This is a genomic window from Sphingomonas sp. GlSt437 (genome assembly GCF_048015635.2).
Classification (GTDB): Bacteria; Pseudomonadota; Alphaproteobacteria; order Sphingomonadales; family Sphingomonadaceae; genus Sphingomonas.
On record NZ_JBPGYA010000002.1, the window covers coordinates 791,387 to 844,834 of the forward strand.

The following is a 53,448-nucleotide window of genomic DNA, read 5'->3' on the forward strand; positions in this document are numbered from 1 at the left end:
ATACCCGCGAAGAACTGCGCGACCGAGATCGACAGGAACCAGGTGCCCATCATCAGCCCGACGACGCGCGGGATGGAGAGTTTGGTGATCATGCTGAGGCCGACGGGCGAGATGCACAGCTCCGCCACCGAGTGGATGACGTAGAGGCCCGCCAGCCACCACAAAGCCACTTTGTAGTCCGCCCCCGCAAAGCTGGCACCGAGCACCAGGAACAGGAACCCCGCGCCAACCCCCATCAGCGCGACAGCGAATTTGACCGGGATGGAGGGCTCAAGATTGCGCTTGGCGAGCCAGCTCCACAAGATGCTCATCAGCGGCGCGAGGATCACGATCGCGAGCGGGTTGAAATTCTGCGTCTGCGGCGCGGAGAGCACCCAATGGCCGATCACCGTGCGGTCGGTATTGCGATCGGCGAACAGCGTCAGGCTCGATCCTGCCTGTTCGAATAGCGTCCAGAAGAAGGTGTTGAACACGATGAGCACCATGGCGGCAAGCATCATCTGGAATTCGGTGCGCGATCCCGAGACCGCCGACCAGATGAGGATGCCGGGCACCGCAAGGATGAACGTGCCGAACAACAGCTTGCCCATCAGCGAGAGCGACAGGATGTAGCCGACGAACCCGGAACCCTTGGGCGCCGGCGCGGCGCTCATCAGGTTGGTGAACAGGAAATAGAACAGCGGCACCGCGACAATCGCGCCGATATAGATCAGCAGCGCCTTGTTGCCCGCGCCCGGCGGCGGATTGCCGACCGCATCGAGCCGGCCGCCATGATAGCTGATCATGCAGAACGAGATCAGCATGCCGACGCCCGCCAGCCCCAGCCCGAACGGCCAGCCGAGCGAATCGGCGAAGACCGCGCAGAGCAGCTGGCCCAGGATCGAACCGATGTTGATGCCCATGTAGAAAATGGTGAAGCCGGCATCGCGTCGGCCGTCGCCGGTTGCATAAAGCTCGCCGACCATCGTCGAGATATTGGGCTTGAAGAAGCCGTTGCCGACCGAGATGAGCGACAGCGCCAGCAGCATGATCGCGATGTAGAGCGGGCTGTGATCGGCCTGCTCTTCGAACTTGCCGGCCGCGACATGGCGCACTTCCTTGCCGTCGGCGCCGAGCAGCGACAGGCTGCCATCGTCATTGCCCTTGATCTTGAGCTTCTGGCCATGGTCAACGAGGTAGCGCGCCTCAGCGGGGTCGCTGGTCGGCGTGTCGCGGAAATGATCGACGACGACATCGTAACGCCGGCCGTCGATCACCTGATAGGGCTTGGCCGGCTGGCCGCCGAACGCCAGCGTGAAATAGCCGAGCGCCATCAGGATCGCGCCGAAGCGCACGGCGCGCTTCGACCCCAGATATTGATCAGCGATCAACCCGCCGACGAGCGGAGTCAGATAAACCAGCGCGGTGTAGCCGCCATAGAGCCCGGTCGAGGCGCGATCGCCCAGCACGAAATGCTTGGTGAGATAGAGCGTCAGCAGCGCGCGCATGCCGTAATAGCCGAAACGCTCCCACATTTCGGTGCCGAACAGCCAGAACAGCGGCGCGGGGTGGCCGAACCACGTCTTCCCCGCGGCGGGGTTCACATGGCTGATATCGGGCTCGCCGGCATTGTCGGCGGTGGCGGTGTCCATTCAGTCGAGCTCCCTGGTCGTTCGGTGCCGCTCTTCGACAGGCGGCTGTTGGCGTGGACACTAGCGACTCGCGTCCGGCTGTAAACCGGCATTGGCGGGTGCGGCGGCGCGCGCTAAGGCGCGGGGCATGCACAATGATCGCTCGACGCCGCTTTCGCTACTCCAGACCCGCCGCTCGGCCAATCCGCGCGACATGGGCGCGCCGGGGCCGAACGATGCCGAGATCGAGGCGATGATCACCATCGCTGCGCGCACGCCCGACCATGGCAAGCTCGCACCCTGGCGGTTCGTGGTGGTGCCGAGCGATGCGCGCGATCGGCTGGCGGAGATGCTGCTCGCCGCTTATCGCCTCGAGCGCCCTGAGGCGGGCAAGACCGAGATCGCGGCGATCGAAACCTTTGCGCATCAGGCGCCGACGCTGATCGTCGTTCTTTTCTCACCCAAGCGTGAGAGCCATATCCCCTTGTGGGAGCAGGAGCTTTCGGCCGGCGCTGCGTGCATGAACCTGCTCCACGCCGCGCATGCGATGGGTTTCGTCGGCAAATGGCTGACGACTTGGGCGGCCTATTCGGACGCGGTGCGCGATGCATTCGGCGCGGAGGGGGAACGGATCGTCGGGTTTGTCTTCATCGGTTCGCCGACAAACGCAACGGAAGAACGCGTTCGGCCCGATTTGAGTAACATTCTGTCGATTTGGGGGCGCTGAGGGGACTGGACCTTTCGGCAATTTGCTGTATTAAGGCCCCATGACAGCGATGAACAGCGACGAGAGCCCGGTCTATATCCGCCTGCGCCAGCACATTGCCGCAGCGGTGTTGCGCGGCGATTTCCGCGCCGGCGATCAGCTGCCGTCGGTGCGCGCGCTGGCGGCGGAACATGGCGCCAATCCGCTGACTGTCGCCAAAGCCTATCAGCGCTTTCAGGACGAGGGCTATGTCGAGGTGCGGCGCGGCGTCGGCATGTTCGTGCTGCCCGGTGCCGCCGAGCGCCTGCGCACCGCCGAACGGCGCCATTTCCTGAATACCGCCTGGCCCAAGGTGCGCGAGCAGATCGACTTGCTCGGCCTCGATACCGCCGAATTGCTCGAGCGGGCGGAGGCTTGAATCGACCCCCTCCTCTCCCCCTGGCGGGAGAGGATAGCGAAGCTTGGCGCATCAGCGCCTAGCGAAGCTTGGAGAGGGGGGACTCCTGCAGACGATAGTCCGGGGCTCACCCCTCTCCCAACTCCGACTAGGCAGCAGGCTGCCAAGTCTCCGTATCCAGTTCGGGGTAAACAGCGCCCCGCGCTGTTTAGGCCATGCCGGGGGCATGGCCGACCCCGAACTCCCACAAGGGGAGAGGGGGAGATGCACACTCTCTCACCCCGGCCGCTTCATCCGGAACAACCCCTCCGGGCTCAGCGTGAAATAATCCCCCCAGCCGCCGCCGCGTAGCACCGGATCGGCCGCTGCCGTGTCATAAATCCCGCCCTCGACCAGACGCGGCGCGATGTGGATGCCGACGACTTCGCCCAGCACCAGGGAACTCGCCGTCTCGCGGCCTTGTGCATCGGTCAGCCGAATCGTCTGGGTGTGGCGGCATTCGAAATTGACCGGGCTTTCGGCGACGCGCGCTGCCTGGACCAATCGAGACGGCGCTTTGCTGAGCCCGGCGAGCGCGAACTCGTCCACCTCCCCCGCCACCATCGCGGACGAGGCGTTCATCGCCTCGGCGAGCGGTCGCGTCACCAGATTCCAGACGAACGAGCCGGTCGCCGTGACATTGGCCGCGCTGTCCTTCCAGCCGATCGACGCGAAGCCGATGATCGGCGGCGCATAGTTGAACAGCATGAAGAAGCTATAAGGCGCGAGATTGGCGACGCCCGCCGCGCTGACGCTGCTGATCCAGCCGATCGGCCGGGGCGCGACGATCGCGTTCAGCGGATCATGCTTCAGCCCGTGCCCGTGCGCTGGCTCGTAGAAATGGTGCGCTTGCGTCTCGCTCATCCGCTCTTCCGTATCCCGTCATTATCGGTCACCGTAGGCCAAGCTAAGGACGCGGCCGCGATTTGGCCATGGGAGAAGGCTTGCCGATGACCGATGTAACGATGGATGGCGCGCCGCCGGCAGCAGCGGAACCGGTCGCGGCCCCCGCCGCTGCGCCGGCGCCCGGCACCTTCCTCTACAAGCACCGTCTGGTCACGCGGCTGTGGCACTGGACCAACGTGGTGGCGATTTTCATCATGATCGGTAGCGGCCTGGGCATATTGAACGCCCACCCGCACCTTTATTGGGGCAGCTATGGCGCCAATCTCGATCCCGCCTGGCTGCATCTGCCGCACTGGCCGGGCTGGATGACGATCCCCGGCAGCTATAACCTCTCGCTGTCGCGGCGCTGGCACTTGTTCTTCGCGCTCATCCTCGCGTTCAACCTGCTGTTCTTCATGGTGTTCAGCCTGATCAATCGCCATTTCCAGCGCGACCTGGCGATCAAGGCCAAGGAATTGAGCCCGGCGCATCTGTGGTACGACATCAAGGAGCACGCGGCGTTCCGCTTCCATGATCCCGCCAATCCGGGCGCGTTCAACGTGCTGCAGAAGATCGCTTACGCGACCGCCATCTTCATCCTGATCCCGCTCGTCATCCTGACCGGCTTGACGCTTTCTCCCGGCATGGATGCGGCGTGGCCCTGGCTCGTCGAGCTGTTCGGCGGGCGGCAATCGGCGCGGTCGCTGCATTTTATCGCGATGCTGGGGATTGTCGGCTTCGTCATCGTCCACCTGGCGCTCGTCATTCTGGCCGGCGCGTGGAACGAAGTGAAATCGATGTTCACCGGCTGGTGGCGCGTGCCCGAGGAGCATTGAGATGACGACGATACTCACACGCCGCACGCTGGTGACGGGCGCCGCCACCGGCGCGGGCCTGCTGTTGTCGGGCTGCGACAAGCTGATCCATAACGATACCGTCCGCAAGATCATCTATTCGGAAGACGGCATCCACCGCTCGCTGCAGCGCGCGCTGTCGAGCCACGATTCTCTCGCCAAGGAATTTTCGGCGAGCGAAATGTCGCCGGTGTTCCGCGTCAACGGCAGCTCAGACCCTGACAAGCCGTGGTACAACGCGCATGTCGCCAATAATTTCGCCGATTGGAAATTGCGCGTTGACGGTCTGGTCAATCGTCCGCTCGACATCAGCCTGGCGCAATTGAAGGCGCTGCCCAACCGCACGCAGATCACGCGCCACGACTGCGTCGAAGGGTGGAGCGCGATCGGCAAATGGCAAGGGCCGATGCTCGGCAACATCCTGAAGGCAGTGGACGTGCGCAACACCGCGCGCTACCTGATCGTCCATTGCGCCGACGATTATCACCACACCTCGCCTTATTACGTCTCGATCGACATGTTCGACGCGTTCCACCCGCAGACCATCCTGGCCTGGGCGATGAACGGCCAGCCGCTCACCGTTGCGCATGGCGCGCCGATCCGGCTGCGCGCCGAGCGGCATCTGGGCTACAAGCAAGCGAAGTACGTCATGCGCATCGAAGCGACCGACAAGCTCGAGGGCCATTATGGTGGCCATGGCGGCTATTGGGAGGATAATGTCGATTACGACAGCTATGCGGGCATTTGACCGGCAGGCTTCGTTATCGGCGGCGCCATCGGCGTGATGGGGCTAATCCTCCCCCACCGAGGAGGTGGCGCAGGCGTAGCCTTACGGAGGGGGGGGCAATCTGTTGGAAGGTCAGGCCTGCCCCCTCCACCAGCTTCGCTGGTCCCCCTCCCCCGGCGGGGGAGGATTTTACCACGCAGTTACGCGGGTGAGGGATTGCTCGCCGCTTCGGCGCAGAACGCCTCGAGGGTCGCGAGATCGACGTCACTCAGTCGTTTGACGTAAACGCAGCCCTTGCCGGTGGTGACCTTGCCCAGCTCCTTAATCCGGTCGCTGCGGACGAACCGACCAAGGCCGTAAATCACCGTCTGCACCTTGCGCGGCGAGAAGCTGATCTTCGGCATCGTGCCGCCATGGCCGCTCTCGTAGCGATACTCATGCAGGCCAAACCCAATGATCGCGCTGCCGAACATGAAGGGCGGCTCCCCAGACGCGCGCGCCATGATGTCGAGCAATGTCTCGGCATCGGCGCGGCGGGCGGCATCTGCGATCCCCGCGATGAAATCCGTAACCGAGGCCTCGCTCGGCCTGGTCTTGTTCTCCGGCATTTGCCCCCTCCCGCTTGCGGTGCGCGTCTGGCAGCCATAAGCAGCGCCGCTTTCTTCGAGTCGCCTGGAGCCATCATGTCCGAAAATATCAACCGCGTCGTCCTTGCCTATTCGGGCGGGCTCGACACCAGCGTGATCCTGAAATGGCTGCAGCAGACTTATCATTGCGAAGTCGTGACCTTCACCGCCGATTTGGGCCAGGGCGAAGAGCTGGAGCCGGCGCGCAAAAAGGCGGAGCTGGCGGGCGTCCGCCCCGAGCATATCTTCATCGACGATCTGCGCGAGGAATTCGTAGCCGAATACGTCTTCCCGATGATGCGCGCCAATGCGCTGTACGAGGGGCTCTACCTGCTCGGCACCAGCATCGCGCGGCCGCTGATCGCCAAGCGCCAAATCGAGATCGCCAAGCAGGTCGGCGCCGACGCGGTCAGCCATGGCGCGACCGGCAAGGGCAATGACCAGGTGCGTTTCGAGCTAAGCTATTACGCGCTCGCGCCCGATATCAAGGTGATCGCGCCGTGGCGCGAATGGGATTTGACCAGCCGCACCCGCCTGATCGAGTTCGCCGAGAAGCACCAAATCCCTGTCGCCAAGGACAAGCGCGGCGAAGCGCCCTTCTCGACCGATGCGAACCTGCTCCACACCAGTTCCGAAGGCAAAGTGCTCGAGGATCCGTGGGAGGAAGTGCCCGACTACGTCTATTCGCGCACCGTCAACCCCGAGGATGCGCCTGACGCGCCGGAGTTCATCACGATCGATTTCGAGCGCGGCGATGGCGTCGCGCTGAATGGCGAGGGCTTTTCGCCGGCAACATTGCTGACGAAGCTCAACGATCTTGGCCGCAAGCATGGCATCGGCCGGCTCGATCTGGTCGAAAACCGCTTCGTCGGCATGAAGTCGCGCGGCATGTACGAGACGCCGGGCGGCACCATCTATCACCTCGCCCATCGCGGCATCGAACAGCTGACACTCGATCGCGGCGCCGCGCACCTGAAAGACGAGCTGATGCCCCGCTATGCCGAACTCATCTATAACGGATTCTGGTTCTCGCCCGAGCGCGAGATGCTGCAGGCGGCGATCGACCATAGCCAGGAAAAGGTGACGGGGACGGTACGGCTGAAGCTCTACAAGGGCGGGGTGTATGTGGTCGGCCGTAAATCGCCGCATTCGCTCTACAGCGAGAAGGTGGTGACGTTCGAGGACGACCAGGGCGCCTATGACCAGCGCGATGCGGCGGGGTTCATCAAGCTCAACGCGCTGCGCTTGCGGCTGCTTGGGCGGCGCGATCGCTAGGCTGGCCTAACCGGGCCTTAACTGCCGTCACGCTAGGGCTGCGGGGTGATGCGCCCTGCCCCGCCCCGCCACAGCTTTCTCGGCGATCTGCTCGTTGCTATTCTCGTCGCAGGCGTGATGACGCTGGCGGGCGTGTGGCGCGATTGGGCGAACCTGAGCGCGCTGCATTTGCCCGATACCGACGATGTGATGCGCCTCCAGCAGATTCGCGACTGGCTGGGCGGGCAAGCGTTTATCGATGTGAGCCAGCATCGGCTGGGCGCGGCGCCGGGGCTCGCGATGCACTGGTCGAGGGTCGCCGATCTGGTGCCGGCGGGGATGATCACCGTGCTGACGCCCGCGCTCGGGCGCCATGGCGCGGAACTTGCGACGGTGATCGCCTGGCCGGCGCTGCTGTTCGCCGCCGCGCTGTTGTTCGTCGCGCGGGTCACGCGTCGGGTGGAGCCGCAGGCCGACGCCCGCGCCGCGATCGTGATCGCCGCGCTTGCCTATCCCGCGACCGGAATTTTCGTGCCTGGCCGGATCGATCACCATGGCTTGCAGATGGTGCTGCTGCTCGGAGCGCTGGCGGCGCTGCTCGCGCGACGGGGCGTCTTGGCGGGTATCGTGATCGGCCTGGCCAGCGCGGCGAGCCTGATGATCGGGCTTGAGACCGCGCCCCTGCTCGCGATGATCGCGCTGGTGATCGCGGTCGATTGGTGGCGCGGCGCGGAGAGCGCCTCGGGCAGCCTGCGCGGCTATGGCTTGTCGCTGGGCCTGGCGCTCTCTTTCGGCGCGATCGTCTTCGGCGGCACGGCGTGGCGCTACCCGGCGTGCGACGGCTTTACCGAGACGGCCTGGGCCGTGGCGGAAGGCGGTGCGTGGGTCGCGGTCGCGCTGGGCGTTACGGGGCCTGCGCTGACCAGCGTGATACAGCGGACCGCGCTCGCTGGAGTAGCGCTGGCGGCGTTCCTCGGCATCGAGCATGCCGGGCTCAGCGCCTGCGCGCACCCCTATGCCGGCATCGATCCAATGCTCGCGCATCTCTGGCTGCCGCAAGTGAGCGAAGCGCAGCCGCTGATCGGCCTGCCGGTGGCGCAAGCGATCGGTTATGGTGGCGTGATGGTTGCGGGGCTCGCGGCGGCGCTGTGGCGGCTTGGGATGACCGGGCAGCGCGGCTGGCTGATCATGGCGCTGGTGCAAGGCGCGGCGCTGGCCATCAGCTGTTTCGAGGTACGCGGCGCTTATGCCGGCGCGTTGCTCGCGGCGCCGGCGCTGGCGAGCCTGGTGACCGCCGCGCGGGAAGCGGGCCTGTTGCGGCTGATCGCGGCGTGGCTGGCGTCCGCCGGCATGCTCTACCCCATCGCCGCGCAAGCGCTGGCGCCGCGCGCGCTGGCAGTTAGTCAACCGGGCAGCGCCGGCTGCGCCACGCCCGCCGCGATCGCCAGCCTCGCCGCGCTGCCGCCGGGCACGGTGATGGCGCCGATGGATTTCGGCGCCTATGCTATAGCCGGCACGCGCGATCTACTGGTCGCCGCACCTTATCACCGCAACAATGCCGGCAATCTCGCCATGTATCGTTTCTACCTCGGCACGCCTGCCCAGGCGCACGGCATCGCCGCGCACTGGGGCGTGCGCTATGTCGTTGCTTGCGATGGCGCGCTTGCCGAGGCCGGACCGGGGGCCGGGCGGATGATCGACGCGCTGCGCCGGCACCAGCCGCCGGCCTGGCTCAAGCCGCTCGTCCGCGTGCCCGGCGGGCCGACCATCTACGGCCGCGTCGATTGACGCGCGAACGACCGCCGCTGCACTGCAGCGATAACCGCTTGTCCCATCCCCCGGCCTGCCCTTAAAAGCACAGGATGGAGGGGGCTTCCCAAAACTTGCGTTGGTGGCAGACGCGCCAGTTCGTCGTGCTCGTGGCGCTGGCGGCGATGCTGCCGCTGCTCGGCCCCGCCATCCCGCCGATGGTCGACCTGCCCGGCCATATGGGGCGCTATCGCGTCGAGCTGGATTTCAGCCATTATCCCTGGTTGGGCGACTGGTATCATTTCCAATGGGCGCTGATCGGCAATCTCGGGCTCGATCTGCTCGTGCTGCCGCTGGCGCCGATCTTCGGGCTCGAGCTTGCGGTCAAGCTGATCGTCATCACCATTCCGGCGCTGACGGTGATGGGCCTGTTGTGGATCGCGCGCGAAGTGCATGGCCGCATTCCCGCGACCGCGCTGTTCGCGCTGCCGCTTGCCTATAATTTCGCGCTGCATTTCGGTTTCGTCAATTTCGCGCTGGCGCAGGCGCTGGCACTCAATGCCTTTGCGCTTTGGCTGCGGCTGGCGCGGCTGAACAAGCTCCGCCTGCGCGCGCTGTTGTTCGTGCCGATCTCTGGGCTGTTATGGCTGTGCCATACCTATGGCTGGGGGATGCTCGGGGTGCTCGGCTTTTCGGCCGAGATGGTCCGCCAGCGCGACCGCGGCCATAGCTGGGTGATGGCGTGGGCGCGGGCGTGCGTCGGCGTGCTGCCGCTGGCGCCGCCGGTGCTGCTGATGGTGCTATGGCGATCGGGCGAGCATGTCGGCGGCGACACCGGCGACTGGTTCAACTGGCGCGCCAAGATCGGCTGGCTGGCGATGGTGCTGCGCGATCGCTGGCAGGCGTTCGACATCGCCTCGATCGCGGTCATCTATTTCATCATCTTTCGCGGCATCCGCGACGAGAATCTGGAATATTCGCGCCAGCTTGGCTTGTCCGTGCTGTTTCTGCTCGCGGTCTATATCCTGCTGCCGCGCATCGTGTTCGGCTCGGCTTATGCCGATATGCGGCTGGCGCCCTTCCTGCTCGCTATCGCGGTGATTGCGCTCAGGCCCCGGCGCGGGGTGAGCGACAAGGGATCAGCGATGCTGGCGGCGGCAGGGCTGGCTTTCTGCCTGGTGCGGCTTACCGGCAGCTTCTGGAGCTTCCACCTCTACGACCAGAGCTATCAGCGCGAGTTGAAGGCGCTCGATCATCTGCCGGTCGGCGCGCGACTGGTGAGCTTTGTTGGCGAGACCTGCCATAACGAGTGGCGGATGACGCGGCTCCAGCATCTGCCCGCGATCGCACTCGAACGGAAGCTCGCTTATTCGAACGACCAATGGTCGATGGCGGGCGCGCAATTGCTCGCGGTGAGATATCTGCCCGCCGCGCATTTCTCGCACGATCCGTCGGAAATTGTCACCAATGTCCAATGCCCGCGCGAATGGTGGCGGCCGATTTCGCGCTCGCTCGCGATGTTCCCGCGCGAGGCGTTCGATTATGTCTGGCTGATCAGCCCGCCGCCTTATGACCCGCGCTTAGAGCAGGGCTTGGAGCCGCTATGGCGCGACCCCGAAACAGGGAGCGCGCTGTTCCGCGTCAACCACGCCGTGCCGGCCGCGACGCTGACCAAGGCCGAGCTTACCCCGCCGCCATTTTCCGAAATGGCGTTAGTTGCTCCAGATACGCCTCGTCGCGCGCCATCGCCATCCGTTCCGCGTCCAGGAAATCGCTGACCGCGCGGCGGAAATTAGGGTCGGGCAGATAATGCGCCGACCAGGTCGGCACCGGCACATAGCCGCGCGCCAGCTTGTGCTCGCCCTGCGCGCCCGCCTCGACCCTTGTCAGCCCGCGCGCGATGGCGGCGTCGATCGCCTGATAATAGCAGAGCTCGAAATGGAGGAACGGCACGTCCTCGGTGCAGCCCCAATAGCGGCCGTATAGCGTATCCGCGCCGATCAAGTTGAGCGCGCCCGCGATCGGCACGCCATCGCGCTCGGCGATCATCAGCAGCACCTTGTCGGCCATGCGCTCGCCGAGCAGCGAGAAGAATTCGCGCGTCAGATAGGGCCGCCCCCATTTGCGGCTGCCGGTGTCCTGGTAGAAGATCCAGAACGCATCCCAGGCCGCCTCGGTCAGGTCGCTACCGGTCAAGTGGCGGATCGTGAGGCCCTCGGCCGCCGCGGCGCGTTCCTTGCGGATCGCCTTGCGCTTGCGGCTGGCGAGCGCGGCCAGGAAATCGTCGAAGCTCGCATAGCCCTCATTATGCCAATGGAACTGCACGCCGCGCCGGATGAGCCAGCCCGCCGCTTCGAACAGCGGCAGCTGCTCGGGCGCGACAAAGGTGGCGTGGGCCGAGGATAGCTCATTCTGGTCGACCACGGCCTCAATCGCCCCGATCAGCGCCGGGGCGAGCCGTTGGTCGCGCAGCAGCAGCCGCGGGCCCGGCACCGGCGTGAAGGGGGCGGCGACTTGAATCTTGGGATAATAGTCGCCGCCGGCGCGCTCCCACGCATCGGCCCAGCTGTGATCGAAGACATATTCGCCCTGGCTGTGGCTCTTGGCATAAGCCGGCGCGGCGGCGGCAATGGTGCCGTCTTCACCGGTGATGACGATCGGCGTCGGCTGCCAGCCGCTGCGCCCGCCGACACTGCCCGATTCCTCAAGGATCGTGAGGAAAGCGTGGGAGAGAAAGGGATTGTCGCTGCCCGCGCACGCATCCCATTGCGCCGCGTCGAGGGCGCCGACGCTATCGGCAAGGCGGGCGATGATGTCCTGATCGGCCATTGCTCCCTAAGCTAGGGCGCAATCGCCGTGGGGCAATCCCGGCGATGGTGGGTAGGATCGACTGTGATGGGGAGGTGGGCGATCAAAGCTTCTTCAATATTCGACATCGCCCGTGTTGCGCGTCACTCCAACGGACCGCAAACGGGGGTGTGCAGACGCCTGAACTCGATATTGATAACAAGCTTGTCGCGGCGTGGCAGCTTGGTTCATCGGCCTTGGGGTTCGAGCTAGCTGCTCCATATTTGCTCCCCACAGCCGACGGAGGGACAATTTGGGTCGAGGGCTTCTTACCAGATTTTGGTGGAAGCCGGGGCATGGTATTCAGGGGCGTTAGGAGCAAAGCACCCCCCACGGACCTCTACGTTTCGCTGATTTCTGACGCCTACACCCGGTTTGACCGCGCCCGGTTTATTGAAGCGCTGTCGGATTGGGGTTGGTATGGTCCGCCGGCCCTGCGTCCTAATTGGCTGATCGTCGGCGATACTAGAACGCCGCGCTCGCCACCTTGACGATCGCATCAACCTCGACCGCGACGCCCAGCGGCAGGCTCGCCACGCCGACCGCGCTGCGGGCGTGCTTGCCATCATCGCCGAACAGCGCGACCATCAGGTCCGAGGCGCCATTGGCCACCTTGGGCTGATCGGTGAAGCCCGGCGCCGAATTGACGAACACGCCTAACTTCACGATCCGCTCGACGCGGGCGAGATCGCCCAGCGCGGCTTTCATTTGCGCGACCAACATCAGCCCGCAACGGCGGGCCGCCTCGATGCCATAATCAAGGTCGCGATCCTCGCCCAGCCGCCCGGTCATCAGCGAGCCGTCCGCCGCGAACGAAATCTGCCCCGAGATATGGAGCAGCCCGCCCGCTTCAACCGCCGGCACATAGCTGGCGACGGGCGCGGCGGGAGTCGGCAGGGTGAGGCCAAGCTCTTCGAGCTTGCGGTCGATTCGATCGGTCATGGCGCAGGCTTAGCCATGATGCCGCTCCTCCGGTCAAGCCGGCGCGTGCTCCCCGCGAGCAAAGCGGTCCGCGATCCAGCCTTGCGCTACCTGCCAGTCATCAATGCGGGCATGCGCGGCGGGCGCGGGCGCGATGTGCGGCGCCAGCTCGGGCTCGGCGACCATGTGCAGGCGATGGACCTGCGGCACATGGCGCGCGACCGAGTCGTGATGAATGGCGAGATCATCGACGAATACCGTCACCGGCGCGCCATGCTCCTCGAACAGCTTGGCGACCGGATCACCCTTGCCGCCCTGATTGGTCTCGACGCGGTGCGCGATGCCGAACGCCGCCAGCTGCTCGATCCGGGCGTCGCGGCAGTGATCCTGGAGATTGGTGAGGATGACGATGTCCGCCACCGCGCTCAGCGCCATCAGCGCGTCGGCCGCGTGCGGCACCAACGTCTGGCGGTGCATCTCGGCGGGGAAGAACTGGTCGAGCAGGCCCCACATTTCCTCGCGGCTCGGTGCCGGGCCGCCGTCGCGCCGCTTCATCGCGCTGGTGAAATCACCGCCCGCCATGGTGAAGTCGATGTCGTGCGCCTCGTCCAGCCAGCGGCCGAAATGGCGGACCATGTGGAGCAGCACCTCGTCGCAATCACAGATCAGCAAGCCCTTCATGCGCGCTCCACCGCCTCGCCGGCGGCGATCAGCGCGGCGGGCGTGACGTCAAGCGCCGCCGCGCAGGCGACAAGGTCTGGCTCGTGATTGCCGAGAAAGCCGATCACCGCCGCGAGCACCGCCGGCTCGGCCGCTCGTGCGCGCAGCTCAGTGGCGTCGAGCCCGGTCAGCGCGAGCAGCCGTTCCGCCCGCGCATCATCCCCTAGCGTCCAGCCGAGCGCTTGCAGCGCCAGAACGGTAGCATCCCGATTTGCGGTAGGATCGCGCATTGCTTATGCCGGTTGCCTCGAAAGGAAGTGTGCCCGTGGCAAAAAGGGTGCTCGTTGTCGAGGACAACGAACTCAATCTCAAACTTTTCTGCGACCTGCTGCGCGCGCATGAATTTGTCGCGGAAGGGCTGCGCGACGGGCGCGAAGCGGTGCTGCGTGCGCGCGCTTTCCTGCCCGAGCTGGTCATCATGGACATCCAGATGCCGCATGTGACGGGCTATGAGCTGATCGCGCAGTTCAAGGCGGATGCTGCGTTGCGCGCCATCCCGATCATGGCGGTGACGGCTTATGCGAGCCGGGAGGATGAGGATCGTATCCGCGCAGCCGGCGCCGATGCTTATGTCTCGAAACCGATCGCGCTCGCCCGCTTCATCGAGCAGGTGCGTGCGCTGATGCCGGTGGAGGCTTAGCGCGCTCCCGGCCGATCCTTACTTGATCTTCGCTTCCTTGAACTCGACATGCTTGCGCACGACGGGATCATATTTGCGGAACGACAGCTTCTCGGTCTTGGTGCGCGGGTTCTTCTTGGTGACGTAGAAGAACCCGGTGTCTGCCGAGCTGACGAGCTTGATCTTGACGGTGGTCGGCTTGGCCATGACCTGAAAATCCTGCGCTGATCTAAAAACAAGAGCGGCGAATCCGCGATCCGCCGCCTGAACGGTGCGCCGCATGACCGATGGGGCGGGGAATGTCAAGGCGGCGGCTGTTGTTAACGCGGTCTTCACCATCTCGGGCTCACCCTCTCCCCGTGCCAATAGCCAAGGGGGCCGGGCTGCGATGACGTCGGTCGAACAAGCGCGCGATGATCTTGCCCAGCGGCTGGTGGTGCTCGGCGCGCGCGTCGTGCAGGCGCCGCGCGACGCGATCGCCGCCGAAGTCGAGACGATCCGCCGTACCGCGCAGGCCCATGGCATTTATCCCGCCGTCGCCGTCGCGCACGCGCTTGAGATGGCGCTGGGGCGCGGCGAGCGCGGGCCGCTGATCGAAGGCTGGATCGCCGTGCTGCGCGATGCGGTACTGAGCGACCGCGCCGATGATGCTGCCCGCGATGCCTGTCTCGCCGCCGGCGCCGTCCGCCTCGCGGGCTGAGCCTTAGCGCATGAACGCGCTGATGGCGGCGCTGGTCGCCGCGCTGATCATCCAGGCCAGCGATCGCACGCCATGGCTCGCGGCGCGGCTGGCGACGCCGGCAAGGCCCGGCGCGGTGATTGCCGCCGTGATCCTGTCCGCTATCCTGGCGCAGGCGGTGGCTGCGGTGGCGGGCTCGCTGCTCGCGCCCATCCTCACGCCCAATGCCCGCCAGCTGTTCGTCGGCCTCGCGCTGCTCTCGGCGGCATTCGGGACGTTTCTGCCGATCAAACCGATCAGTGGCGAGCCGCGCGGCTTTGCCGACAGCTTCATCATCCTCACCGCCGCCGCGATGGGCGACCGCACCCAGTTCGCGACGCTGGCGATCGCCGCGCAAAACGATCTGCCGGTGTTCGCGGCTCTGGGCGCCGCGATCGGCGTGGTCGTCGTCCAGGTCGCTGTGGTGCTGGCAGATGCCCGGCCAAGCCCAAGCCTGCTGAGGCTATGGCGCGCGCTCGCCGGTAGCGTCCTCGCGCTTGCCGGCGCCTGGCTGGCGCTCGCCGGGCTGCGCCTGCTTTAATTCGGCGATCGCCGCTGCAGACATTGTTGTCGGGGGCCATGGACCCCATTTCATGGTCAATCGTTACGCCGTCATAGACCCCGTAAATAGGAGACCGACCATGGCGACCGATGCCGCGCTCAAAACCCCGACCGACCTTGCTTCCAACGCGACCAAGTCGGTCGCGCAGGCGCTGAACGAAATCCTCGCGGACAGCTTCGCGCTCTACCTCAAGACCAAGAATTTCCATTGGCACGTCTCGGGCCCGCATTTCCGCGATTATCACTTGATGCTTGACGAGCAGGCGACCGAGATTTTCGGCACCACCGACGCGATTGCCGAGCGCGTCCGCAAGATCGGCGCGACGACGCTGCGCTCGATCGGCGACATTGCGCGCCACCAGCGCATCAAGGATAACGACAAGGATTTCGTCGCGCCCAAGGACATGCTGGCCGAGCTGCGCGAGGACAATCTGAAGCTGGTCGAAGCCTTTCACGACGCCAAGCAGATCGTCGATGATGCCAAGGACAACGGCACCAGCGGCCTGCTCGATGTGTGGACCGATCTGGCGGAGCGCCGCGCCTGGTTCCTGTTCGAGGCCAGCCGCAACGATTGATTTATGGTTGGGAACCTAAAGCGCGCCAAGTGGATTGGTCCATTTTGGTGTAATTGGAGCAGCAGCGATGTTGCGCTGGGCGCTAGTTTTCCTCGTGATCGGGATCGTGCTTGCCGTGCTGGGGTTCGGCGGCCTTGGCGGTGCCTTTGTCGGCATTGCCAAGCTGCTGTTTTTCCTGGCGGTTGCCGGCTTCGTAATCCTGCTCAGCCTCGCTCTGCTCGCAACGCGCGGCGGCAGCGACGGCGGTGCTTAACCGGGCGAGCGCGCCGGGCCCAGCGTGATTACCCAAAGATCCGGCGGGGCGCCGATCCGCATTGGTGCCCCGCTCGTGCCGATGCCCGCGGTGATGATCGTGACATGCCCGCCGCTGCGGACGACGCCGCAGCCGAGCGGCATTTCCGGCCGAACCAGATGCGCGACGGGGCCGATGCCGGGGAGCACGATCTGCCCGCAATGCGTGTGGCCGGCGAGCAACGGCAAGTCTGGCGGCAGGGACGCCGGCATGTCAGGGAAATGCGCCAAGGCAAGGCGGGCGCCGCCCAGCCGATCGACCGTGGCAAGCATGGCGCTCAATCGCGCGGGCGCGAGCCAGCCATCGTCAAGCCCGATCAGCACGACGGGGCCATGGCGAACGACCCGGTAGGCGAGCAGCTCGACATGCGCGGCGGCGAGCGCGGCGCGGACCGCCGCCAGCCCGGTCGCATGGTCGTGATTGCCGGGCACGGCGACGACGCCGAGCGGCGCGTGCAGCTGGCGCAAGGGCGCGACCAGCGCGGGCGCCAGCCGGCGCGCGCTTCCCGGTGTCGTCCCCGCGATAAAATCCCCGGCAATCAGCACGAGATCGGGCCGCTGGGCATTGACGATAGCGACGACGCGCTGCAGCCGCGCGGCATCCGTCGACAAATTACCGATATGGATGTCCGAGAACAGCGCCACGCGAACCGGCGGCGCGCCGGCGGGCCAATCGGCGAGCGGCATATAAGCGCTACGCACCACCGGATCGCGCCGCGATTCGATCAGGGCAGCGAGCACGACCAGCCCCGCCAGCAGCGCCCCGATGCCGATGATGCGCCGCAGCAGAACCATGGCTTCCGCCTCTAGCGGCGCGCCGGCCATGGCGGAAGGCGCGTTGCGCGCCCATATTACCACCATGCGCGCCTTTGCCGAGCTGATCGATCGCCTGATCTACACGCGTTCGCGCAACAGCAAGCTGAAGCTGATCGCCGATTATCTGGTGGCGACGCCCGACCCCGATCGCGGCTGGGCGATGGCGGCGCTGACCGGCGCGCTCGACCTGCCGGCGGTCAAACCCGCGCTGATCCGCGCGCTGATCGAGGAGCGCGTCGACCCAGTGCTGTTCCGGATGAGCCGCGATTATGTCGGCGACACCGCCGAGACGGTGGCGCTGCTCTGGCCCGAGCGGCCGAACAGCGCGCCGGTTGACTTGTCGCTTGCCGGGGTGATCGACCGGCTGATGACGCTCTCCCGCAGCGAGGCGCCCGCCGTTCTCGCCGCGATGCTCGACGGGCTCGACGCCAATGGCCGCTTCGCGCTGATCAAAATGGCGACGGGGGCAATGCGGATCGGCGTCTCGGCGCGGCTCGCCAAGACTGCGCTGGCGCAGGCCTTCGGTCTCGATGTCGAGGCGGTCGAGGAAGTGTGGCACGGCCTCGCCCCGCCTTATGCGCCGCTGTTCGCCTGGGCGCGTGGCGAGAGCCACCAGCCAACCGTCGCCGACGTGCCGGTGTTCCGCCCGTTCATGCTCGCCCACCCGCTCGAGGATTTGCGCGTCGACTTGGCGGACTATGCCGCCGAGTGGAAATGGGACGGCATCCGCGTCCAGATCGTCCGCGCCGGCGGGGTGACGCGGCTCTACAGCCGGGCGGGGGACGATATTACGGGCAGCTTCCCCGATATCGCCGCCGCGTTCGACCGGCCCGGCGTGGTCGATGGCGAGCTGATGATCCGGGGCGACGCGCAGGGCGCTGCGGTGAGTGAGGCAGCAGGCGCCGCCAGCTTCAACGCGCTCCAGCAGCGGCTGGGACGCAAGCAGGTGTCGGCGAAGATGCTGGCCGACTATCCCGCTTTCGTGCGGCTCTACGACTTGCTGTTCGATGGCGCGGAGGACGTGCGCGACTTGCCGTGGCGTGATCGGCGCGCGCAGCTGGAGGCGTTTGCCCCTGCGCTCGACCCCAGCCGGTTCGATGTCAGCCCGCTGATCGCCGCAGCCGATTTCACCGAGCTGGAGGGCATCCGCAGCCGTGCCCGCGACGCCGCGATCGAAGGCGTGATGCTCAAGCGCCGCGACGCGCCTTATGTCGCCGGGCGCCGGGTAGGGCTGTGGTACAAATGGAAACGCGATCCGCTGACCGCCGATTGCGTGATGATGTACGCCCAGCGCGGCAGCGGCAAACGATCGAGCTTCTATTCCGATTACACTTTTGGCTGCTGGACCGAGAGCGGCGAGCTGCTGCCGGTCGGCAAGGCTTATTCCGGGATCACAGATGAGGAATTGAAATTCCTCGACCAGTTCGTCCGCGCGCATACCGTCGCGCGGTTCGGGCCGGTGCGCGAGGTGGAGAAATCGCTGGTGCTCGAAGTGGCGTTCGACTCGGTCCACGCCTCGGCGCGGCATAAATCGGGCGTCGCCATGCGCTTCCCCCGCATCGCCCGCATCCGCACCGACAAGCCGGCGGCGGAGGCCGATACGCTGGCGGCGCTGAAACGGCTGGTGACGTGAGTCACGCCAAAGCACCCGTCCAACCGTCACCCCAGCGAACGCTGGGGTCGCTCGCCGAAGGGTCCTGCGATTGCCAGCGACCCCAGCTTTCGCTGGGGTGACGCTTTTCCTTTGGGTTCGGCCATTCTAGGCTTCGGGCAAATCACTAAGGGGGCCCTTCATCATGATCCGCACCACCATTACCACCATCGCCGCGCTTGCCTTGGCGGGCACCGCGTCGGCTGAAACCTTCGCCATCCAGGCGGGCCATGTGATCGTCGATGCGAGCCAGCCGGCGCGCGGCCCATCGACCATCATCGTCACCGATGGTCGCATCATCCGGATCGAGGAAGGCGCTACCGCGCCCGCCGGCGCGACGGTGGTCGATCTGCGCGCCAAGACCGTGCTGCCCGGGCTGATCGACGCGCATGTCCACCTGACGCAGGATTCGGGCCTGCCCTGGTACCAGACGCTGACGCCCAAATATTCCGAGGATTATTCGGCGATTACCGGCATCAAGAACGCGCTGATCACTGCGCGCGCCGGCTTTACCTCGGTGCGCGATGTCGGCTCGCAGGGCGTGGCGGCGATTGCGGTGCGCGATGCGATCAACGACGGCACGGTGCCGGGGCCGCGCTTGGAAGTCTCGGGCCAGCCGCTGTCGATCATCGGTGGCCATGCCGATAATTCGGTCGGCTTTTCGCCCGAGCTGCGCGACGCGATCAACGCCAGCCCCGGCCAGTTCACCGTCTGCACCGGCACCGAGGAATGCGCCAAGGCGGTGCGCAAATTGTCGGCGGAAGGCGTCGACGTCATCAAGTTCATGGCAACGGGCGGCGTGCTCGATCCCGGCGATATCGGCCTGGAACAGCATTTCACCGATGCCGAGATGAAGGCGATCATCGATACTGCCCACGCGCTCCACCTGAAGGTCGCGGCGCACGCGCATGGCGCCAAGGGCATCGATGCGGCGGTACGCGCTGGTGTCGATTCGATCGAGCACGGCACCTATGTCGACGCGAAGGGCATCGCCGACATGAAAGCGCACGGCACTTATTATGTCGCGACGCTGATGGCGTTTCGCGGCGCGGCGAACATGGTGGGCAAGGGACTGTTGCAGCCGGCGAGCGAGCGCAAGGCGAAACAGGCGTTCGAAGCGTGGGGCGTCGGCCTCAACCGCGCCTATAAGGCTGGCGTCAAGATCGCGCTCGGCACCGACTCGGCAGTGACGCCGCACGGCCAGAACGCCCAGGAAGTCGAGCTGATGGTCACCAAAGGCGGGATGACGCCGCGCGACGCGCTGGTCGCGGCGACCAAGGGGGGCGCCGATCTGCTCGGCCTGGCCAGAGAAACGGGCACGCTCGATGCCGGCAAGTCCGCCGACCTGATCGCCGTTGACGGCGACCCCCTGACCGACGCCACCGCCGTGCAGCATGTCGATTATGTGATGGTGCGCGGCAAGCCGATCCCGATGAAGTGAGGGTTCAGGCGGCGGCGAGCGCCTTCACCAGCACGACGAAATCGAGGTCGCGGCTAAACGGCTCGCCAATGCGGCGGTCGTCATAGGGAAACGGCCGCGTCTCGCCGGTGAGCGCATAGCCGCGCCGCTGATAATAAGCGATCAGCTCGGTGCGGCGGGCGATGACGGTCATTTCGATGGCGCGCGCGCCGAATTCGGCCGCCGCCATCGCTTCCGCCGCTGCGATCAACTGCCGGCCAATGCCGCCCGCCTGAAGCGCCGGATCGACCGCGAGCATGCCGAGATAGGCCGTCGCTTCATCCTTGCGCTCGATGACGACCGATCCGACGATCGCGCCGCTTGACCGTGCGACGAGCAGGCGCTGGTCGGGATCGGCGAGGATGTCGGCCAGCGACTCGATGTCGGTGCGCTGGCCGGCAAGCAGATCGGCCTCGTGCGTCCAGCCGGCGCGGGCGCTGTCGCCACGATACGCCGCTTCAACGATTGCGTGGATGGCGGGGAGGTCGCTTGCTGTGGCGGGTGAGATGGTAAGGTCTATCAACGGCTCTCTCGTCTCCAGCGGCCGCTCGGCGCCGGACAAGCAAAACCCGGCAAGCCTTTCGGCCCGCCGGGTCAGCTTTCAGTCGACGTGATGCTTACTGCATCGGCGTCAGGTTGACGGCGGCGTATTTGCCGCGACGATCAACCTCCAGCTCGAATTCGAGCCGGTCGCCTTCGTTGAGCGTCGGCATGCCGGCGCGCTCGACGGCGCTGATATGGACGAACGCGTCGGGCTGGCCGTCATCGCGCTGAATGAAGCCGAAGCCCTTCATCGCGTTGAAGAATTTCACCGTCCCCGTCGCCTTCTCACCGGTCAGCTGGCGCTGCGGCGTGCGCTCGCGCGGCGGACCGCGATCGGCCCCTGGGGCGCCACCGCCGCCACCCGTTACCGGCAGCGGCTCGCCATCGATCTTGAGCTCGGTCGCCGAAATGCGGCCGCCACGATCGACGAGAGTGAAGCCGAGCGGCTGACCTTCGGCGAGGCCAGTCAGCCCCGCTGCCTCGACCGCGCTGATATGGACGAACACGTCCTCGCCGCCGTCATCGCGGACGACGAAGCCGAAGCCCTTTTGCGCGTTGAAGAATTTTACGACGCCCTTGCCTTCGCCGACGACCTGGGGAGGCATGCCGCCACCGCCGCGCCCGCCGCCAAAGCCGCCACCGCCGCCGCGGAAGCCACCGCCGCCGCCGCCGAAGCGATCACCGCCGCCACGGAAGCCACCACCGCCGCCGCCACCGCCGAAACGGTCACCGCCGCCAAAGCCGCCGGCGTTGAAGCCACCGTCAAAACCACCGCCGCCGAAGTTGTCTTCGCCGAAACCATCGCGCTTGTCGCGGCCACGACCGCCTCGTTCGCCGCGCCGCCCTTTATCGAAACTCATGCCCTGTTCGTCTTCCCGGACCGCCCGATACTCAATTGCAAGAACCCGGGCCTCGGACGACGAACACAGGTCTTCAAGCGCCTAACCTTATGCGCCCTTTATGGGGGCATATCGCAAAAACGAGGCCGCTGCGAACAAATTCGTCTTTGCAAGTCCGAATCAAACCAGATGCTTGCGAGGTTGTGCCGCAATGGGCACAGAAGATGCCATGTCGGTCGCTGCCCTGCTGCTTGATCCTGCTGCCTGGATCGCGCTCGTCACGCTCGTGGTGCTGGAAGTCGTGCTCGGCATCGACAATCTGGTTTTCGTGGCGCTGCTCTCGAACAAAGTGCCGGAGGCCGACCGCGCGCGAGTGCGCCGGCTGGGCATTGGCCTCGCGCTGGGCTTGCGGCTGGTGCTGCTCTCGACCGTCGCATGGATCGTCGGGCTGACCGCGCCCGTGATCGATCTCGGCATCAGCGGGCCGGTTGGCGCGCATGGCGAGCCGAGCTTCGAAACCGCGCTGTCCGCGCGCGACCTGATCCTGATCGCCGGCGGGCTGTTCCTGCTGTGGAAAGCGACCAAGGAAATCCACCACAGCATCGATCCCACGCCCTCGGCCGCGATGCTCGACAAGCGCGACGGCCCGGCGCAGGCAGTAGCGATGACAGTGGGTGTCGCGATCACGCAAATCCTGCTGCTCGATCTCGTCTTCTCGGTCGATTCGATCCTGACCGCGGTCGGCATGACCGATCAACTGCCGATCATGATCGCGGCGGTGATCATCGCGGTCGGCTTGATGATGATCGCCGCCGGCCCGCTCGCGCGCTTCATCGAGCATAACCCGAGCGTGGTGATGCTGGCGCTCGGCTTTCTGCTGATGATCGGCATGGTGCTGGTGGCGGAGGGGTTCGGCGTGCACGTGCCCAAGGGCTATATCTACACCGCGATGGCGTTTGCCGCGGGGGTCGAGGGCCTCAACATCGCGGCGCGGCGGCGAAGGAACGCCTGATCAGCTCCGTCACCATTGAGGTGCGCTCGATTCGCGGCTAGGCGCACGCGATGGCTGTTTTCCTTCACGAAGAAGATCTCCCCGCCGGTGTGCTGGCGCCCGGCCCGGTCGCGGTCGATACCGAGACGATGGGGCTCATCACCCCGCGCGACCGGCTGTGCGTCGTCCAGATCGCCGATGGGCATGGTGACGAGCATCTCGTTCGCTTCGCGCCGGGCAGCGATTATGCCGCACCCAATCTGAAGGCCGTGCTTGCCGATCCGGCGCGGCTCAAGCTGTTCCACTTTGCCCGCTTCGATCTGGCGGCGATCCGCCATTATCTTGGGGTGACGGCGGCGCCGGTCTATTGCACCAAGATCGCTTCGCGGCTGGTGCGGACCTATACCGATCGCCATGGGCTCAAGGATTTGGTCCGCGAATTGCTCGGCGCGGAAATCTCCAAGGCGCAGCAATCGTCCGACTGGGGCGGGCCCGAGCTTTCCGACGCGCAACGCGATTATGCCGCGTCCGACGTGCGCTACCTCCACGCGATGCGCGAGGAGCTTGACCGGCGGCTGGCGCGCGAAGGGCGGACCGCGCTGGCCCAGGCTTGTTTCGACTTTCTCCCGGCGCGTGCGGAACTCGATCTCGCCGGCTGGCCTGAAATCGACATTTTCGCGCATATATAGGCCCGCATGTCCGATCTTGCCCTCCGTGTCCGTTCCCAACGCCGCGCCTGGGCGCAGCCGGGGAGCAGCCATGACGGGGTCGTCCGAGTGCTCCGCATGGCGCTGCCGGTGCTGATCGGCGTGCTGCTGGCGTTTCTGGTGGTGGCACCGGTGCTGGTCGGCGGCGATGTCAGCTTCGTGCTCGACAAGAACAAGGTCGCGATCGCGCGCGAACGGATGCGGCTGCAGCAAGCCGATTATCGCGGCGAGGATGACAAGGGCCAGCCCTTCGCGCTGCGCGCTGGCTCAGCCGTGCAGAAGAGCTCAAGCGAACCATTGGTGCAGCTCAGCCAGCTCGCCGCGCAGATCCAGTTGAAGGACGGGCCGGCCACGCTCGCCGCAGAGCATGGCCAGTACGACATGGATCACCAGCGCGTCGCGATCGACACGCCGCTCCAGTTCCGCGCCGCCAATGGCTATCAGCTCGACACCAGCGCGGCGACGGTCGACTTGAAGAGCCGCAAGCTCACGAGCACCGGCGCGGTGACCGGCACGCTGCCGCAAGGCAAGTTCAGCGCCGACCGGATGACGGCGGACCTTGAGGGCCGCATCGTCCACCTCGACGGCAATACCCACTTGCGAATTCGCGCCGGAGGGAGGAAATAGCCGCCATGCGTGCCGCCGCCCTGCCCCTTGTCGCTCTTGCGGCTGCCGCGCTCGCCAGCTTTGCCCAGGCCGAGAACCGCCACGACTCGCAGGCGCCGATCGATTTCTCGGCGGCGCACCAGGAACTCGACGACAAAGCGCACCGCGCGATCCTGACCGGCGATGTCGTCATTACCCAAGCGGAGATGACGTTGCGCGCCGCGCGGGTGAATGTCGCTTTCAGCGGCAGCGCGCTTGACGGTTCGCCCGAAGCGACGCGCGTCGATGCGCTGGGCGGGGTCACCGTCACGCGACCCGATCAGCGCGCGCGCGCCGATTACGCGATCTACGACGTCAAAGGCCGCACGATCACGATGCTCGGCAATGTCGATCTGATCCAGAACGGCAACAATGTCGCCGGCGGCCGCGCGACGATCAATCTCGATACCGGCCGCGCCTCGGTCGACGGCTCGGCGGTGGGCGGCGGCGGCTCGACCACTACGACGAGCAGCGGTCGCGTGACCGGCCACTTCACCGTTCCCAAGCGGGATCAGTAGAATTCGTTTCAGCTATGCTGAAACGGGTTCGGTACCAGCCGCGTGAGCGGATCTAAATCTCGCGGCTTTCCAGCGCCCGTAATAACGTCAGGGGTTCCCTTGGCGGCCGCAGTCGGGCAAAAGCCATGCACAAAGCCTGCCAATCGGCCATCATGGCCGCAAATCAGGGGCCGGACGACCGATAAAGATGGACATTGCCACCATCATCTCGCGCGACAGCGGCGCCACGCCGGCGCAAGGCCAGGGCTTGTCGGTCGTCTCGATCGCCAAATCCTATGACAAGCGCGCCGTGCTCACCGATGTCTCGGTATCGGTTGCACCGGGCGAAGTCGTCGGCCTGCTCGGCCCCAATGGCGCCGGCAAGACCACCTGCTTCTATTCGGTGATGGGGCTGGTGAAGCCCGATTCGGGCCGCATCATGCTCGATGGCGTCGATATCACGGGCCTGCCCATGTACCGCCGCGCGATCCTGGGGCTGGGCTATCTACCGCAGGAAACCTCGATCTTTCGCGGCCTGTCGGTCGAGGCGAATATCTCTGCCGTGCTCGAACTCTCCGAGCCCAACCGAGCGGCTCGAGCAGCGCGGCTCGAGCAGTTGCTCAGCGAGTTCGGCCTGACGCGGTTGCGCGCCGCGCCCGCCATGGCGCTGTCCGGCGGCGAACGTCGCCGCGCCGAGATTGCCCGCGCGCTCGCCGCTGACCCGTCGATCATGCTGCTCGACGAGCCGTTCGCGGGCATCGACCCGATTTCGATCGCCGACATCCGCGACCTGGTGAAGGAATTGAAGCGGCGCGGCATCGGCGTGCTGATCACCGATCACAATGTCCGCGAGACGCTCGAGATCGTCGACCGCGCCTACATCATCTATGACGGCCGCGTGCTGTTCACCGGCTCGCCCGACGAGCTGGTCGCCGACGCCAATGTCCGCCGCCTGTATCTGGGCGAGAGTTTCTCGCTGTGAGGCAATGCGCCGGGCAGCTGCCATGATCGTCGCCCTGGCTTGGGCTGGGGATTGGTCGGACGTCGTCATTGTTCAGCCCCTTTACGTCGCCCCAGCGAAAGCTGGGGCCGCTCGCAATAATGGGACTGTCTGGCCAGCGACCCCAGCTTGCGCTGGGGTGACGATAGAGGCGCTATGAGTCTCGCGCCGCGCCTCGATCTTCGCCAGTCGCAATCGCTGGTGATGACGCCACAGCTGCAGCAGGCGATCCGCCTCCTCGCGCTCAGCAACCTCGAAGTCGAAGCGTTCATCGCCGAGGAAATCGAGAAGAACCCGCTGCTCGATACCGGCGGCGGTGACGATGACGGGCCAATCGCGGAAGCCGATGCGCCGATCCCGACGCGCGAGGAACCCGCCAGCGCCGACGAGCTGCTCACCGCCGGCGACAGCACCGGCGAAGCCTCGCTCGACGTCGATTTCGCCGCCGACACCTTCCACCACGACAGCGCCGCCGATGGCGCGGGGATGGACGGCAGCCTGGGCCTTGCCGGCACCGGCGCGAGCGGCAGCGAGGACGGCCCCGATTTCGACGGCTTCGCCGACACCAGCCTGACGCTGGCCGACCATCTGATGGAGCAAGCGGGCGCAGCGCTGGCGGGTGCTGACCTGATCATCGCCGCGCACCTGATCGATCAGATCGACGAGACCGGCTACCTCACCGTGCCGCTCGTCGATATCGCCAACCGGCTCGGCGTCGCGCTCGCCCGGGTCGAGGCGGTGCTGGCGGTGATCCAGACCTTCGACCCGACCGGCGTCGGCGCGCGTGACCTCGCCGAATGCCTGGCGCTGCAGGCAAAGGAAGCCGATCGCTATGACCCGTGCATGGCGCGGCTGATCGACAATCTCGATCTGCTCGCGCGTGGCGAGCTCGCGCGGCTCAAGCGGCTGTGCAACGTCGATGACGAGGACATGGCGGACATGATCCGCGAACTTAGGAATTACGATCCCAAGCCCGGCTGCCGCTATGGCGGCGAGCCCGCGCAGCCGGTGGTGCCCGACCTCTATGTCGCGCGTCGCAAGGATGGCTGGGCAATCGAGATCAACGCCGCCACGCTGCCGCGCCTGCTCGTCAACCGGAGTTATTACACCGAGCTCGCCAGCGGCCCGCAGAACAAGGCATCCAAGGCGTGGCTCAATGACTGCCTGGCGAGCGCCAATTGGCTGGTGAAAGCGCTCGACCAGCGCCAGCGTACGATCATCAAAGTCGCGACCGAAATCGTGAAGCGGCAGGAAGCGTTTTTCCTGCACGGCGTCGCTCATCTGAAGCCGCTGACGCTGCGCCAGATTGCCGATGCGATCGAGATGCACGAATCGACGGTCAGCCGGGTGACGAGCAACAAATATCTCAGCTGCGAGCGCGGGCTTTATGAGCTCAAATATTTCTTCACGAGCGCGATCCAGGCGGCGGATGGCGGCGATGCAGTGTCCGCCGAAGCCGTGAAAAGCGCGATCCGCGCGCTGATCGCGGCGGAAGATGCCAAGGCAATCCTCTCCGACGATACGCTGGTCGAGCTGCTCAACGCCAAGGGCTTCGACATCGCGCGCCGCACGGTCGCCAAGTACCGCGAGGCGATGGGCATCGGCAGCAGCGTCCAGCGCCGGCGGCAAAAGGCACTGGCGGGGGCGGGGTAGGAGCAACAGGCATGATCATCGTCATCGGCAGCGTGACCGCACGGCCCGACAGTTTCGACGCGCTGCTGCAAGCGAGCCTCGACCATGTCCACCGCTCGCGCGGCGAACCCGGCTGCATCAGCCACGCCGTCCATATCGACGCCGAAAACCCGATGCGGCTGTTCTTCTTTGAGCGCTGGACCGACATGGCCGCGCTCCACACCCATTTCGCGGTGCCGGGATCGATCGAGTTCATCGGCAAGGTCCGCGCATTGGCGGCGGCGAGCGAGAGCGTAACGCTGTACGAGGCGGACGAGCGCACCGCCTGAGCGGCGTGGTCGCAACCGCCCGGATTGCATGAGGTGCGGATTGCCATTGCTCGGCTGCGAGCCGGCGCGGTGACGAGTTCTGGGCACATGGATACCCCGATGTGGGCGCACGGCGCGAATGGCCGGCACCCGAGATTGGCGCGAATGTTCCGAATGTTCCCACTGACCATGGGGGGCGGCACGACCGGCCGCAGCCCGGCGGACAACATTGCCCAAAGCGAAAGTCAGGCGGCTGACGGTAGGAAAGAGCGCCGAGGAGGGTAGCGGGCGGCTTGGCCGTAGGACAGGGGTGGTGGGTTTCTACCCAACGGATGACGCTTGGACCAGGAATGGAAACGCTTGAAAGCTGGAAGCACTGCGGTAGCATTCTGGAATGAACACACCGCTCAAATGGCGCTACCTAGGGCAATTGGCCGGTTTGTTGCTCTCGGTAGCACCCGTGAACGCCTTCGCTTATTGCGTTGGTGGAGATCAAACGCTGCCTAATTATGACCCGAGATATTATTCGATCGCCCATGAGTTTCGCCGGTCGCAGTATGTTGTTGTAGCAACGGTAATTCGCGAGATTTGGATCGGCGAGGACGGCAAGATTAAGGCGCTCCGGCCGCCTTTCCAGTTCAACGGGCCGCGCCCATGGGGATTCGATCCTTACATCGGAGCGTTTTATGATCTGCAGGTCAGAACTATCTACAAGGGGAAGCCGCCAGCGATCATAAGGGTTTTTAGCGAGAACACGACGGCGCGTTTTTGGCTGAGGAAAGGTCAGAAGATATTGGGTTTCGTATCGCCTGAAGTTTTCGACAAGCCCATTGGCAAGCAGTTCACATTAGACACCTGCGGCAACTTCAGCGTGTTCCCTGGGGCTAGCCGCACCATACCCGCAGTTTTGGCCGCTATGCGAACTCGCCGCTGACGGCTGGCCTCGCACATATTGCACCAAAACCGGTCTGTCGCTCCTCCACCCCCAAGCCGCTTTGTTACGTCACTCCACCGCATCCCCCCGCTCGACTACCACCCCCGCCTTCATCCGCACATCCACCCTCAGCTCGAACACATCGGGCCGGGCATAGTGCCCCGCGACATCCAGATCATACTTCCCCCGCGCGATGTCGCTCAGGTCGACGTCGGCGATCAGCACCGCTTCCTCGCCATAGACCGGCCCGGCGAGCACATCGCCCAGCGGCCCGACGATCACGCTGCCGCCGCGGATCAGCACCGTTTCAGGCGCGTTGCCCTGGATGCAGTCATAATCGGCCGGCGCGTCGGCGCGCGTCAGATATTGGCAAGCGCTGAGCACGAAGCAGCGGCCTTCATAAGCGATGTGGCGCATCGATGCCTGCCAGATGTCGCGATCATCGACGGTCGGCGCGCACCAGAATTGCACGCCTGCCGCGTGATAATGTTGGCGCAGCATCGGCATGTAATTTTCCCAGCAGATTGCCGCCGCGACCTTGCCCACCGGCGTATCGGCAACGGGGAGCGTCGAGCCATCGCCCTGCCCCCAGATCAGCCGCTCGCTCGCGGTCGGCATCAGCTTGCGGTGCTTGGCGATAAGCGCGCCGTCCGGGCCGAAAGTGAGCGCGGTGCAGTAGAGCGTGCCCCCGCCTGATGCCGTGCCTCGTTCGATCACGCCGACGACCAAGGTCGCCCGCGCCTCCGCCGCCATCTCGCCGATCCGCGCCGTCTCCGGGCCGGGCACGTCGATCGCCGCGGCATGATAGCGCGCGAAATCATTGCGCCCGGCGGGCGTCCGCGAGCCCACCGCCGCGCCGAAATCGAGACCCTTGGGATAGCCACCGATATAGGCTTCCGGGAATACCGCGAGCTCGGCGCCGGCGTCCTTCAGCGTGGCGACATGCGCGGCCATGCGGTCGAGTGTGGCGGGGGTGTCGAAGAGCGTGGAGCCGGCCTGGACGACGGCGATGCGGCGGGTGATGGTCATGCTGGCTCCCTACGTCTCAAACGCCTGCCCACTGAAGTCCGCCGGGCAGCGAGTCCGCTGAATAATCGACCTGCAACACCCGACGACGCATAGGCTTGCGAGCTTTGGCGGACGCATGGATGATCGGCGTTGAATAGCACCAGATGTCACCCCGGTTCGCGAGGCAGGCGTAACTGCCCAATTGCCGCACCACATCGGCAATCGCATGATCGAGGACGCGGCCGAGCCGGTGTGATCCAGGCGCAATCAGCAGTGGTGCATTGCTCTCCGGCACCGCATCGAGATGAAGGCGCAGTGTGACCATCCGCTCGATGATCTCGAACGGTGGCTCGACATGCGGAATGCCGGCCTTGATCGTCTCAGAGCCGAAACCGGGCACCGGCAGATGCGCGTCAACGGCAATCGTCCGGTCCTGATGCCAATCAAGTGCCCAGTTCGCGCCGGGTGACTTGTCAAAAAGGATCGCGCGCACCGGCTTGGCACCAGCTCCGATGTGCGCTGCGGCCAGCGCCCCAATGGGGCTATCAGCGTTCAGGAGTTCGCGTAATCCGGGAAGGCCGCGCAAGCGAACGCCCGCTCGATCTGCCGGGACATCGGAAAGAACGCTCTCGATTCGATCCAAACAAGAAAACGCGGCACCCCGGTGGAACGCCGCGCCATCCCGTTCCCAATCGAGGGTGTCGGCGATAATCGCAATCGCCGACTGACCGATCAAAGTTTCTCGGTTAATTCCGGCACCACCTTGAACAAATCCCCCACCAGGCCGATGTCCGCCACCTGGAAGATCGGCGCGTCTTCGTCCTTGTTGATGGCGATGATGGTCTTCGAATCCTTCATCCCCGCCAGATGCTGGATCGCGCCCGAGATGCCGACCGCGACATAGACTTCGGGCGCGACGATCTTGCCGGTCTGGCCGACCTGATAATCATTGGGGACATAGCCCGCATCGACCGCGGCGCGGCTGGCGCCGACGGCGGCGCCGAGCTTGTCGGCGAGCGGCTCGATGATGGTGTGGAAATTCTCGCTATTCTGCAGCGCGCGGCCGCCCGAGACGATCACCTTGGCGCTGGTCAGTTCCGGACGCTCGGACTTGGCGATTTCGGCCGAGACAAAGCTGGAGACGCCCTTGTCCCCCGTCGAGCCCACTGTCTCGATCGCCGCCGATCCGCCCTCGGCCGCCGCCTTGGCGAAGGCGGTACCGCGCACTGTGATGACTTTCTTGGCGTCCTTCGACTGCACCGTCGCGATGGCGTTGCCGGCATAGATTGGGCGGGTGAAGGTATCCGCCCCCTCGACCGACAATATGTCGCTGATCTGCATCACATCGAGCAATGCCGCGACGCGCGGCGCGATGTTCTTGCCGTTGGTCGTCGCCGGCGCGACGAACACGTCGTGATGTCCCATCAGCTCGGCGATCAGCGGCGCGACATTCTCGGCGAGCGCGTGGCCGAAAGCGGCGTCATCGGCGACATGCACCTTGGCGACGCCGGCGATCTTCGCGGCCTGCTCACCCACCGCGCCGACGCCTTGCCCGGCAACGAGCAGATGCACCTCGCCCAACTGCGACGCAGCGGTCACTGCCGACAGCGTGGCGTCCTTGACGGTGCTGCCGTCATGCTCAACCCAAACCAATGTCTTCATAGCCCAATCCTACTCACCGTTCGCCCCGAGCAATGTGCGAGGGGCGTGTCACGCAGCCCGTGCCTTGATATCGATTGGCACGAGCGGGGACGGTTGATCTCCTCAGCCCGCGATGCCCATCGCCTTGATCTTGCCGACCAACTCATCGACGTCCGCCACCTTGATGCCGGCACTGCGCTTGGCGGGCTCGACCACCTTCAGCGTCGTCAGGCGCGGCGCGATGTCGACGCCATAATCGGCGGCGGTCTTCTGCGCGAGCGGCTTCGACTTCGCTTTCATGATGTTGGGCAGCGAGGCGTAGCGCGGTTCGTTGAGGCGTAAGTCGGTCGTCACGATCGCGGGCAGCTTGAGGCTCACCGTCTCGAGCCCGCCATCGACTTCGCGCGTCACCTTCACATGATCGCCCTCGATCTCGACCTTGCTGGCGAACGTCCCCTGGCCCCAGCCGGTCAGCGCGGCGAGCATCTGGCCAGTCTGATTGTTGTCGTCATCGATCGCCTGCTTGCCGAGGATGACGAGACCCGGCTGTTCCTCGTCGGCGATCGCCTTCAGGATCTTGGCGACGCCGAGCGGCTCGACCTTGTCGTCGCTCACCACCAGGATGGCGCGGTCCGCGCCCATCGCGAGCGCGGTGCGCAGCGTTTCCTGCGCCTTGGTCTCGCCCACCGACACCGCGATCACTTCGGTCGCGACGCCCTTTTCCTTCAGGCGGATGGCTTCCTCGACCGCGATTTCGTCGAACGGGTTCATGCTCATCTTGACGTTGGCCAGGTCAACGCCCGTACCATCGGCCTTCACCCGGGGCTTTACGTTATAGTCAAGCACACGCTTGACGGGGACGAGTATCTTCACGTGTCCAACCTCTCTAATTCGTCATGCCGGACTTGATCCGGCATCCCGCTTCTTATGCCCCATCCAAAACGGCAGCGGGACCCCGGCTCAAGGCCGGGGTGACGGTGGAAATTACGCCGCTTTCTTCACCTCAGCGACAATCTTCTGCGCGGCATCGCCCAGGTCGTTCGCCGGCACGATCGCCAGGCCCGAATTGGCGAGGATGTCCTTGCCCTGCTGGACATTAGTGCCTTCCAGCCGGACGACCAGCGGCACCGCCAGATTCACTTCCTTCGCCGCCGCGACAATGCCCTCGGCAATAATGTCGCAGCGCATGATGCCGCCGAAGATGTTGACGAGGATGCCCTTCACCGCGGGGTCGCTCAGGATGATCTTGAACGCCGCCGTCACCTTCTCCTTGTTGGCGCCGCCGCCGACATCGAGGAAGTTGGCGGGGAACATGCCGTTCAGCTTGATGATGTCCATCGTCGCCATCGCGAGGCCGGCGCCGTTGACCATGCAGCCGATATCGCCATCGAGCTTGATGTAGGCGAGATCGTATTTGCTCGCTTCCAGCTCCATCGGGTCCTCTTCGGTCTCATCGCGGAGCGCAGCCAAGTCCTTGTGGCGGAACATCGCGTTCGAATCGAAGCCGACCTTCGCGTCCAAGACCATCAGCTTGTCGTCGGTGGTGATGGCGAGCGGGTTGATCTCGATCTGGCTCGCATCGGTGCCGATGAACGCATCGTAGAGCTTGGCGGCGACATTCTGCGCCTGCTTGGCGAGATCACCCGACAGGCCGAGCGCCTTGGCAACCGCGCGGCCGTGATGCGGCATGAAGCCGGTGGCGGGGTCGACGTCAAAGGTGTGGATCTTCTCCGGCGTGTCGTGCGCGACGGTTTCGATGTCCATGCCGCCTTCGGTCGAGACGACGAAGGCAACGCGGCCGGTCTTGCGATCGACCAGACCCGCGAGATAGAATTCCTTGGCGATATCAACGCCGTCGGTCACGTAGAGGCGGTTGACCTGCTTGCCATGCTCGCCGGTCTGCACCGTCACCAGCGTGTTGCCGAGCATGTCGGCCGCCGCCGCGCGTACCTCGTCGAGTGTCCGGGCCAGCCGCACGCCGCCCTTGGCTTCGGGCGGCAATTCCTTGAACTTGCCCTTGCCGCGCCCGCCGGCATGGATCTGCGCCTTCACCACATAAAGCGGCCCGGGCAGCTTCTTGGCGGCCTCGACCGCTTCCTCCACGCTCATCGCGGCGAAACCGGCGGGGACGGGCACGCCGAACTTCGCGAGCAGTTCCTTGGCCTGATATTCGTGGATGTTCATGGGACGCGCGCGCCTTTCGATAGCGGGGTTTGCGCTGCCCTAAAGCACAGCGGGCAGCACGAATCCACCCCTTCGCGGCTGCCGTTACGGCAGGCGCGAGTTACGCCCGAACACGCGCGCGCTCTCGCCAATCGCGGCGACGGTGATTATAGCGGCGATCATGTCTATCCTCGCTGGCCTCGCCCTGCTCGTCGCCACCATCGCCTTCATGGAAGGCGTCGCTTATGTCATGCACCGCTGGGTGATGCATGGCTTTGGCTGGTTCCTGCACGAAAGCCACCACCGCCCGCGCACCGGCTTTTGGGAGCTGAACGACCTCTATTTCGTGATCTTCGCCAGCCCCTCGATCACCTTGCTGGTGGGCGCGGCCTATTTTGGCTTTCCGGATTGGTGCGGCTGGGTGGGCGGCGGCATCGCGGCCTATGGCGCGATTTACCTCGGTTTCCACGACATCATCGTCCACCGCCGGGTGACGACGGGCTATGTGCCGCGCTCGAGCTATATGAAGCGCATCGTCCAGGCGCACCGGCTGCACCATGCGGTGGAGACCAAGCAGGGCACGGTGAGCTTCGGCTTCATCTGGGCACCCAAGCCCGAGGCGCTGAAGGCGGAGCTGAAGCGGCGGGAACTGGCGGGGGTGCGGGCGCCGGGGGTGCAGGATGGATCGGGGCGGGTAGTGGAGCGGGTTTAGATACCTTTGGCGTCTAGGCCACAGCCGCTTGCGCCCAAGAGGCGGCTTGAGGCTAAAATGCAGCGTTGAGGGGCTTGGAGGCAACATCGAGTGTTATACCTGGACGGGGCATATCGCCGGCATCGAAACGAAGACGTTGTCCGCTTCACCAAATTGGCCATTGACGCATTTCCGGAGCTCGCGGGCCGTATCGAGTGCTTTGGAGCCGATTGGCTGGGCCGCCAGTTTGCGATCGACCACCATCGGCTGGCAGACGGTATGCCGCAGGTCGTGATGCTGGAGCCTGGCACAGGGGAAGCCTTGGAAATTCCGGTCGATAAACGAGCTTTTCACGAGGAAGAATTGGCAGAGGACCCCGACGCGGCGGCTGCTTATTCGTTTTTCGTGCAATGGCTCAAGAGTGGCGGGACGAAGCCCGGGTTCAACCAATGTGTGGGCTATAAAATGCCGCTATATCTTGGTGGTTTGGACGATCTCAGTAACTTGGAACTTGGCGATCTCGACGTCTATTGGAGCATATCGGCCCAATTGCTTGCAAAGAGCCGTGGCCTTCGGATCGGGACGACAATCGGCAATGTTTCGATCTCGGGATGATTGATCGGCCGTCGTTTGCCTTCTGCTTGAAAGCAGCCGAACCTAATCAAACAAGCTCGACACACTACTCTCATCCGCAATCCGCCGGATCGCTTCCGCGAGCAGCGGCGCGATGGTCAAATGCCGGATGCGATCGCTGTGCTTGGCCGGATCACCGCCGCCGATCGAGTCGGTGATGACGAGTTCCTTGAGCTCCGAGCCCTCGACCCGCGCCACCGCGCCGCCTGACAGCACGCCGTGCGTGCAATAAGCGACGACGTCCTTCGCGCCCGCCGCCTTCAACGCCGCCGCCGCGTTGCACAACGTGCCGGCCGAGTCGACGATGTCGTCGATCAGCACGCAGAAGCGGCCTTCGACATCGCCGATGATGTTCATCACTTCGCTTTCGCCGGCGCGCTCGCGGCGCTTGTCGACAATGGCGAGTGGCGCGTTCTCCAGCCGCTTGGCAAGCGCACGGGCGCGGACCACGCCGCCAACGTCAGGCGAGACGACCATCAGGTTCTCGCCGCCGAAGCGCGCGACGATATCCGCCGACATCACCGGCGCGGCATAGAGATTGTCGGTCGGGATATCGAAAAAGCCCTGGATCTGGCCCGCGTGCAGGTCCACCGAGAGCACCCGGTTGGCGCCCGCGACGGTGATGAGATTGGCGACGAGCTTGGCCGAAATTGGCGTGCGCGGGCCGGGTTTGCGATCCTGCCGGGCATAACCGAAATACGGTACCACCGCGGTGATCCGCTTGGCCGAGGCGCGCTTCAGCGCATCGATGCAGATCAGCAGCTCCATCAGATTGTCATTGGCCGGGTAGCCGGTCGACTGGATGACGAACACATCCTCGCCGCGCACATTCTCGTGGATTTCGACGAATACTTCTTCGTCGGCGAAGCGGCGCACGCTCGCATTGGTGAGCGGCAGTTCGAGATAGGCGGCAATGTCGCGGGCGAGCGGCAGGTTGGCATTGCCGGTCATCAATTTCATCGTCTTTGCAACTCCCGCCCTTGGACGCTAGTCCCTTAAGAGGCTTGGGCAGGCAAGGGAAGAGCAAGCGAATGGCGGGGCAAGTCACCTATCAGCCGACTGAGGCGGATTATGTTGCCGCCAATCGAGCTGGTTTCCGAGCGTCCCTGAGGCGCTGGCGAACGCTGCGAAGCTGGCTGATCAGCATCATCGTGTGCGCCGCGATCGGAGTCTTCGCGGCATACGAAGACGAATGGCAAGATACGCCGTGGATGATCGCGAGCATCACGGGCTGGGGACTGATCGCGATTCCCATCTGCTGGGGCCTGTCCTACGTCTTGATACCGTCGCGCGCGAAGCGATTATTTCGTCAACAAAAGACGCTGCATGCGCCTTTCACCTACGGTTGGTCTGATGCCGGCCTCAGTTATCAGAGCAAGGCAGGTACCGGACAGATAGATTGGTCGGATTTCCACGGATGGGCGCATGGCGCGCGCACCTACCTGTTCTACTTCAACGATAACCTGTTTCATTTCATACCGATGCGCGTGATGACCGAGGATCAGCGCGCCGACCTTGAGGCCGTCGTCACCAGCCACGGCTTGTCTAAGCGCTGATGCCTTGCGGCGGGCTGTTTGCGGCCCTAAGCGCGCATAGATCATGACCGTCATTACCCGTTTCGCGCCGGCGCCGACTGGCCGGCTGCATGTCGGCAATATCCGCACGGCGCTCCACAACTGGCTGTTCGCGCGCCAGCAGGGCGGGCAATTCGTGCTGCGCATCGACGATACCGATGGCGAGCGGAGCGAAGAGCGGTTCGTCCAGGCGATTGGCGACGATCTCGATTGGCTGGGGTTGAACCCCGATCGCGAGGTGCGCCAGTCGGACCGCTACAAGCGCTATCAAGCGCGGTTCGAGATGCTGGTGGCAGAAGGGCGCATCTACCCGGCCTATGAAACCGCGCAGGAGCTGGAGCTGAAGCGCAAGATGCTCGCCGGGCGCGGCCTGCCGCCGGTCTATGATCGTGCCGCGCTGCAGCTGACCGATGCCGATCGCGCCAAGCTGGAGGCTGAAGGCACCAAGCCGCACTGGCGCTTCAAGCTCGATCACGAACACCCGATCGAATGGACCGACCTGATCCGCGGGCCCCAGCGCTTCGATCCCGCAACGATGAGCGACCCGGTCATCCGCCGCGCCGATGGCAGCTGGCTCTACATGTTCCCCAGCGTCGTCGACGATATCGAGCTTGGCATCAGCCATGTCGTGCGCGGCGAGGACCATGTCTCCAACACCGCGCTGCAGATCCAGATGTTCGAGGCGCTGGCGGCGCCGCCGCCCGCCTTCGCGCATGAGGCGCTGCTGGTGGGAAGCGAAGGCAAGCTCTCCAAGCGGATGGGCTCGCTGGGCGTCGATGCGTTTCGTGACGGTGGCATCGAGCCGCAAGCGATTATCGCGCTGCTGTCGCGGCTGGGGACGAGCGATCCGGTCGAGCCGATTGCCGAGGTCGCGCCGCTGATCGCCGCGTTCGATTTCGGGCGCTTCGGCCGGGCGCCCGCGCGGTTCGACGAGGCGGAACTGGCGCAGCTGAACGCGCGGATCATCCATCAGCTGCCGTTCGATCAGGTGCGCGCGCGGCTGCCCGAGGGCATGGACGCACGGGCTTGGGACGTCGTGCGGCCCAATCTGGCGGTCGTGGCGGATGCGGCGACGTGGTGGCGGGTGATCACCGGGCCGGTCGACGCGGTTACGCCCGCCGACGCGGAGGAACGCGCCTATCTCGATCAGGCGGCGAGCGTTGCCGCGACGATCGACTGGTCGGCCGATCCCTGGCACGCGCTTACCGCCGCACTCAAAGACGCGACGGGGCGCAAGGGCAAGCCGCTCTTCCTGCCGCTGCGTCGCGCGCTCACCGGGCATGATCACGGTCCAGACATGGCGGCGCTGCTGCCGCTGATCGGGCGCGACGCGGCGATCGAGCGGCTGCGCGCCGCGGCAATTTAGTGACTTGCCACGCCAATACACGCTTGCCATGAAGCGCCAAACCAGAAGAGGATCAGCGATGCGTCAGTTGTTCGTGGGATTGGCCGCTCTTACCCTGCTTGCAGCACCAATGAGCAGCATGGCCGCCGATGCCAAGCCCGATGCCGACAAGGCCACCGCGCCCAAAAGCGAGCTGCCGCCGCTCCCCGAAGACAAATCGGTGCCGCAAAGCGCGGTGATTGGCGGGCGCACGATCAACTATACCGCCACCGTGGGCACGATCGTGGTTCGCGATGCCGAGGGCAAGAAGATCGGAGAAGTCGTCTACACCGCCTACACGGTGCCCGGCGGCGGCGAGCGGCCGGTGACCTTCGCGTTCAACGGCGGACCGGGCGCCTCGTCGGTCTATCTCAATCTCGGCGCGGTCGGGCCGAAGCGGGTGCCATTCGGCGACGAGGGCGATGCGCCGTCCGACGCGCCGGTGTTGCGCGACAATCCCAATAGCTGGCTCGATCTGACCGATCTCGTCTTCATCGATCCGATCGGCACCGGCTTCAGCCGCAGCCTGGAAGATGCCGAGAAGACCAAGAAGGATTTCTACGGGCCCGAGCAGGACATCAAATATCTGTCGCGCGTCGTCTATGACTGGCTGACCAAGGCGGGGCGGATGCGCTCGGCCAAATATGTGATGGGCGAAAGCTATGGCGGCTATCGCGCGCCGCGCATCGCCAATGCGCTGCAGACGCAGATGGGCGTCGGCGTCAACGGCGTGGTGATGGTGTCGCCTTATCTCGATCCGCCGGCGATCGGCGACGATACTGCGCTGTCGCCGCTGCCCTGGATCATCAACCTGCCGTCAATGGCGGCGGCGAAGCTGGAGCGCGAGGGGCGGCTTTCCGCCGACACGATCGCGCCGGTGGTCGCTTATGCGCGCGGGGCCTATGCGACCGATTTCCTGGCCGGCAAGTCCGACCCCGAGGCGGCGAAACGCATGGCGGCCAAGGTGGCCGAGCTGACCGGGCTCGACCCCGCACTGGTGCAGCGACTTGGCGGTCGCATCGACATCAACACCTTCCTGCGCGAGAGCCACCGCGCCGACGGCAAGATCGGCAGCGTGTACGATTCCAACGTGACTGCCTACGATCCCTTCCCGACCAGCGCCGAGCGGCGATCGGGCGACCCCATCCTCAACGCGCTGCTCGCGCCGACGACGAGCGCGATGGTCGATTTCGTGACGCGCGTGGTCGGCTGGAAAGCCGAGGGCCATTATGAAGCGCTGTCCTTCGCGGTGAACGAGGCGTGGGACCGCAAGACCATCACCGACAAGCCGGTGTCCGACTTGCGCGAGGCGATGGCGAACGATCCCAAGATGAAAGTGTTGATCGCGCATGGCTTCAACGATCTGTCGTGCCCGTTCATGGGCTCGCGACTGATCATCGACCAGCTGCCCGCGTTCGGTGACGCCAATCGCGTGCACCTCGCGCTCTATCCGGGCGGGCACATGTTCTACACCCGCAACGCGAGCGGCGCGGCGTTCCACGCCGATGCGAAGGCGCTGTACGGCGAGTAAGCGCGTAGCCGGCTGATCATCGAAAGCTGTCATTCCGGCGCAGGCGGGGATGACGGTTCAATATCAGAAGCAACCTGAACGGACATCGGCAATATGATATTGTATCTCAATATGTGATGTTGTAACATCCTCTATCGCCGGCAACGCATCCGGCGATAGAGGATGGAGACAGGCATGAGGACAACTGGTTATGCCGCCCAGCGCGGCCTCAACCCCAATGGCTTGGCGATGGCACTGGGCGCGACCGCGCTGGTGATGCTGGGATTGGCGACGGCGGCGCCCAAGATCATCACCCGGATCATCGATCACCCGTTCATCGCGGATCCCATCCCGCTGACACCACCCCCGCCACCCGAACCCCAACCCAAACCGCACCAGCAGCACGCGCTGCCCAAGCCGCAGCCGATCGATCGACTCGATCCGCCGATCAAAATCCCGGTCACGACCGATCCCGGCCTGATCCGGGTCGATCCCACGCCGACCAGCGATCCCGGCCCCGCGACCGGCGCCGATACGGGTGGCAATGGCGTCGTGATCGATCCGCCCAAACCGCCGGTGCTGATCGGCGCTGCCATCGACCCCGCGCACGCCGGCGACTTCCAGCCCTTCTACCCGCCATCCGAACGCCAGATGGGCCGCGAAGGGCGCGTCGTCATCCGCGTGCTGATCGGCACCGATGGCAGGGTCCATGCGGTGGAGCCCGTCTCCGCTACGAGCGACGCGTTCCTCGATGCCACGCGCCGTCGCGCGCTGGAGCGCTGGCGCTTCAAGCCGGCTACCCGCGATGGCGTCGCGGTGGAAAGCTGGAAGCAGATGGCGGTGAGCTTTCACTTGCAGGACGAGCAATAGCGCCCTCTGGCATCTCGGCCGGCGCTGCCCTAGATTGCGGGCATGGCCAGTTACCTTGCCCGCTTTTCCCCGACCCGCGCCGGTCGCGATCTGTTCAGCTATATGCGTCGCGAAGGGCGCAACTGGCGGATCATGCTGCTATGCGCGGCGATCGTCTTCGCGCTGTTCGCCGGCTTTATCCACGATTCGCACTTCCAGAAGGATAACCGCCCCGACATCATCTATGTCGAGCAATGGCCGGCGAGCCGCACCGAGGCGGAGATCATCGCCGCGAACAAGGCCAACCAGATCGAGAAGGACAAGCGCCAGGCCGCCGAGGACGCGGTGCGCAAGAAGAACCAGGAAGCGTATAAGCGGCTCGATGACAAGCTGAAAGCGATGGGCATCTGAGCGCTGCCGATGATGCACGCTGGATGGGGGCCGCGCTAGCGCTCGCCGAGCGCGGCCGCGGGCTGACGGCGCCCAACCCGTGTGTGGGGAGCATCATCATCAAGGATGGCCGCGTGGTCGGTCGCGGCTGGACGCAGCCGGGCGGGCGTCCGCATGCCGAAGCGATGGCGCTGGCTGAGGCGGGCGACCGCGCGCACGGCGCAACGGTATACACGACGCTGGAGCCTTGCGCGCATGTCTCGCCGCGCGGGCCGGCCTGCGCTGACCTGCTGGTCGCCGCTGGCGTCGCTCGCGCTGTTGCGGCGCTGCGCGACCCCGATCCGCGCACCGATGGCGCCGGCCTGACGCGGCTGAGCGACGCGGGCATCGCGACGACGACCGGCGTGCGCGAACGCGAGGCGCGTCGATCGATGGCCGGGTTCCTGTGTCGCCGCCTCCATGGCCGGCCACTGGTGACGCTGAAGCTCGCCACCTCGCTCGACGGCGCCATCGCCCGCGCCGATGGCGAGAGCCAGTGGATCACCGGGCCGGAAGCGCGCGCGCACGCGCATCTGGAACGCGCGCGGCATGAGGCGATTCTGGTCGGGCGGGGGACTTGGGAGCAAGACCGGCCGCGGCTTGATGTCAGGCTGCCGGGACTGGAAGCGCGCAGTCCACGGCGTTTGGTCCTGACCACCCATCCCCAACTCGTCGCCCCAGCGAACGCTGGGGCAGCTGGCGAGGTAGGGCGCGATGACCACGCGGCCCCAGCTTTCGCTGGGGCGACGAATGGGGGGTGGGAGATGATCCCCTCCCCCACCGCCATTGCCGCGCTCGACGGCGTCGACCACCTGCTCGTCGAAGGCGGCGCTGGCGCGGCGAGCGCTTTCCTCGCCGCTGACTTGGTCGATCGCCTGCTGCTCTATCGTGCACCGATCCTGATCGGCGGCGGCCGCCCCGCGGTCGGCGATATCGGCCCCACCGGCCTCGCCGATGCCCATGGCCGCTGGCGCTTGCTCGACGCGCGGCAGCTTGGCAGCGACCGGCTGGAAGTCTACGAGCGGGTGAGGGGTTAGCAATGTTCACCGGCATCATCACCGACATCGGCACCATCACCGCGATCGAGCAGCCCGGCGACACGCGGATCACGGTCGCCACCGCTTACGATACCGCGACGATCGACCTCGGCGCCTCGGTCGCGTGCTCGGGCGTGTGCCTGACGGTGATCGACAAATCGGGTCCGGGGGCGCCGGGCTCACTCGCCTTCGAGGTATCGGGGGAGACGATCAGCCGCACCGCGCAGGGGCAGTGGACGCTGGGGCGCCGCCTCAACCTCGAACGCGCGCTCAAGATTGGCGATGAGCTGGGCGGGCACATCGTCACTGGACATGTCGACGGTATCGGCGAAGTCGTCCGCATCGCCAGCGAAGGCGGCTCGCACCGCGTCGACATCCGCGCGCCGGCGGAAATCGCGCCCTATATCGCCGCCAAGGGCTCGATCACCGTCGACGGCGTGTCGCTCACCGTCAACACCGTGGTCGATGAGGGCGCCGGCCCTTGCATTTTCGGGCTCAACATCATCCCACACACCTGGGCAGTGACCGCGTTCGGCGATCTGAAGGTTGGGCAGGCGGTGAATCTAGAGATCGACGTGCTTGCACGGTATCTAGCGCGGATGCGCGAGCGGCTCGGCTCCTGATCCGTCGCTCCAGCGAAAGCTGGGGCCGCTTGCGGCTTGAATCCCCCGGAATGGCCTGCGATCCCAGCTTTCGCTGGGATGACGATGTGGGGTGAGATGTGATTATCGCTCTTGCAGATCACATTATAATGTGAGATAGCCTCCCCATGAGCACTCAACTGATCGAACGCGTCCGCAAGCTTGTCGTCGATGGCGGCATGTCGCGCTCCGGCCTCGCCCGCGCCGCCGGCCTCCATGCCAACACGCTGCGCGACCTCGACGCGCCCGATTGGAACCCGACGGCGGAGACGCTGCGCAAGCTCGAAGGCTTCCTGTTCGCCAGCGACGACACGCCCGTGCTCGTGCCGATCGAGGAAATCATCGAGGAAGCGCGCAACGGCCGCATGTTCATCCTGGTCGATGATGAGGATCGCGAGAATGAGGGCGATCTCGTCATCCCCGCGCAAATGGCGACGCCGGCGGCGATCAATTTCATGGCGACGCATGGCCGCGGCCTCATTTGCCTCGCGCTTGCCAAGGCGCGCGTCGATCAACTTGGGCTCGATCTGATGAGCCGCAACAACGGCACCCGGCATGAAACCGCTTTCACCGTCTCGATCGAGGCGAAGGAAGGCGTCACCACCGGCATTTCCGCGCATGACCGCGCGCGGACGGTGTCGGTCGCGATCGATGCTTCCAAGGGCCGCGACGATATCGTCACGCCGGGCCATGTCTTCCCGCTCGTCGCCAAGGATGGGGGCGTGCTGGTGCGCGCGGGGCATACCGAGGCCTCGGTCGATGTCGCGCGGCTCGCCGGCCTGAACCCGTCAGGCGTCATCTGCGAAATCATGCGTGACGACGGCACGATGGCGCGGATGGATGACCTGATCGACTTCGCGCGCCGCCACGAGCTCAAGATCGGCACGATCCGCGACCTGATCGCCTATCGCCGCCGCCACGACCATCTCGTCGAGAAAACCGCCGAAATCGCCTTCACCAGCCGCTGGGGCGGCGAGTGGCGCGCGCTCACTTTTCGCAACAAAGTGACCGGCGACGAGCTGATGGCGCTGCAAAAGGGCCATATCGACCCCGCCAAGCCGACGCTCGTCCGCATGCACACCATGTCGATGTTCGTCGATGTGTTCGGCGAGGAATCGGAGCGCGCCGGGCTGCTCTCGGGCTCGATGCAGGCGATTGCCGAGGAAGGCGCCGGGGTGATCGTCGTGATCAACAGGCCGATGCAAGGCATCGTCTCGCAGTTCATCAAGCTGCGCGGCGAAGGCAAGGGCGCCGGCGACCCGCAAGTCGAGGAATTGCGCGACTACGGCATCGGCGCGCAGATTTTGACCGAATTGGGCGTGCAGGACATGGTGCTCTTGACCAACACACACCATACGCTGATCGGCCTCGACGGCTATGGCCTGAGCATCGTCGGCGAGCGCGCGATCCCGGGAACGGGGGGAGAGTAAGAAATGGCCAAGATTCTGATCGTCGAAGCGCGTTTCTACGAGCATCTGAACGACATGCTGCTCGCCGGCGCGCGCGCCGCGATCGAGGATGCGGGTTATGCGCATGAGACGATCACCGTCCCCGGCGCGCTCGAAATCCCTGGAGCCATCGCCTTTGCCGACGCGAGCGGGGCGTATGACGGCTATGTCGCGATCGGCGTCGTCATTCGCGGCGAGACCTATCATTTCGAGATCGTCGCGGGCGAAAGCGCACGCGGGTTGATGGCGCTCAGCATGGATGGCCTCGCCATCGGCAACGGCATCCTGACGACCGAGAACGAAGCGCAGGCCATCGTCCGCGCCGATCCGGCGCAGAAGGATAAGGGCGGCGAGGCAGCCAAGGCGGCGCTCGCGATGCTGGCGCTGAAGCATCGGTTCGCATGATTTAGCGCGCCACGTCCTTCACAGCCGCCGCCGGCTTACTTATACCCGTGTCAGTAAGCACCCGGAGAGGTCGATGGCGCACGCACATACTCATAAGGCCAATCCGCATTGGCTGCCCAAGGTCGGACTGGCCGAGCTGAAGCATATCCCGGGAGAGACCGGGTGGCCGGTGGTCGGCAACACCTTTCCGCTGCTCGCTGACCCGACCGGGTTCGGCCGGCGGATGATCGCAACTTATGGCAAGGTGTTCCGCAACAACGCGTTCGGCTCGCACGGTGTCTCGCTGATTGGGCCTGAGGCGAATGAGCTGGTGCTGTTCGACCGCGAGAAAATCTTCTCGTCCGAGCAAGGCTGGGGGCCGACGCTCAACCTGCTGTTCCCGCGCGGGCTCATGCTGATGGATTTCGAGGCGCATCGTGCCGACCGGCGCACGCTATCGGTCGCGTTCAAGCCCGAGCCGATGCGCCATTACGCCGAGCGCTTGAACGCCGGCATCGCGCGTGAAGTCGCTAGCTGGGGCAACCGGCCAATGCCCTTCTACAAGGCGATCAAGCAGCTGTCGCTCGATCTGGCCGCCGATTGCTTTCTCGGCATGCCGCTTGGGCCCGAGGCGGACCGGATCAACCAGGCGTTCGTCGATGAAGTCCAGGCCTCGGTCGCGCCGATCCGCTCCCCGCTGCCGGGCACCAAGATGGGCAAGGGCGCGGCGGCGCGCGCGTATCTGGTTGGCCTGTTCAAGCGCGAAATCCCGGCGCGACGGACTGGCGACGGACAGGATTTCTTCTCGATCTTCTGCCGCGCCACCGATGAGCAAGGCCAGCCGCTCAGCGACCAAGCGATCGCCGATCACATGAATTTCCTGATGATGGCGGCGCACGACACCATCACCTCGTCGGCGACAAGCCTGGTGATGATGCTGGGGCGCCACCCCGAATGGCAGGAAAAGCTGCGCGAGGAAGTGCTGGCGCTCGGCCTGAACGACGACGAGGGCCCGGCTTACGGCCAGCTCGACAAGATGGAGCTGACCTTATGGGCGTTCCGCGAGGCGCTGCGGCTGGTGCCGCCGGTGCCCTCCATCCCGCGCCGCGCGCTGAAGGAATTCGAGTTTGGCGGCTATCGCATCCCCGCCGGCACGCAAGTCGGGCTGTCGGTCGGCTATACCCACAAGATGCCCGAAATCTGGCCCGATCCCGAGACATTCGATCCGCTGCGCTTTGCGCCCGAAAACGCCAAGGGCCGGCACAAATATGCCTGGGTGCCGTTCGGCGGCGGCGCGCATATGTGCCTGGGGTTGCACTTCGCCGAGATGCAGGTGCGCATCCTGATCGCGCAGTTGCTGCGCCGCTATCGCATCGAGCTGGCGCCGGGATCAGGCAAGGAATGGCAGGCCTGGCCGATCCCGCAGCCTAAGGATGGGTTGCCGGTGACGTTCGTGCCGCTAGCAGGATAATTCCGCCCCAACAATCGTCACCCCGGCCTTGAGCCGAGGTCCCGCTTTTACCGACCGCTTGAAGAAGCGGGACCCCGGGTCAAGCCCGGGGTGACGATCAGAAAAACCGCAATCGACGGCGCTCAGGCCGCCGCCGCTTCCAGCGCCGGATAGTCGGTATATCCCTCCGGGCCCTGGCTGTACCAGGTCTTGGGATTGCTCTCGTTGAGCGGCGCGCCGGTGCGCAGGCGCTCGGGCAGATCGGGATTGGCGAGGAACGCGCGGCCAAAGCTCACCGCGTCAGCCACGCCCGAATCGAGCGCCGCTTGCGCTGCCTCGGCGGTGAAATAGTCGGAATTGACCACCAGCGGCCGCGAGAACACCTGCCGAATCGCCGGCGACTGCTTGGGCACATCGCTGCGGCCGAACGTCCCGTCCGCCCCGGGCTCACGCAGCTCGAGGAAGCCGATGCCAATGTCGTTCAAAATGCGCGCGGCGGCGGTGAACAGCAATTCCGGCTGGCTATCGTCGACGCCTTGCGAATTGCCGTTGGGCGAGAGGCGCACCGACGTGCGATCGGCACCCGCAACCGACGCGACCCGCTCGGCGACTTCGCGCAACAGCCGCGTGCGGTTCTCAATCGAGCCGCCATAGATGTCGTCACGGAAATTGGCGTTGTCGCGCAGAAACTGGTCGATCAGATAGCCGTTCGCGGCGTGGATCTGGACGCCGTCAAACCCGGCGGCGAGCGCATTCTTGGTCGCGCGGGCATAATCATCGAGCAGGCCGGGGATTTCGTCGATGCCGAGCGGGCGCGCGGTCTCGAAATCCTGGCGGCCATCATAGGTATGCGCCTGGCCCGGCGACGCGGTGGCGGACGACGACACCGGCTGCTCGCCAATCACCGAGCTATGGACCTGGCGGCCCATATGCCAGAGCTGGGCAACGATGCGTCCCCCCGCCGCATGCACGGCCGCCGTTACCGGCTGCCAGGCCGCTGCCTGCTCGTCGGTCCACAGGCCCGGCGCGAAGGGCCAGCCCAGGCCCTGGCGGCTGATGCCGGTCGCTTCCGAGATGATCAGGCCGGCGCTTGCCCGCTGCGCATAATAGTCGGCCATGATCGGCGTCGGCACATGCTCGCGGGTTGCGCGGCCGCGCGTCAGCGGCGCCATCAGGATGCGGTTGGGCGCGGCGATCGCGCCAAGCTGAACGGGGTCGAACAGGCTGGGCATAAAGTCTTTCATCCTTGGCTGGCGACCGAATCAACGGCCGGGACAAAGCGGAGATAGCCCGCTAAGGCGGCGCTTTCATCCATAAGCGGCCCCAAGTTTTTCTGCCATGCCTGAAACGAAACCCGCGCAGCCTGCCTCTGCAGCGTCAGCCGATCGCTTGGCGATGGCGGCGGTGGTCGCGGGCAACATCGCGCTGGCCTTCGGGCCGTGGTTCGTGCGCGCGGCGGGGAGCGGCCCGGTCGCCGCCGCTTTCTGGCGGGTGGCGCTTGCCGCGCCGATCCTGGCGGCGCTGGCGGTCGCGAGCGGCTGGCGGCCACGGGGCATCACGCCGGGCATGATCGCCGCACTGCTGATCGGCGGGCTGTGCTTCGGGGCTGATCTGGCGAGCTGGCATCTCGGCATCGTGCGCACGACGCTTGCCAACGCGACGCTGTTCGGGAACGCCGCCGTGCTGTTCTTCCCGGTCTATGGCTTCGTCGCGGCGCGCATGCTGCCCAACCGATCGCAGGCGCTGGCGCTTGGCCTGGCGAGCGCGGGCGCAGCGCTGCTGCTTGGCCGGTCCTATGCGCTTGATCCGCGCCATCTGGCCGGGGACTTGCTGTCGCTCACTGCCGGCACGCTCTACACCGTCTATTTCATCGCGATGGCACGGGTGCGCCAGGCAATGCCGCCGCTGCCGGCCTTGGCGCTCTCCACGCTGGCGAGCACGCTGCCGTTGCTATTGTTCGCGCGACTGGCGGGCGAGAGCGTGTGGCCAAGCCATTGGGGGGCGCTGATCGGGCTGGCGCTGGCGAGCCAGGTGTTCGGCCAGGGCTGCATGATCTACGCGATCGGGCGGCTGTCTCCCCTCATCATGGGGATCGCGCTGCTGATCCAGCCGATCGTCAGCGCGACGGTCGGCTGGCTGGTTTACGGCGAGCGATTGGGCACTGCCGATCTGGTCGGCGCCGCGCTCGTCGCCGCCGCGCTGGTGCTGGTGCGCCGGGAGCGCTAAAGGGCGGCGAAGGAGCCATGGCCATGACCCACACCATCCCCGCTGATGCCACGCTGGACGAAATCCGCGCCGGCCTTGCCCCGCTGATCGCCGACAACGCTGCGTTCGACGGCTGGAGCGAGGCCGCGGTTGCGCTTGCCGCCGAGCAGGCCGGCGTCGATGGCGATGTCGCTCGCCTGGCGTTCAGCGACGGCGCAATCGCGATGATCGATGCTTGGTTCGCCTATGTCGACGCCGAGATGGCGCGCGCTTTGCCCGCTGAGACCCTCGCCCCGATGAAGGTGCGGCAAAAGATCACGGCGCTGGTCGAAGCCCGACTCGCCACGCTGGACCCGCAGCGCGAGGCACTGCGCCGCGCCCTCGCGTTGCTGGCGATGCCGCAGAATGCCCCCCGCGCAGCCGCGCTCGGCTGGCGCGCGGCGGACCTGATGTGGCGCGCCGCTGGCGACACCGCGACCGATTACAATCACTATACCAAGCGCGCGCTGTTGATGGCGATCTACACCGCGACGATCACCGTTTTCCTGAACGACGACAGCGAGGATTGGGCCGATACGCGCGCGTTTCTGGCGCGGCGGATCGAGGGCATTATGCGCTTCGAGAAGGCCAAGACCGGGTTCGTCAAACGCACCGAGAACCTGCCGAGCCTCTCGCGCTTCATCGGTCGGCTGCGCTATCCGGTGGTCTAAGCGCGTGGCCGCCAATCGCAATTGATAATCGCTCGCAGAAACGTTATCTGGCGCGCATGGAGACGTCCTTCACCCTGGCGCAAGTGCCGCTCAACCGGGCGGGCACGGTGAGCGCGATCGACTGGTCGGGCATGGCCGCGCCCGAAGCGCGGCGGCTGCGCGAGCTGGGCCTTGACCTGGGCGTCGGCGTCGAGGTGATGCACCGCGCCCGGCTGGGCGGCGGCCCGATCGCCTGCCGGGTCGGACGGATGACAGTGGCGATGCGGCGCAACGTCGCAGCAGCGATCTCGGTCGCGCTGCCGGGCGCCGCCCAATGACGAGCCTGCCGCTGGTCGCGCTGGTCGGCAATCCCAATGCTGGCAAATCGGCGCTGTTCAACGCGCTGACGGGCGCGCGGCAAAAGGTCGGCAATTATCCCGGCGTCACCGTCGAGCGGCATGCCGGGCGGCTGATGCTCGGCGACGGCCGCCCGGTCGAGCTGGTCGATCTGCCCGGCACTTATTCGCTCGACCCCATGAGCCCCGATGAGCGCGTCACCCGCGACGTGGTGACCGGAACGCAAGCCGGCGAGCGGCTGCCCGATGCGATCGTCATCGTCGTCGATGCCGCCAATCTCGACAATCATCTGCGCTTTGCGTTGCAGCTCGTGGCGCTCGGTCTGCCGACGGTGGTCGCGCTCAACATGGTGGACCTCGCCGAGCGGGATGGCTTGAAGCTCGATCCCGCCGTGCTGGCCCGCGAGCTGGGTGTGCCGGTGGTGCCGACTGTAGCGGTCAGGAAGCGCGGGCTCGACGAGCTGAAGGCGACGCTCAACGAGCTGATCCTGCCCGGCGGCGCGCATCGCGTCCGCGGCGGCGATGCCGCGCCGATCCATGAGGATGTCGCCGCGCTGCAACACCGCGCCCGCGCCCTCTCGCTTGCCGCGACCATCTCCGAAACGCCGGTGCGCCGCTGGACGCACGCCATCGACGCGATCGCGCTGCACCCGGTGTGGGGCCTGTTGCTGCTGTTCGCGATCCTGTTTACGATGTTCCAGCTGGTGTTCTTTGCGGGCGCCGCGCCGGCGGATGCGATCGATGCCGGCTTCAACGCGCTCGGCAAGGGCATCGATGCGACCCTGCCGCCCTCATTCTTCCGCGACTTGCTCAGCGACGGCATCATCGCCGGGGTCGGCGCGGTGGTGAAGTTCCTGCCGCAGATCCTGATCCTGTTCTTCTTCATCCTGCTGCTCGAAGCATCGGGCTATATGGTCCGCGCCGCGTTCATGATGGACCGGGTGATGGCTTCGGTCGGGCTCTCGGGCCGCGCCTTCATTCCCCTGCTCTCCAGCTTCGCCTGCGCGGTGCCCGGCATTATGGCGACCCGGACGATCGAGGACGAGAAGGACCGGCTGACGACGATCCTGATCGCGCCGCTGATGACGTGCTCGGCACGCCTGCCGGTCTATACGCTGATCATCGGCGCGCTGATCCCCGATCGGCAAGTGTTAGGCTTTATCGGGCTTCAGGGGCTGGTGTTGTTCGGGCTTTATGTGCTGGGCGTGGTAGGCGCGTTCGTGGCGGCGCTGGTCATTCGGCGGACCGTGGCGCAGGGTGCCTCATCGGGTTTCATGATGGAAATGCCCAAATATCAATGGCCGCGCGCGCGCGACATCGCGCTGGGGCTGTGGACGCGCGTCGAGATTTTCCTGAAGCGCGCGGGCACGATCATCCTGGGGTCGACGGTCATCCTGTGGCTCTTGCTCAGCTTCCCCAAGCCGCCGGCCGATTCCCACATCTCGCCCGTCGATTATTCGGTCGCCGGACGCATCGCCAATGGGCTTGCGGTGGTAACGCAACCCATCGGCTTCAACCGCGACATCGCGCTCGCGCTGATCCCGGCAATGGCCGCGCGCGAAGTCGCGGTGGCGGCGCTCGGCACGGTCTATGCGGTCGACAACCCCGAAGAAGGCAAGGGCCATGACGCGCTCGCCGCCAATCTGCGTGGCCATTGGAGCCTGCCGACCGCGCTCGCTTTCCTGATGTGGTTCGTGTTCGCGCCGCAATGCATCTCGACCATCGCGGTCACGCGGCGCGAGACCAATGGCTGGAAATGGCCCGCTTTCATGGTTGGCTATCTGTTCGTGCTGGCCTATCTCGCTTCGGGCGCGACATTCTGGATCGCGACGGCATTGAGATTATAGGAAACGGGCATGGCGGGCAGCGTCAACAAGGTCATTCTGGTCGGCAATCTGGGGCGCGACCCCGAAAGCCGGACCTTCCAGAACGGCGGCAAGGTCGTCAACCTGCGCATCGCGACCTCGGAAAGCTGGAAAGACCGCAATTCGGGCGAGCGCAAGGAGCGCACCGAATGGCATTCGGTCGCGATCTTCAACGAGAATATCGCCAACACCGCCGAGCGGTTTCTGCGCAAGGGCAGCAAGGTCTATATCGAGGGCCAGCTCGAAACGCGCAAATGGCAGGACCAGCAAGGCCAGGACCGCTACACGACCGAGATCGTGCTCCGCCCTTATAGCGGCCAGCTCACCATGCTCGACGGCGCGCCCGGCTCGGGTGGTGGCGGTGGTGGTGGCGGCGTCAGAAGCGCGCGCGACGATTGGGGCGCCGGCGGCGACGATTTCGGCGGTGCGCGCGCCCCTGGCGGGAACCGCGGCGGCGGTCAGGCGTTTGCCGGGGGTGCTAGCGGTGGTTTCCCCGACGATCTCGACGACGACGTGCCGTTCTAGGCCGTTCATCGGCGCCGCGTGATTTTTGGCTGCTGATCCGTCCACGCCGCCGGTTTCGCCCGATGAGCCGCAGCGCCTGGCGGTGCTGGGCGACCATGATTTTTCGCGATTGGCCGACAATGGCGCGTTGCGCCGCATCACCGATTTTGCCGCCGCGCTGTGCGAGACGCCGATCGCGCTGGTCAGCCTGGTCGAAGAGGCCGCGCAGCGCTTCGTCGCGCGCACTGGGCTTGCCGCTGAGTCGACGCCGCGCCGGGTGTCGTTCTGTGCGCACGCGATCGCCGACGACGCGCTGATGGTGGTGCCCGATGCGGCTGCCGATCCCCGCTTTGCCGAGAATGACCTGGTCACCGGCGAGCCGCATATCCGTTTTTATGCCGGCACGCCGGTCAAATCGCGTGAGGGGCTGCGGCTCGGCACCCTATGCGTCATCGACCGCACGCCGCGCAAGGGCCTGACGCCGCTGCAGCAGCAGGGGCTCGAGACGCTGGCCGAACAAGTCGGCCTGATTCTCGACGCGAACCGCACCATCGGCGAGCGGCAGGAAGCCGACGCCCAGGCGACCCGCGTACTCAGCGAAAGCGACGATCGTTTCAAGGGCTTGGCCGATGCGGTGCCGCAGATGGTTTGGGCAACACCCGCCGACGGCAAGCCCGATTATTACAACCAGCGTTGGTACGATTATACCGGGCTGAAGCCAGGCGACAGCGATGGCGATGCCTGGTCGCTGGTGCTTCATCCCGATGATCGCGAGCGCGCGGTCGCGACCTGGCAAAAGGCGGTCGACTCCGGTGAGCCCTATGAGATCGAGTATCGCTTGCGGCGCGCCGACGGCGCCTATCGCTGGGCGCTGGGCAACGGCTTGCCCCAGCGCGGGGCCGATGGCCGCGTCGTCCGCTGGTACGGCACCTGCACCGACATTCACGAACAGCGCATGGCGCTCGAGGAGCGCGAGATCATCTCGCAGGAGCTCAGCCACCGCATCAAGAATATCTTCGCGGTGGTGATCGGCCTGATCGGCGTCGCCGCGCGCGAGCGGCCGCAGCTGGCGGGCGCCGCCGACGAATTGCGCGACCGGATCGGCGCGCTAGGGCGGGCGCATGATTATGTCCGCCCGCACAGCCCCAAATCGCGCCCGTCTGAACAGCCGGGCAGCCTGCGCGGCCTCTTCAAGGCGTTGTTCGCGCCGTATGATTCGGAAACCGCCCCGCGCTTCGTCGTGATGGGCAGCGACGTGCAGGTCGACGATCGCTCGGCAACGCCACTCGCGCTGTTTTTTCACGAGCTGGCGACCAACGCGATCAAATATGGCGCGTTGTCGCGCGATGGCGGGCAAGTTGTCATCACCGTGATCGACGATCCGCAAAAAGTCCAAATCGATTGGCGCGAGCAAGGCGGCCCCGCGGTGAGCGCGCCGGGCAAGATGGAAGGTTTCGGCTCGCGTCTCGTCGAGCTCAGCGTCGTCCGCCAATTGGGCGGCGTGGTCGAGCGCGAATGGGCGCCCGATGGCCTGAGGATCAACGCCGAGATTCCGCTGACGGCGATGCGCCGCTAGCGGGATTACGGTGCCAGCGCCTCAGCCTTGCGCGCTCTTGTCCGATGGGTAAGCCGCATTGTCGTTGCTGAGCAGAACGATCTCATCAGTCGTGAGGTTCGCCGGATCGAGCTGCGCGCTCGCAATTGCCGCAGCGGTGCGGATCGCCTGCTCGCTGAACGGCTTGCGGACAAAGGCAATGGCGCCGGTGTCATCGGTGATATGGGCGGGATTGGCGGTCACGAACACGACACGCACGCCGTGCTGGCGTGCCAAGGCAGCGGCAATTTCCGGCCCGGTCGGTCCATCGCGCAGATTAACGTCGACAAAGGCGAAAGCACAATTATTCGCGAGATCCAAGGCGGTCGGGCGATCGGCGGCGATGCCCGCGACCCGATACCCGGCATCGGTCAGGATACGCTCGAGATCGAGCGCGACGAAGATTTCATCTTCAACAATCAGCGCCACCGCCGACATTGCTACCCCGTTCACCTTTCGTAACAGTCCCGGAACTGAAACACATCATGCCCCGTCCGGTTCCGCAGGTCTAGCGACGCAAGGCAAAGACTGCGTGTTCGGCCAATAGATTGGCGAGCCGCGCGCTCGTCTGCTGGTCGCCCGACAGGAACCATGCGCCTTCCACTGTCACGCCGCGCTCCCGCAGGAAGGCCTGGAAATCCTCGATGGTGACATGGTGGATATTGGGCGTGTCGTGCCATTGCTCGGGGAGCAGCCGCGTCACCGGCATCCGCCCGCCGACGAGCAGCGACGCCCGCACGCGCCAATGCGCGAAATTGGGGAAGCTGACGAACGCCCGCCGGCCGATGCGCAACAGATGATCGAGCACCGCGGCGGGGGCGCGCGTTGTCTGCAGCGTCTGGCTCAGGATCGCGTAGTCGAAGCTCTGGTTAGGGTAATCGGCGAGATCGGTATCGGCATCGCCCTGCACCACCGACAGCCCGCGCGCGACGGCGGCGGCGACGTTGCCGGCGTCGATCTCCAAACCGCGCGCATCGACCTGGCGCACATCGCGCAGCGCCGCCATCAGCGCACCATCGCCGCAACCGACATCGAGCACGCGACTGCCCGGCGCGACATTGGCGGCAATGACCGCGAGATCGGGGCGCAAGGTCACGCGTTCGCTCTCAAAAACCCGTCGACCACCCGGTTAAGTTCGGGCGTCTCGAGCAGGAAAGCGTCATGCCCGAACGGGCTCGACAGCTCGACAAAGCTCGCCGCCGCGCCGGCCGCATGCAGCGCATGGACGATGCTGCGCGATTCGGGCGTGGGGTAAAGCCAGTCGGTATCGAA

The 53,448-nt window shown here is 65.6% G+C and carries 61 protein-coding genes (2 of these 61 only partly in view); 40 read left to right on the top strand and 21 right to left on the bottom strand.

Translation table 11 applies throughout. From position 1 onward, the window contains the following. Nucleotides 1-1,631: the 5' portion of a peptide MFS transporter gene (locus ACLB0R_RS13325; protein ID WP_416643220.1), read on the bottom strand. 175 nt of this gene lie to the left of the window's left edge; the window shows 1,631 of its 1,806 coding nt (coding positions 1-1,631); its start codon is at nucleotides 1,629-1,631; its stop codon lies off the left edge, out of view. A 127-nt stretch (nucleotides 1,632-1,758) separates the two neighbouring features. Here ACLB0R_RS13325 and ACLB0R_RS13330 point away from each other — a divergent pair, with 127 nt between their 5' ends. Beyond that, nucleotides 1,759-2,337, top strand: a complete 579-nt coding sequence (locus ACLB0R_RS13330) for a nitroreductase family protein (protein WP_416643219.1) — start codon at nucleotides 1,759-1,761, stop codon at nucleotides 2,335-2,337. Between the two features lie 40 nt (nucleotides 2,338-2,377). Beyond that, nucleotides 2,378-2,734, top strand: a complete 357-nt coding sequence (locus ACLB0R_RS13335) for a GntR family transcriptional regulator (RefSeq protein ID WP_416643218.1) — start codon at nucleotides 2,378-2,380, stop codon at nucleotides 2,732-2,734. A 255-nt stretch (nucleotides 2,735-2,989) separates the two neighbouring features. Here the strand turns inward: ACLB0R_RS13335 and ACLB0R_RS13340 are convergent, their stop codons facing one another. Continuing rightward, nucleotides 2,990-3,616 carry a flavin reductase family protein gene (locus ACLB0R_RS13340; RefSeq protein ID WP_416643217.1) on the bottom strand — a complete coding sequence of 209 codons (627 nt, stop codon included), beginning with the start codon at nucleotides 3,614-3,616 and terminating at the stop codon, nucleotides 2,990-2,992. A gap of 86 nt (nucleotides 3,617-3,702) precedes the next feature. Between ACLB0R_RS13340 and ACLB0R_RS13345 the strand changes: the two genes are divergently transcribed. Both ACLB0R_RS13345 and ACLB0R_RS13350 read left to right on the top strand, forming a co-directional pair. Beyond that, the gene (locus ACLB0R_RS13345; RefSeq protein ID WP_416643216.1) at nucleotides 3,703-4,473 is read left to right on the top strand and encodes a cytochrome b/b6 domain-containing protein; all 771 of its coding nucleotides are present in this window, start codon (nucleotides 3,703-3,705) and stop codon (nucleotides 4,471-4,473) included. Between the two features lies 1 nt (nucleotide 4,474). Beyond that, nucleotides 4,475-5,239 carry a molybdopterin-dependent oxidoreductase gene (locus ACLB0R_RS13350; RefSeq protein ID WP_416643215.1) on the top strand — a complete coding sequence of 255 codons (765 nt, stop codon included), beginning with the start codon at nucleotides 4,475-4,477 and terminating at the stop codon, nucleotides 5,237-5,239. A gap of 179 nt (nucleotides 5,240-5,418) precedes the next feature. On the opposite strand, the gene ACLB0R_RS13355 is transcribed toward ACLB0R_RS13350, so the two are convergent. Continuing rightward, complete coding sequence (locus ACLB0R_RS13355; RefSeq protein ID WP_416643214.1) at nucleotides 5,419-5,826, bottom strand: DUF1801 domain-containing protein; 408 nt, start codon at nucleotides 5,824-5,826, stop codon at nucleotides 5,419-5,421. A gap of 75 nt (nucleotides 5,827-5,901) precedes the next feature. Between ACLB0R_RS13355 and ACLB0R_RS13360 the strand changes: the two genes are divergently transcribed. The 3 genes from ACLB0R_RS13360 to ACLB0R_RS13370 all read left to right on the top strand — a co-directional run bounded on the left by ACLB0R_RS13360 (nucleotide 5,902) and on the right by ACLB0R_RS13370 (nucleotide 10,625). Further along, entirely contained in the window at nucleotides 5,902-7,119 is a 1,218-nt protein-coding gene (locus tag ACLB0R_RS13360) for an argininosuccinate synthase (protein ID WP_416643213.1), read from the top strand. A gap of 48 nt (nucleotides 7,120-7,167) precedes the next feature. Beyond that, entirely contained in the window at nucleotides 7,168-8,886 is a 1,719-nt protein-coding gene (locus ACLB0R_RS13365) for a hypothetical protein (protein ID WP_416643212.1), read from the top strand. A 74-nt stretch (nucleotides 8,887-8,960) separates the two neighbouring features. Beyond that, complete coding sequence (locus ACLB0R_RS13370) at nucleotides 8,961-10,625, top strand: hypothetical protein (RefSeq protein ID WP_416643211.1); 1,665 nt, start codon at nucleotides 8,961-8,963, stop codon at nucleotides 10,623-10,625. On the opposite strand, the gene ACLB0R_RS13375 is transcribed toward ACLB0R_RS13370, so the two are convergent. The 4 genes from ACLB0R_RS13375 to ACLB0R_RS13390 all read right to left on the bottom strand — a co-directional run bounded on the left by ACLB0R_RS13375 (nucleotide 10,531) and on the right by ACLB0R_RS13390 (nucleotide 13,565). Further along, nucleotides 10,531-11,676, bottom strand: a complete 1,146-nt coding sequence (locus ACLB0R_RS13375) for a GNAT family N-acetyltransferase (RefSeq protein WP_416643210.1) — start codon at nucleotides 11,674-11,676, stop codon at nucleotides 10,531-10,533. The two genes, ACLB0R_RS13370 and ACLB0R_RS13375, sit on opposite strands and share 95 nt — an antisense overlap. A gap of 483 nt (nucleotides 11,677-12,159) precedes the next feature. After that, nucleotides 12,160-12,636 carry a RidA family protein gene (locus ACLB0R_RS13380; RefSeq protein WP_416643209.1) on the bottom strand — a complete coding sequence of 159 codons (477 nt, stop codon included), beginning with the start codon at nucleotides 12,634-12,636 and terminating at the stop codon, nucleotides 12,160-12,162. A gap of 33 nt (nucleotides 12,637-12,669) precedes the next feature. Beyond that, a complete protein-coding gene (locus ACLB0R_RS13385; RefSeq protein WP_416643208.1) occupies nucleotides 12,670-13,296 on the bottom strand; it encodes an HAD family hydrolase in 627 nt (208 codons plus the stop codon). Continuing rightward, the gene (locus tag ACLB0R_RS13390) at nucleotides 13,293-13,565 is read right to left on the bottom strand and encodes a DUF3572 family protein (RefSeq protein WP_416643207.1); all 273 of its coding nucleotides are present in this window, start codon (nucleotides 13,563-13,565) and stop codon (nucleotides 13,293-13,295) included. Before ACLB0R_RS13390 ends, ACLB0R_RS13385 begins: the two co-directional genes overlap by 4 nt. A 35-nt stretch (nucleotides 13,566-13,600) precedes the next feature. On the opposite strand from ACLB0R_RS13390, the gene ACLB0R_RS13395 reads away from it, so the two are divergent. After that, nucleotides 13,601-13,975, top strand: a complete 375-nt coding sequence (locus ACLB0R_RS13395; RefSeq protein WP_416643206.1) for a response regulator — start codon at nucleotides 13,601-13,603, stop codon at nucleotides 13,973-13,975. Nucleotides 13,976-13,993: 18 nt separating this feature from the next. Here ACLB0R_RS13395 and rpmG read toward each other — a convergent pair whose 3' ends face one another. After that, nucleotides 13,994-14,161: a 50S ribosomal protein L33 gene (rpmG, locus tag ACLB0R_RS13400; RefSeq protein ID WP_416643205.1), complete on the bottom strand. Its 168-nt coding sequence runs from the start codon at nucleotides 14,159-14,161 to the stop codon at nucleotides 13,994-13,996. A gap of 181 nt (nucleotides 14,162-14,342) precedes the next feature. Here rpmG and ACLB0R_RS13405 point away from each other — a divergent pair, with 181 nt between their 5' ends. From ACLB0R_RS13405 to ACLB0R_RS13420, 4 genes are all read left to right on the top strand, one after another. Then, nucleotides 14,343-14,654, top strand: coding sequence for a hypothetical protein (locus ACLB0R_RS13405; protein WP_416643204.1), 312 nt, complete (start codon nucleotides 14,343-14,345; stop codon nucleotides 14,652-14,654). Between the two features lie 10 nt (nucleotides 14,655-14,664). Further along, nucleotides 14,665-15,213: a TMEM165/GDT1 family protein gene (locus ACLB0R_RS13410; protein ID WP_416643203.1), complete on the top strand. Its 549-nt coding sequence runs from the start codon at nucleotides 14,665-14,667 to the stop codon at nucleotides 15,211-15,213. Between the two features lie 100 nt (nucleotides 15,214-15,313). After that, the gene (locus ACLB0R_RS13415) at nucleotides 15,314-15,808 is read left to right on the top strand and encodes a Dps family protein (protein ID WP_416643202.1); all 495 of its coding nucleotides are present in this window, start codon (nucleotides 15,314-15,316) and stop codon (nucleotides 15,806-15,808) included. Between the two features lie 67 nt (nucleotides 15,809-15,875). Then, entirely contained in the window at nucleotides 15,876-16,061 is a 186-nt protein-coding gene (locus ACLB0R_RS13420; RefSeq protein WP_416643201.1) for a DUF1328 family protein, read from the top strand. On the opposite strand, the gene ACLB0R_RS13425 is transcribed toward ACLB0R_RS13420, so the two are convergent. Beyond that, nucleotides 16,058-16,894, bottom strand: coding sequence for a metallophosphoesterase (locus ACLB0R_RS13425; RefSeq protein WP_416643200.1), 837 nt, complete (start codon nucleotides 16,892-16,894; stop codon nucleotides 16,058-16,060). The two genes, ACLB0R_RS13420 and ACLB0R_RS13425, sit on opposite strands and share 4 nt — an antisense overlap. A gap of 64 nt (nucleotides 16,895-16,958) precedes the next feature. Between ACLB0R_RS13425 and ACLB0R_RS13430 the strand changes: the two genes are divergently transcribed. Together ACLB0R_RS13430 and ACLB0R_RS13435 are read left to right on the top strand one after the other, a co-directional pair. Further along, nucleotides 16,959-18,548 carry a cisplatin damage response ATP-dependent DNA ligase gene (locus tag ACLB0R_RS13430; protein WP_416643937.1) on the top strand — a complete coding sequence of 530 codons (1,590 nt, stop codon included), beginning with the start codon at nucleotides 16,959-16,961 and terminating at the stop codon, nucleotides 18,546-18,548. A gap of 163 nt (nucleotides 18,549-18,711) precedes the next feature. Then, a complete protein-coding gene (locus ACLB0R_RS13435; protein WP_416643199.1) occupies nucleotides 18,712-20,007 on the top strand; it encodes a metal-dependent hydrolase family protein in 1,296 nt (431 codons plus the stop codon). A 4-nt stretch (nucleotides 20,008-20,011) separates the two neighbouring features. Here the strand turns inward: ACLB0R_RS13435 and ACLB0R_RS13440 are convergent, their stop codons facing one another. Further along, nucleotides 20,012-20,548, bottom strand: coding sequence for a GNAT family N-acetyltransferase (locus ACLB0R_RS13440; RefSeq protein ID WP_416643198.1), 537 nt, complete (start codon nucleotides 20,546-20,548; stop codon nucleotides 20,012-20,014). 94 nt (nucleotides 20,549-20,642) lie between these two features. Further along, nucleotides 20,643-21,428: a cold-shock protein gene (locus tag ACLB0R_RS13445; protein ID WP_416643197.1), complete on the bottom strand. Its 786-nt coding sequence runs from the start codon at nucleotides 21,426-21,428 to the stop codon at nucleotides 20,643-20,645. Between the two features lie 208 nt (nucleotides 21,429-21,636). On the opposite strand from ACLB0R_RS13445, the gene ACLB0R_RS13450 reads away from it, so the two are divergent. The 8 genes from ACLB0R_RS13450 to ACLB0R_RS13485 all read left to right on the top strand — a co-directional run bounded on the left by ACLB0R_RS13450 (nucleotide 21,637) and on the right by ACLB0R_RS13485 (nucleotide 28,121). Next, nucleotides 21,637-22,419, top strand: a complete 783-nt coding sequence (locus tag ACLB0R_RS13450; RefSeq protein WP_416643196.1) for a TerC family protein — start codon at nucleotides 21,637-21,639, stop codon at nucleotides 22,417-22,419. 50 nt (nucleotides 22,420-22,469) lie between these two features. Next, entirely contained in the window at nucleotides 22,470-23,087 is a 618-nt protein-coding gene (locus ACLB0R_RS13455; RefSeq protein WP_416643195.1) for a ribonuclease D, read from the top strand. 6 nt (nucleotides 23,088-23,093) lie between these two features. After that, nucleotides 23,094-23,732, top strand: a complete 639-nt coding sequence (gene lptC / locus ACLB0R_RS13460) for an LPS export ABC transporter periplasmic protein LptC (protein WP_416643194.1) — start codon at nucleotides 23,094-23,096, stop codon at nucleotides 23,730-23,732. A gap of 5 nt (nucleotides 23,733-23,737) precedes the next feature. Further along, a complete protein-coding gene (locus ACLB0R_RS13465; RefSeq protein WP_416643193.1) occupies nucleotides 23,738-24,268 on the top strand; it encodes an LptA/OstA family protein in 531 nt (176 codons plus the stop codon). A 187-nt stretch (nucleotides 24,269-24,455) separates the two neighbouring features. Then, nucleotides 24,456-25,229 (top strand): LPS export ABC transporter ATP-binding protein, encoded by a 774-nt coding sequence (gene lptB, locus ACLB0R_RS13470; protein WP_416643192.1) that lies wholly within the window; start codon nucleotides 24,456-24,458, stop codon nucleotides 25,227-25,229. A 174-nt stretch (nucleotides 25,230-25,403) separates the two neighbouring features. Continuing rightward, the gene (gene rpoN / locus ACLB0R_RS13475) at nucleotides 25,404-26,900 is read left to right on the top strand and encodes an RNA polymerase factor sigma-54 (RefSeq protein ID WP_416643191.1); all 1,497 of its coding nucleotides are present in this window, start codon (nucleotides 25,404-25,406) and stop codon (nucleotides 26,898-26,900) included. A gap of 11 nt (nucleotides 26,901-26,911) precedes the next feature. Beyond that, nucleotides 26,912-27,208: a putative quinol monooxygenase gene (locus tag ACLB0R_RS13480; RefSeq protein WP_416643190.1), complete on the top strand. Its 297-nt coding sequence runs from the start codon at nucleotides 26,912-26,914 to the stop codon at nucleotides 27,206-27,208. 373 nt (nucleotides 27,209-27,581) lie between these two features. Continuing rightward, the gene (locus tag ACLB0R_RS13485; RefSeq protein ID WP_416643189.1) at nucleotides 27,582-28,121 is read left to right on the top strand and encodes a hypothetical protein; all 540 of its coding nucleotides are present in this window, start codon (nucleotides 27,582-27,584) and stop codon (nucleotides 28,119-28,121) included. A 69-nt stretch (nucleotides 28,122-28,190) separates the two neighbouring features. Here the strand turns inward: ACLB0R_RS13485 and ACLB0R_RS13490 are convergent, their stop codons facing one another. From ACLB0R_RS13490 to sucC, 5 genes are all read right to left on the bottom strand, one after another. Next, nucleotides 28,191-29,150: a carbon-nitrogen hydrolase family protein gene (locus ACLB0R_RS13490; protein WP_416643188.1), complete on the bottom strand. Its 960-nt coding sequence runs from the start codon at nucleotides 29,148-29,150 to the stop codon at nucleotides 28,191-28,193. 16 nt (nucleotides 29,151-29,166) lie between these two features. Next, nucleotides 29,167-29,865 (bottom strand): phytanoyl-CoA dioxygenase family protein, encoded by a 699-nt coding sequence (locus ACLB0R_RS13495; protein WP_416643187.1) that lies wholly within the window; start codon nucleotides 29,863-29,865, stop codon nucleotides 29,167-29,169. Then, nucleotides 29,862-30,791, bottom strand: coding sequence for an electron transfer flavoprotein subunit alpha/FixB family protein (locus ACLB0R_RS13500; protein ID WP_416643186.1), 930 nt, complete (start codon nucleotides 30,789-30,791; stop codon nucleotides 29,862-29,864). The genes ACLB0R_RS13495 and ACLB0R_RS13500 overlap by 4 nt, the downstream gene beginning before the upstream one ends. 102 nt (nucleotides 30,792-30,893) lie before the next feature. Then, entirely contained in the window at nucleotides 30,894-31,643 is a 750-nt protein-coding gene (locus ACLB0R_RS13505) for an electron transfer flavoprotein subunit beta/FixA family protein (protein WP_416643185.1), read from the bottom strand. A 111-nt stretch (nucleotides 31,644-31,754) separates the two neighbouring features. Next, nucleotides 31,755-32,954: an ADP-forming succinate--CoA ligase subunit beta gene (gene sucC / locus ACLB0R_RS13510; protein ID WP_416643184.1), complete on the bottom strand. Its 1,200-nt coding sequence runs from the start codon at nucleotides 32,952-32,954 to the stop codon at nucleotides 31,755-31,757. Nucleotides 32,955-33,114: 160 nt separating this feature from the next. Between sucC and ACLB0R_RS13515 the strand changes: the two genes are divergently transcribed. Together ACLB0R_RS13515 and ACLB0R_RS13520 are read left to right on the top strand one after the other, a co-directional pair. Beyond that, entirely contained in the window at nucleotides 33,115-33,645 is a 531-nt protein-coding gene (locus ACLB0R_RS13515) for a sterol desaturase family protein (protein WP_416643183.1), read from the top strand. Between the two features lie 90 nt (nucleotides 33,646-33,735). Then, on the top strand, nucleotides 33,736-34,239 hold the full coding sequence (locus ACLB0R_RS13520; protein WP_416643182.1) for a T6SS immunity protein Tdi1 domain-containing protein: 504 nt from the start codon (nucleotides 33,736-33,738) through the stop codon (nucleotides 34,237-34,239). A gap of 42 nt (nucleotides 34,240-34,281) precedes the next feature. On the opposite strand, the gene ACLB0R_RS13525 is transcribed toward ACLB0R_RS13520, so the two are convergent. Continuing rightward, the gene (locus ACLB0R_RS13525; protein ID WP_416643181.1) at nucleotides 34,282-35,217 is read right to left on the bottom strand and encodes a ribose-phosphate pyrophosphokinase; all 936 of its coding nucleotides are present in this window, start codon (nucleotides 35,215-35,217) and stop codon (nucleotides 34,282-34,284) included. 71 nt (nucleotides 35,218-35,288) lie between these two features. Between ACLB0R_RS13525 and ACLB0R_RS13530 the strand changes: the two genes are divergently transcribed. From ACLB0R_RS13530 to ACLB0R_RS13575, 10 genes are all read left to right on the top strand, one after another. Beyond that, the gene (locus ACLB0R_RS13530) at nucleotides 35,289-35,813 is read left to right on the top strand and encodes a YcxB family protein (RefSeq protein WP_416643180.1); all 525 of its coding nucleotides are present in this window, start codon (nucleotides 35,289-35,291) and stop codon (nucleotides 35,811-35,813) included. A gap of 43 nt (nucleotides 35,814-35,856) precedes the next feature. Continuing rightward, a complete protein-coding gene (gltX, locus tag ACLB0R_RS13535) occupies nucleotides 35,857-37,197 on the top strand; it encodes a glutamate--tRNA ligase (RefSeq protein WP_416643179.1) in 1,341 nt (446 codons plus the stop codon). 109 nt (nucleotides 37,198-37,306) lie between these two features. Continuing rightward, nucleotides 37,307-38,746 (top strand): S10 family peptidase, encoded by a 1,440-nt coding sequence (locus ACLB0R_RS13540; protein WP_434953858.1) that lies wholly within the window; start codon nucleotides 37,307-37,309, stop codon nucleotides 38,744-38,746. A gap of 174 nt (nucleotides 38,747-38,920) precedes the next feature. Continuing rightward, on the top strand, nucleotides 38,921-39,595 hold the full coding sequence (locus tag ACLB0R_RS13545; RefSeq protein WP_416643177.1) for an energy transducer TonB: 675 nt from the start codon (nucleotides 38,921-38,923) through the stop codon (nucleotides 39,593-39,595). Between the two features lie 42 nt (nucleotides 39,596-39,637). Further along, the gene (locus tag ACLB0R_RS13550; RefSeq protein ID WP_416643176.1) at nucleotides 39,638-39,985 is read left to right on the top strand and encodes a hypothetical protein; all 348 of its coding nucleotides are present in this window, start codon (nucleotides 39,638-39,640) and stop codon (nucleotides 39,983-39,985) included. A gap of 23 nt (nucleotides 39,986-40,008) precedes the next feature. Then, a complete protein-coding gene (gene ribD / locus ACLB0R_RS13555) occupies nucleotides 40,009-41,040 on the top strand; it encodes a bifunctional diaminohydroxyphosphoribosylaminopyrimidine deaminase/5-amino-6-(5-phosphoribosylamino)uracil reductase RibD (protein WP_416643175.1) in 1,032 nt (343 codons plus the stop codon). A gap of 2 nt (nucleotides 41,041-41,042) precedes the next feature. Beyond that, on the top strand, nucleotides 41,043-41,663 hold the full coding sequence (locus ACLB0R_RS13560) for a riboflavin synthase (protein ID WP_416643174.1): 621 nt from the start codon (nucleotides 41,043-41,045) through the stop codon (nucleotides 41,661-41,663). 146 nt (nucleotides 41,664-41,809) lie between these two features. Continuing rightward, nucleotides 41,810-43,111, top strand: a complete 1,302-nt coding sequence (gene ribB, locus ACLB0R_RS13565; RefSeq protein ID WP_416643173.1) for a 3,4-dihydroxy-2-butanone-4-phosphate synthase — start codon at nucleotides 41,810-41,812, stop codon at nucleotides 43,109-43,111. A 3-nt stretch (nucleotides 43,112-43,114) separates the two neighbouring features. Further along, nucleotides 43,115-43,534, top strand: coding sequence for a 6,7-dimethyl-8-ribityllumazine synthase (ribH, locus tag ACLB0R_RS13570; RefSeq protein WP_416643172.1), 420 nt, complete (start codon nucleotides 43,115-43,117; stop codon nucleotides 43,532-43,534). Nucleotides 43,535-43,607: 73 nt separating this feature from the next. Next, complete coding sequence (locus ACLB0R_RS13575; protein WP_416643171.1) at nucleotides 43,608-44,984, top strand: cytochrome P450; 1,377 nt, start codon at nucleotides 43,608-43,610, stop codon at nucleotides 44,982-44,984. Nucleotides 44,985-45,106: 122 nt separating this feature from the next. On the opposite strand, the gene ACLB0R_RS13580 is transcribed toward ACLB0R_RS13575, so the two are convergent. Then, nucleotides 45,107-46,195: an alkene reductase gene (locus ACLB0R_RS13580; protein WP_416643170.1), complete on the bottom strand. Its 1,089-nt coding sequence runs from the start codon at nucleotides 46,193-46,195 to the stop codon at nucleotides 45,107-45,109. A 106-nt stretch (nucleotides 46,196-46,301) separates the two neighbouring features. On the opposite strand from ACLB0R_RS13580, the gene ACLB0R_RS13585 reads away from it, so the two are divergent. From ACLB0R_RS13585 to ACLB0R_RS13610, 6 genes are read left to right on the top strand one after another with little or no spacing between them, the layout of a single operon-like run. Beyond that, the gene (locus ACLB0R_RS13585) at nucleotides 46,302-47,189 is read left to right on the top strand and encodes a DMT family transporter (RefSeq protein ID WP_416643169.1); all 888 of its coding nucleotides are present in this window, start codon (nucleotides 46,302-46,304) and stop codon (nucleotides 47,187-47,189) included. Between the two features lie 23 nt (nucleotides 47,190-47,212). Next, on the top strand, nucleotides 47,213-47,878 hold the full coding sequence (locus ACLB0R_RS13590; protein ID WP_416643168.1) for a COQ9 family protein: 666 nt from the start codon (nucleotides 47,213-47,215) through the stop codon (nucleotides 47,876-47,878). Between the two features lie 56 nt (nucleotides 47,879-47,934). Beyond that, entirely contained in the window at nucleotides 47,935-48,195 is a 261-nt protein-coding gene (locus ACLB0R_RS13595) for a FeoA family protein (protein ID WP_173399226.1), read from the top strand. Next, complete coding sequence (gene feoB, locus ACLB0R_RS13600) at nucleotides 48,192-50,060, top strand: ferrous iron transporter B (RefSeq protein ID WP_416643167.1); 1,869 nt, start codon at nucleotides 48,192-48,194, stop codon at nucleotides 50,058-50,060. The genes ACLB0R_RS13595 and feoB overlap by 4 nt, the downstream gene beginning before the upstream one ends. 9 nt (nucleotides 50,061-50,069) lie before the next feature. Next, entirely contained in the window at nucleotides 50,070-50,603 is a 534-nt protein-coding gene (ssb, locus tag ACLB0R_RS13605) for a single-stranded DNA-binding protein (RefSeq protein ID WP_416643166.1), read from the top strand. Between the two features lie 25 nt (nucleotides 50,604-50,628). Beyond that, nucleotides 50,629-52,158, top strand: a complete 1,530-nt coding sequence (locus ACLB0R_RS13610; RefSeq protein WP_416643165.1) for a sensor histidine kinase — start codon at nucleotides 50,629-50,631, stop codon at nucleotides 52,156-52,158. A 21-nt stretch (nucleotides 52,159-52,179) separates the two neighbouring features. Here ACLB0R_RS13610 and ACLB0R_RS13615 read toward each other — a convergent pair whose 3' ends face one another. The 3 genes from ACLB0R_RS13615 to metX form a co-directional block, all read right to left on the bottom strand. Further along, the gene (locus tag ACLB0R_RS13615; RefSeq protein WP_416643936.1) at nucleotides 52,180-52,614 is read right to left on the bottom strand and encodes a response regulator; all 435 of its coding nucleotides are present in this window, start codon (nucleotides 52,612-52,614) and stop codon (nucleotides 52,180-52,182) included. Between the two features lie 70 nt (nucleotides 52,615-52,684). Then, nucleotides 52,685-53,272, bottom strand: coding sequence for a methionine biosynthesis protein MetW (gene metW / locus ACLB0R_RS13620; protein WP_416643164.1), 588 nt, complete (start codon nucleotides 53,270-53,272; stop codon nucleotides 52,685-52,687). Next, on the bottom strand, nucleotides 53,269-53,448 hold the end of the coding sequence (gene metX / locus ACLB0R_RS13625; protein WP_416643163.1) for a homoserine O-acetyltransferase MetX. The gene runs 939 nt beyond the window's last position; only the last 180 of its 1,119 coding nucleotides appear in the window; the start codon falls outside the window, past its right edge; the stop codon is at nucleotides 53,269-53,271. Before metX ends, metW begins: the two co-directional genes overlap by 4 nt.

What these genes read in the sequence shown, in the direction of transcription:
- ACLB0R_RS13515 (WP_416643183.1), top strand. Translation starts at nt 33,115, where the DNA reads ATGTCTATCCTCGCTGGCCTCGCCCTGCTCGTCGCCACCATCGCCTTC.
- ACLB0R_RS13450 (WP_416643196.1), top strand. Translation starts at nt 21,637, where the DNA reads ATGTCGGTCGCTGCCCTGCTGCTTGATCCTGCTGCCTGGATCGCGCTC.
- ribD (WP_416643175.1), top strand. Translation starts at nt 40,009, where the DNA reads ATGGGGGCCGCGCTAGCGCTCGCCGAGCGCGGCCGCGGGCTGACGGCG.
- ACLB0R_RS13485 (WP_416643189.1), top strand. Translation starts at nt 27,582, where the DNA reads ATGAACACACCGCTCAAATGGCGCTACCTAGGGCAATTGGCCGGTTTG.
- ACLB0R_RS13350 (WP_416643215.1), top strand. Translation starts at nt 4,475, where the DNA reads ATGACGACGATACTCACACGCCGCACGCTGGTGACGGGCGCCGCCACC.
- ACLB0R_RS13455 (WP_416643195.1), top strand. Translation starts at nt 22,470, where the DNA reads ATGGCTGTTTTCCTTCACGAAGAAGATCTCCCCGCCGGTGTGCTGGCG.
- ACLB0R_RS13500 (WP_416643186.1), bottom strand. Translation starts at nt 30,791, where the DNA reads ATGAAGACATTGGTTTGGGTTGAGCATGACGGCAGCACCGTCAAGGAC.
- ACLB0R_RS13575 (WP_416643171.1), top strand. Translation starts at nt 43,608, where the DNA reads ATGGCGCACGCACATACTCATAAGGCCAATCCGCATTGGCTGCCCAAG.
- rpoN (WP_416643191.1), top strand. Translation starts at nt 25,404, where the DNA reads ATGAGTCTCGCGCCGCGCCTCGATCTTCGCCAGTCGCAATCGCTGGTG.
- ACLB0R_RS13385 (WP_416643208.1), bottom strand. Translation starts at nt 13,296, where the DNA reads ATGAAGGGCTTGCTGATCTGTGATTGCGACGAGGTGCTGCTCCACATG.
- rpmG (WP_416643205.1), bottom strand. Translation starts at nt 14,161, where the DNA reads ATGGCCAAGCCGACCACCGTCAAGATCAAGCTCGTCAGCTCGGCAGAC.
- ACLB0R_RS13580 (WP_416643170.1), bottom strand. Translation starts at nt 46,195, where the DNA reads ATGCCCAGCCTGTTCGACCCCGTTCAGCTTGGCGCGATCGCCGCGCCC.
- ACLB0R_RS13415 (WP_416643202.1), top strand. Translation starts at nt 15,314, where the DNA reads ATGGCGACCGATGCCGCGCTCAAAACCCCGACCGACCTTGCTTCCAAC.
- ACLB0R_RS13525 (WP_416643181.1), bottom strand. Translation starts at nt 35,217, where the DNA reads ATGAAATTGATGACCGGCAATGCCAACCTGCCGCTCGCCCGCGACATT.
- ACLB0R_RS13365 (WP_416643212.1), top strand. Translation starts at nt 7,168, where the DNA reads ATGCGCCCTGCCCCGCCCCGCCACAGCTTTCTCGGCGATCTGCTCGTT.
- ACLB0R_RS13545 (WP_416643177.1), top strand. Translation starts at nt 38,921, where the DNA reads ATGAGGACAACTGGTTATGCCGCCCAGCGCGGCCTCAACCCCAATGGC.
- ACLB0R_RS13590 (WP_416643168.1), top strand. Translation starts at nt 47,213, where the DNA reads ATGACCCACACCATCCCCGCTGATGCCACGCTGGACGAAATCCGCGCC.
- ACLB0R_RS13615 (WP_416643936.1), bottom strand. Translation starts at nt 52,614, where the DNA reads ATGTCGGCGGTGGCGCTGATTGTTGAAGATGAAATCTTCGTCGCGCTC.
- ssb (WP_416643166.1), top strand. Translation starts at nt 50,070, where the DNA reads ATGGCGGGCAGCGTCAACAAGGTCATTCTGGTCGGCAATCTGGGGCGC.
- ACLB0R_RS13355 (WP_416643214.1), bottom strand. Translation starts at nt 5,826, where the DNA reads ATGCCGGAGAACAAGACCAGGCCGAGCGAGGCCTCGGTTACGGATTTC.
- ACLB0R_RS13345 (WP_416643216.1), top strand. Translation starts at nt 3,703, where the DNA reads ATGACCGATGTAACGATGGATGGCGCGCCGCCGGCAGCAGCGGAACCG.
- ACLB0R_RS13465 (WP_416643193.1), top strand. Translation starts at nt 23,738, where the DNA reads ATGCGTGCCGCCGCCCTGCCCCTTGTCGCTCTTGCGGCTGCCGCGCTC.
- ribH (WP_416643172.1), top strand. Translation starts at nt 43,115, where the DNA reads ATGGCCAAGATTCTGATCGTCGAAGCGCGTTTCTACGAGCATCTGAAC.
- ACLB0R_RS13360 (WP_416643213.1), top strand. Translation starts at nt 5,902, where the DNA reads ATGTCCGAAAATATCAACCGCGTCGTCCTTGCCTATTCGGGCGGGCTC.
- ACLB0R_RS13490 (WP_416643188.1), bottom strand. Translation starts at nt 29,150, where the DNA reads ATGACCATCACCCGCCGCATCGCCGTCGTCCAGGCCGGCTCCACGCTC.
- ACLB0R_RS13370 (WP_416643211.1), top strand. Translation starts at nt 8,961, where the DNA reads ATGGAGGGGGCTTCCCAAAACTTGCGTTGGTGGCAGACGCGCCAGTTC.
- ACLB0R_RS13335 (WP_416643218.1), top strand. Translation starts at nt 2,378, where the DNA reads ATGACAGCGATGAACAGCGACGAGAGCCCGGTCTATATCCGCCTGCGC.
- ACLB0R_RS13435 (WP_416643199.1), top strand. Translation starts at nt 18,712, where the DNA reads ATGATCCGCACCACCATTACCACCATCGCCGCGCTTGCCTTGGCGGGC.
- gltX (WP_416643179.1), top strand. Translation starts at nt 35,857, where the DNA reads ATGACCGTCATTACCCGTTTCGCGCCGGCGCCGACTGGCCGGCTGCAT.
- ACLB0R_RS13340 (WP_416643217.1), bottom strand. Translation starts at nt 3,616, where the DNA reads ATGAGCGAGACGCAAGCGCACCATTTCTACGAGCCAGCGCACGGGCAC.
- lptC (WP_416643194.1), top strand. Translation starts at nt 23,094, where the DNA reads ATGTCCGATCTTGCCCTCCGTGTCCGTTCCCAACGCCGCGCCTGGGCG.
- ACLB0R_RS13480 (WP_416643190.1), top strand. Translation starts at nt 26,912, where the DNA reads ATGATCATCGTCATCGGCAGCGTGACCGCACGGCCCGACAGTTTCGAC.
- ACLB0R_RS13585 (WP_416643169.1), top strand. Translation starts at nt 46,302, where the DNA reads ATGCCTGAAACGAAACCCGCGCAGCCTGCCTCTGCAGCGTCAGCCGAT.
- ACLB0R_RS13595 (WP_173399226.1), top strand. Translation starts at nt 47,935, where the DNA reads ATGGAGACGTCCTTCACCCTGGCGCAAGTGCCGCTCAACCGGGCGGGC.
- ACLB0R_RS13550 (WP_416643176.1), top strand. Translation starts at nt 39,638, where the DNA reads ATGGCCAGTTACCTTGCCCGCTTTTCCCCGACCCGCGCCGGTCGCGAT.
- ACLB0R_RS13560 (WP_416643174.1), top strand. Translation starts at nt 41,043, where the DNA reads ATGTTCACCGGCATCATCACCGACATCGGCACCATCACCGCGATCGAG.
- ACLB0R_RS13540 (WP_434953858.1), top strand. Translation starts at nt 37,307, where the DNA reads ATGAGCAGCATGGCCGCCGATGCCAAGCCCGATGCCGACAAGGCCACC.
- ACLB0R_RS13445 (WP_416643197.1), bottom strand. Translation starts at nt 21,428, where the DNA reads ATGAGTTTCGATAAAGGGCGGCGCGGCGAACGAGGCGGTCGTGGCCGC.
- ACLB0R_RS13410 (WP_416643203.1), top strand. Translation starts at nt 14,665, where the DNA reads ATGAACGCGCTGATGGCGGCGCTGGTCGCCGCGCTGATCATCCAGGCC.
- ribB (WP_416643173.1), top strand. Translation starts at nt 41,810, where the DNA reads ATGAGCACTCAACTGATCGAACGCGTCCGCAAGCTTGTCGTCGATGGC.
- lptB (WP_416643192.1), top strand. Translation starts at nt 24,456, where the DNA reads ATGGACATTGCCACCATCATCTCGCGCGACAGCGGCGCCACGCCGGCG.
- ACLB0R_RS13380 (WP_416643209.1), bottom strand. Translation starts at nt 12,636, where the DNA reads ATGACCGATCGAATCGACCGCAAGCTCGAAGAGCTTGGCCTCACCCTG.
- ACLB0R_RS13420 (WP_416643201.1), top strand. Translation starts at nt 15,876, where the DNA reads ATGTTGCGCTGGGCGCTAGTTTTCCTCGTGATCGGGATCGTGCTTGCC.
- ACLB0R_RS13425 (WP_416643200.1), bottom strand. Translation starts at nt 16,894, where the DNA reads ATGGTTCTGCTGCGGCGCATCATCGGCATCGGGGCGCTGCTGGCGGGG.
- feoB (WP_416643167.1), top strand. Translation starts at nt 48,192, where the DNA reads ATGACGAGCCTGCCGCTGGTCGCGCTGGTCGGCAATCCCAATGCTGGC.
- sucC (WP_416643184.1), bottom strand. Translation starts at nt 32,954, where the DNA reads ATGAACATCCACGAATATCAGGCCAAGGAACTGCTCGCGAAGTTCGGC.
- ACLB0R_RS13405 (WP_416643204.1), top strand. Translation starts at nt 14,343, where the DNA reads ATGACGTCGGTCGAACAAGCGCGCGATGATCTTGCCCAGCGGCTGGTG.
- ACLB0R_RS13390 (WP_416643207.1), bottom strand. Translation starts at nt 13,565, where the DNA reads ATGCGCGATCCTACCGCAAATCGGGATGCTACCGTTCTGGCGCTGCAA.
- ACLB0R_RS13430 (WP_416643937.1), top strand. Translation starts at nt 16,959, where the DNA reads ATGCGCGCCTTTGCCGAGCTGATCGATCGCCTGATCTACACGCGTTCG.
- ACLB0R_RS13330 (WP_416643219.1), top strand. Translation starts at nt 1,759, where the DNA reads ATGCACAATGATCGCTCGACGCCGCTTTCGCTACTCCAGACCCGCCGC.
- ACLB0R_RS13375 (WP_416643210.1), bottom strand. Translation starts at nt 11,676, where the DNA reads ATGGCCGATCAGGACATCATCGCCCGCCTTGCCGATAGCGTCGGCGCC.
- ACLB0R_RS13530 (WP_416643180.1), top strand. Translation starts at nt 35,289, where the DNA reads ATGGCGGGGCAAGTCACCTATCAGCCGACTGAGGCGGATTATGTTGCC.